The sequence below is a fragment of the Hydrogeniiclostridium mannosilyticum genome (genome assembly GCF_003268275.1).
GTDB classification, from domain to species: Bacteria; Bacillota; Clostridia; order Oscillospirales; family Acutalibacteraceae; genus Hydrogeniiclostridium; species Hydrogeniiclostridium mannosilyticum.
In genome coordinates this window covers 57672-115154 of sequence record NZ_QLYR01000001.1, presented here as the reverse complement: position 1 = coordinate 115154, position 57483 = coordinate 57672, and the positions used below count along the sequence as shown (strand labels likewise).

At 48.1% G+C, this 57483-nt stretch carries 53 protein-coding genes, 3 tRNA genes, 5 pseudogenes and 1 other annotated feature (2 of these 62 running past the window's edge); of the genes and pseudogenes, 30 read left to right on the top strand and 31 right to left on the bottom strand.

Going from position 1 to position 57483, the window contains the following annotated elements; translation table 11 throughout:
• From DPQ25_RS00570 to DPQ25_RS14500, 9 genes are all read left to right on the top strand, one after another.
• On the top strand, positions 1 to 1208 hold the 3' portion of the coding sequence (locus DPQ25_RS00570) for a sensor histidine kinase (protein WP_407928119.1). 1 nt of this gene lie to the left of the window's left edge; 1208 of the gene's 1209 nt are visible here — the last part of the coding sequence; its start codon straddles the left edge of the window (only 2 of its three bases are visible, at positions 1 to 2); the stop codon is at positions 1206 to 1208.
• 200 nt (positions 1209 to 1408) lie between these two features.
• On the top strand, positions 1409 to 2365 hold the full coding sequence (locus tag DPQ25_RS00565; protein ID WP_112331233.1) for a S1C family serine protease: 957 nt from the start codon (positions 1409 to 1411) through the stop codon (positions 2363 to 2365).
• A 23-nt stretch (positions 2366 to 2388) separates the two neighbouring features.
• The gene (locus DPQ25_RS15275; protein WP_407928118.1) at positions 2389 to 2685 is read left to right on the top strand and encodes a VTC domain-containing protein; all 297 of its coding nucleotides are present in this window, start codon (positions 2389 to 2391) and stop codon (positions 2683 to 2685) included.
• Positions 2664 to 3119, top strand: a complete 456-nt coding sequence (locus DPQ25_RS15270) for a VTC domain-containing protein (RefSeq protein WP_407928117.1) — start codon at positions 2664 to 2666, stop codon at positions 3117 to 3119. Before DPQ25_RS15275 ends, DPQ25_RS15270 begins: the two co-directional genes overlap by 22 nt.
• The gene (locus DPQ25_RS00555; RefSeq protein ID WP_112331232.1) at positions 3109 to 3804 is read left to right on the top strand and encodes a DUF4956 domain-containing protein; all 696 of its coding nucleotides are present in this window, start codon (positions 3109 to 3111) and stop codon (positions 3802 to 3804) included. The genes DPQ25_RS15270 and DPQ25_RS00555 overlap by 11 nt, the downstream gene beginning before the upstream one ends.
• 14 nt (positions 3805 to 3818) lie before the next feature.
• Positions 3819 to 5402 (top strand): carbohydrate-binding domain-containing protein, encoded by a 1584-nt coding sequence (locus DPQ25_RS00550; RefSeq protein ID WP_112331231.1) that lies wholly within the window; start codon positions 3819 to 3821, stop codon positions 5400 to 5402.
• Between the two features lie 95 nt (positions 5403 to 5497).
• Positions 5498 to 6556 carry a bifunctional glycosyltransferase family 2/GtrA family protein gene (locus tag DPQ25_RS00545; RefSeq protein ID WP_112331230.1) on the top strand — a complete coding sequence of 353 codons (1059 nt, stop codon included), beginning with the start codon at positions 5498 to 5500 and terminating at the stop codon, positions 6554 to 6556.
• 27 nt (positions 6557 to 6583) lie between these two features.
• Complete coding sequence (locus tag DPQ25_RS00540; protein WP_112331229.1) at positions 6584 to 7507, top strand: phosphodiester glycosidase family protein; 924 nt, start codon at positions 6584 to 6586, stop codon at positions 7505 to 7507.
• A 792-nt stretch (positions 7508 to 8299) separates the two neighbouring features.
• Positions 8300 to 8500, top strand: a complete 201-nt coding sequence (locus DPQ25_RS14500; RefSeq protein ID WP_146740504.1) for a hypothetical protein — start codon at positions 8300 to 8302, stop codon at positions 8498 to 8500.
• Positions 8501 to 8776: 276 nt separating this feature from the next.
• Here DPQ25_RS14500 and DPQ25_RS00530 read toward each other — a convergent pair whose 3' ends face one another.
• The gene (locus DPQ25_RS00530; protein ID WP_407928116.1) at positions 8777 to 9109 is read right to left on the bottom strand and encodes a manganese efflux pump; all 333 of its coding nucleotides are present in this window, start codon (positions 9107 to 9109) and stop codon (positions 8777 to 8779) included.
• Positions 9110 to 9220: 111 nt separating this feature from the next.
• Entirely contained in the window at positions 9221 to 11836 is a 2616-nt protein-coding gene (locus DPQ25_RS00525; protein WP_112331227.1) for a calcium-translocating P-type ATPase, PMCA-type, read from the bottom strand.
• 222 nt (positions 11837 to 12058) lie between these two features.
• Between DPQ25_RS00525 and dhaS the strand changes: the two genes are divergently transcribed.
• Together dhaS and DPQ25_RS00515 are read left to right on the top strand one after the other, a co-directional pair.
• Entirely contained in the window at positions 12059 to 12619 is a 561-nt protein-coding gene (gene dhaS, locus DPQ25_RS00520) for a dihydroxyacetone kinase transcriptional activator DhaS (protein WP_242978173.1), read from the top strand.
• Positions 12620 to 12652: 33 nt separating this feature from the next.
• Positions 12653 to 13462: a DUF3658 domain-containing protein gene (locus DPQ25_RS00515; RefSeq protein WP_112331226.1), complete on the top strand. Its 810-nt coding sequence runs from the start codon at positions 12653 to 12655 to the stop codon at positions 13460 to 13462.
• 124 nt (positions 13463 to 13586) lie between these two features.
• On the opposite strand, the gene DPQ25_RS00510 is transcribed toward DPQ25_RS00515, so the two are convergent.
• The 6 genes and pseudogenes from DPQ25_RS00510 to DPQ25_RS15255 form a co-directional block, all read right to left on the bottom strand.
• Entirely contained in the window at positions 13587 to 14291 is a 705-nt protein-coding gene (locus tag DPQ25_RS00510; protein ID WP_112331225.1) for a GTP pyrophosphokinase, read from the bottom strand.
• A gap of 17 nt (positions 14292 to 14308) precedes the next feature.
• A complete protein-coding gene (locus DPQ25_RS15160; protein WP_262510494.1) occupies positions 14309 to 14437 on the bottom strand; it encodes a hypothetical protein in 129 nt (42 codons plus the stop codon).
• 438 nt (positions 14438 to 14875) lie between these two features.
• The gene (locus tag DPQ25_RS00500) at positions 14876 to 15433 is read right to left on the bottom strand and encodes an LOG family protein (protein ID WP_112331224.1); all 558 of its coding nucleotides are present in this window, start codon (positions 15431 to 15433) and stop codon (positions 14876 to 14878) included.
• A 12-nt stretch (positions 15434 to 15445) separates the two neighbouring features.
• Complete coding sequence (locus DPQ25_RS00495) at positions 15446 to 17062, bottom strand: MBL fold metallo-hydrolase (RefSeq protein ID WP_112331223.1); 1617 nt, start codon at positions 17060 to 17062, stop codon at positions 15446 to 15448.
• Between the two features lie 54 nt (positions 17063 to 17116).
• Entirely contained in the window at positions 17117 to 18130 is a 1014-nt protein-coding gene (locus DPQ25_RS00490; protein WP_112331222.1) for a hypothetical protein, read from the bottom strand.
• Positions 18131 to 18538: 408 nt separating this feature from the next.
• A pseudogene (locus DPQ25_RS15255) lies at positions 18539 to 18682 on the bottom strand (site-specific integrase); the annotation flags it as partial.
• 258 nt (positions 18683 to 18940) lie between these two features.
• Between DPQ25_RS15255 and DPQ25_RS00475 the strand changes: the two are divergent.
• Positions 18941 to 19618 carry a hypothetical protein gene (locus DPQ25_RS00475; protein ID WP_456237269.1) on the top strand — a complete coding sequence of 226 codons (678 nt, stop codon included), beginning with the start codon at positions 18941 to 18943 and terminating at the stop codon, positions 19616 to 19618.
• Positions 19619 to 19714: 96 nt separating this feature from the next.
• Here the strand turns inward: DPQ25_RS00475 and DPQ25_RS00470 are convergent, their stop codons facing one another.
• Entirely contained in the window at positions 19715 to 21493 is a 1779-nt protein-coding gene (locus DPQ25_RS00470; protein WP_112331220.1) for a hypothetical protein, read from the bottom strand.
• 402 nt (positions 21494 to 21895) lie between these two features.
• On the opposite strand from DPQ25_RS00470, the gene DPQ25_RS00465 reads away from it, so the two are divergent.
• A complete protein-coding gene (locus tag DPQ25_RS00465) occupies positions 21896 to 22069 on the top strand; it encodes a helix-turn-helix domain-containing protein (RefSeq protein WP_407928115.1) in 174 nt (57 codons plus the stop codon).
• 180 nt (positions 22070 to 22249) lie between these two features.
• Positions 22250 to 22603: pseudogene (locus DPQ25_RS00460) on the top strand (TnpV protein).
• A 41-nt stretch (positions 22604 to 22644) separates the two neighbouring features.
• Here DPQ25_RS00460 and DPQ25_RS00455 read toward each other — a convergent pair.
• A complete protein-coding gene (locus DPQ25_RS00455) occupies positions 22645 to 22980 on the bottom strand; it encodes a winged helix-turn-helix transcriptional regulator (protein WP_112331219.1) in 336 nt (111 codons plus the stop codon).
• A 333-nt stretch (positions 22981 to 23313) separates the two neighbouring features.
• Between DPQ25_RS00455 and DPQ25_RS00450 the strand changes: the two genes are divergently transcribed.
• From DPQ25_RS00450 to DPQ25_RS00435, 4 genes are read left to right on the top strand one after another with little or no spacing between them, the layout of a single operon-like run.
• Positions 23314 to 23943, top strand: a complete 630-nt coding sequence (locus DPQ25_RS00450) for an NAD(P)-dependent oxidoreductase (protein ID WP_112331218.1) — start codon at positions 23314 to 23316, stop codon at positions 23941 to 23943.
• A gap of 56 nt (positions 23944 to 23999) precedes the next feature.
• Positions 24000 to 24614, top strand: a complete 615-nt coding sequence (locus tag DPQ25_RS00445; RefSeq protein ID WP_112331217.1) for a 4Fe-4S binding protein — start codon at positions 24000 to 24002, stop codon at positions 24612 to 24614.
• 3 nt (positions 24615 to 24617) lie between these two features.
• Positions 24618 to 25391, top strand: coding sequence for a protein-ADP-ribose hydrolase (locus DPQ25_RS00440; protein ID WP_112331216.1), 774 nt, complete (start codon positions 24618 to 24620; stop codon positions 25389 to 25391).
• Complete coding sequence (locus DPQ25_RS00435) at positions 25342 to 26232, top strand: SIR2 family NAD-dependent protein deacylase (protein WP_112331215.1); 891 nt, start codon at positions 25342 to 25344, stop codon at positions 26230 to 26232. Before DPQ25_RS00440 ends, DPQ25_RS00435 begins: the two co-directional genes overlap by 50 nt.
• A gap of 45 nt (positions 26233 to 26277) precedes the next feature.
• On the opposite strand, the pseudogene DPQ25_RS00430 reads toward DPQ25_RS00435, so the two are convergent.
• The 5 genes and pseudogenes from DPQ25_RS00430 to DPQ25_RS00410 form a co-directional block, all read right to left on the bottom strand.
• Positions 26278 to 26590, bottom strand: a pseudogene (locus DPQ25_RS00430) (proline--tRNA ligase); the annotation flags it as partial.
• A 59-nt stretch (positions 26591 to 26649) separates the two neighbouring features.
• Positions 26650 to 26866 (bottom strand) — a binding site (T-box leader).
• 59 nt (positions 26867 to 26925) lie between these two features.
• Positions 26926 to 27771, bottom strand: a complete 846-nt coding sequence (locus DPQ25_RS00425; protein WP_112331214.1) for a TPM domain-containing protein — start codon at positions 27769 to 27771, stop codon at positions 26926 to 26928.
• Between the two features lie 11 nt (positions 27772 to 27782).
• Positions 27783 to 28868 carry a hypothetical protein gene (locus tag DPQ25_RS00420; protein WP_112331213.1) on the bottom strand — a complete coding sequence of 362 codons (1086 nt, stop codon included), beginning with the start codon at positions 28866 to 28868 and terminating at the stop codon, positions 27783 to 27785.
• A gap of 39 nt (positions 28869 to 28907) precedes the next feature.
• Positions 28908 to 30218, bottom strand: coding sequence for an SPFH domain-containing protein (locus tag DPQ25_RS00415; protein WP_112331212.1), 1311 nt, complete (start codon positions 30216 to 30218; stop codon positions 28908 to 28910).
• Positions 30219 to 30556: 338 nt separating this feature from the next.
• On the bottom strand, positions 30557 to 30802 hold the full coding sequence (locus tag DPQ25_RS00410; protein WP_177576841.1) for a DUF1294 domain-containing protein: 246 nt from the start codon (positions 30800 to 30802) through the stop codon (positions 30557 to 30559).
• Between the two features lie 139 nt (positions 30803 to 30941).
• On the opposite strand from DPQ25_RS00410, the gene DPQ25_RS00405 reads away from it, so the two are divergent.
• Both DPQ25_RS00405 and DPQ25_RS00400 read left to right on the top strand, forming a co-directional pair.
• A complete protein-coding gene (locus tag DPQ25_RS00405) occupies positions 30942 to 32228 on the top strand; it encodes a glycoside hydrolase family 10 protein (RefSeq protein WP_242978171.1) in 1287 nt (428 codons plus the stop codon).
• Between the two features lie 128 nt (positions 32229 to 32356).
• Positions 32357 to 32533 (top strand): DUF4250 domain-containing protein, encoded by a 177-nt coding sequence (locus DPQ25_RS00400; RefSeq protein WP_112331211.1) that lies wholly within the window; start codon positions 32357 to 32359, stop codon positions 32531 to 32533.
• Positions 32534 to 32600: 67 nt separating this feature from the next.
• On the opposite strand, the gene DPQ25_RS00395 is transcribed toward DPQ25_RS00400, so the two are convergent.
• The 7 genes from DPQ25_RS00395 to mtaB form a co-directional block, all read right to left on the bottom strand.
• Positions 32601 to 33038 (bottom strand): hypothetical protein, encoded by a 438-nt coding sequence (locus DPQ25_RS00395; RefSeq protein ID WP_112331210.1) that lies wholly within the window; start codon positions 33036 to 33038, stop codon positions 32601 to 32603.
• A complete protein-coding gene (locus DPQ25_RS00390) occupies positions 33035 to 33499 on the bottom strand; it encodes a hypothetical protein (protein WP_112331209.1) in 465 nt (154 codons plus the stop codon). Before DPQ25_RS00390 ends, DPQ25_RS00395 begins: the two co-directional genes overlap by 4 nt.
• Positions 33500 to 33514: 15 nt before the next feature.
• Positions 33515 to 33991: a hypothetical protein gene (locus DPQ25_RS00385; protein ID WP_112331208.1), complete on the bottom strand. Its 477-nt coding sequence runs from the start codon at positions 33989 to 33991 to the stop codon at positions 33515 to 33517.
• Between the two features lie 551 nt (positions 33992 to 34542).
• Positions 34543 to 35265, bottom strand: coding sequence for an RNA polymerase sporulation sigma factor SigK (gene sigK, locus DPQ25_RS00380; protein ID WP_112331207.1), 723 nt, complete (start codon positions 35263 to 35265; stop codon positions 34543 to 34545).
• An 86-nt stretch (positions 35266 to 35351) separates the two neighbouring features.
• Positions 35352 to 36518, bottom strand: a complete 1167-nt coding sequence (locus DPQ25_RS00375; RefSeq protein WP_112331206.1) for a DUF2264 domain-containing protein — start codon at positions 36516 to 36518, stop codon at positions 35352 to 35354.
• 22 nt (positions 36519 to 36540) lie between these two features.
• Positions 36541 to 37413 carry a YitT family protein gene (locus DPQ25_RS00370; RefSeq protein WP_242978170.1) on the bottom strand — a complete coding sequence of 291 codons (873 nt, stop codon included), beginning with the start codon at positions 37411 to 37413 and terminating at the stop codon, positions 36541 to 36543.
• Positions 37414 to 37685: 272 nt separating this feature from the next.
• Positions 37686 to 38984 carry a tRNA (N(6)-L-threonylcarbamoyladenosine(37)-C(2))-methylthiotransferase MtaB gene (mtaB, locus tag DPQ25_RS00365; protein ID WP_112331205.1) on the bottom strand — a complete coding sequence of 433 codons (1299 nt, stop codon included), beginning with the start codon at positions 38982 to 38984 and terminating at the stop codon, positions 37686 to 37688.
• A gap of 183 nt (positions 38985 to 39167) precedes the next feature.
• Between mtaB and DPQ25_RS00360 the strand changes: the two genes are divergently transcribed.
• On the top strand, positions 39168 to 39401 hold the full coding sequence (locus DPQ25_RS00360) for an HPr family phosphocarrier protein (RefSeq protein WP_112331204.1): 234 nt from the start codon (positions 39168 to 39170) through the stop codon (positions 39399 to 39401).
• Between the two features lie 52 nt (positions 39402 to 39453).
• Here DPQ25_RS00360 and DPQ25_RS00355 read toward each other — a convergent pair whose 3' ends face one another.
• The 4 genes from DPQ25_RS00355 to DPQ25_RS00340 form a co-directional block, all read right to left on the bottom strand.
• Positions 39454 to 41376, bottom strand: coding sequence for an ABC transporter ATP-binding protein (locus DPQ25_RS00355; RefSeq protein ID WP_112331203.1), 1923 nt, complete (start codon positions 41374 to 41376; stop codon positions 39454 to 39456).
• A gap of 212 nt (positions 41377 to 41588) precedes the next feature.
• Positions 41589 to 42227 carry a D-sedoheptulose-7-phosphate isomerase gene (locus DPQ25_RS00350; RefSeq protein ID WP_112331202.1) on the bottom strand — a complete coding sequence of 213 codons (639 nt, stop codon included), beginning with the start codon at positions 42225 to 42227 and terminating at the stop codon, positions 41589 to 41591.
• Between the two features lie 46 nt (positions 42228 to 42273).
• A complete protein-coding gene (locus tag DPQ25_RS00345) occupies positions 42274 to 43260 on the bottom strand; it encodes an ROK family protein (protein ID WP_112331201.1) in 987 nt (328 codons plus the stop codon).
• Positions 43260 to 45716 carry an alpha-mannosidase gene (locus DPQ25_RS00340; RefSeq protein ID WP_112331200.1) on the bottom strand — a complete coding sequence of 819 codons (2457 nt, stop codon included), beginning with the start codon at positions 45714 to 45716 and terminating at the stop codon, positions 43260 to 43262. Before DPQ25_RS00340 ends, DPQ25_RS00345 begins: the two co-directional genes overlap by 1 nt.
• Before the next feature lie 189 nt (positions 45717 to 45905).
• Here DPQ25_RS00340 and DPQ25_RS00335 point away from each other — a divergent pair, with 189 nt between their 5' ends.
• The 4 genes and pseudogenes from DPQ25_RS00335 to DPQ25_RS00310 all read left to right on the top strand — a co-directional run bounded on the left by DPQ25_RS00335 (position 45906) and on the right by DPQ25_RS00310 (position 50018).
• Positions 45906 to 46691, top strand: a complete 786-nt coding sequence (locus DPQ25_RS00335) for a sugar phosphate isomerase/epimerase family protein (protein WP_112331199.1) — start codon at positions 45906 to 45908, stop codon at positions 46689 to 46691.
• An 18-nt stretch (positions 46692 to 46709) separates the two neighbouring features.
• Positions 46710 to 47268 (top strand): annotated as a pseudogene (locus DPQ25_RS14955) (DUF2284 domain-containing protein).
• Positions 47269 to 47606: 338 nt separating this feature from the next.
• The gene (locus DPQ25_RS00320; RefSeq protein WP_242978168.1) at positions 47607 to 48713 is read left to right on the top strand and encodes a DUF3810 domain-containing protein; all 1107 of its coding nucleotides are present in this window, start codon (positions 47607 to 47609) and stop codon (positions 48711 to 48713) included.
• Between the two features lie 38 nt (positions 48714 to 48751).
• A pseudogene (locus DPQ25_RS00310) lies at positions 48752 to 50018 on the top strand (FAD-dependent oxidoreductase).
• A 416-nt stretch (positions 50019 to 50434) separates the two neighbouring features.
• Here the strand turns inward: DPQ25_RS00310 and DPQ25_RS00305 are convergent.
• The 5 genes from DPQ25_RS00305 to murC form a co-directional block, all read right to left on the bottom strand.
• Complete coding sequence (locus tag DPQ25_RS00305; protein WP_112331193.1) at positions 50435 to 51109, bottom strand: hypothetical protein; 675 nt, start codon at positions 51107 to 51109, stop codon at positions 50435 to 50437.
• 538 nt (positions 51110 to 51647) lie between these two features.
• Positions 51648 to 51723, bottom strand: a tRNA-Thr gene (locus tag DPQ25_RS00300).
• Position 51724: 1 nt separating this feature from the next.
• Positions 51725 to 51801, bottom strand: a tRNA-Asp gene (locus DPQ25_RS00295).
• Positions 51802 to 51803: 2 nt separating this feature from the next.
• Positions 51804 to 51879: transfer RNA gene (locus DPQ25_RS00290), tRNA-Trp, on the bottom strand.
• Between the two features lie 180 nt (positions 51880 to 52059).
• Positions 52060 to 53439, bottom strand: coding sequence for a UDP-N-acetylmuramate--L-alanine ligase (murC, locus tag DPQ25_RS00285; protein WP_112331192.1), 1380 nt, complete (start codon positions 53437 to 53439; stop codon positions 52060 to 52062).
• Positions 53440 to 53731: 292 nt separating this feature from the next.
• Between murC and dpsA the strand changes: the two genes are divergently transcribed.
• The 5 genes from dpsA to DPQ25_RS00255 form a co-directional block, all read left to right on the top strand.
• The gene (dpsA, locus tag DPQ25_RS00280) at positions 53732 to 54592 is read left to right on the top strand and encodes a dipicolinate synthase subunit DpsA (RefSeq protein ID WP_112331986.1); all 861 of its coding nucleotides are present in this window, start codon (positions 53732 to 53734) and stop codon (positions 54590 to 54592) included.
• Positions 54593 to 54594: 2 nt separating this feature from the next.
• On the top strand, positions 54595 to 55182 hold the full coding sequence (locus DPQ25_RS00275) for a dipicolinate synthase subunit B (RefSeq protein WP_112331191.1): 588 nt from the start codon (positions 54595 to 54597) through the stop codon (positions 55180 to 55182).
• 78 nt (positions 55183 to 55260) lie between these two features.
• Positions 55261 to 55716: a hypothetical protein gene (locus tag DPQ25_RS00270; protein WP_112331190.1), complete on the top strand. Its 456-nt coding sequence runs from the start codon at positions 55261 to 55263 to the stop codon at positions 55714 to 55716.
• Between the two features lie 63 nt (positions 55717 to 55779).
• Positions 55780 to 57054, top strand: coding sequence for an O-acetylhomoserine aminocarboxypropyltransferase/cysteine synthase family protein (locus tag DPQ25_RS00265; RefSeq protein WP_112331189.1), 1275 nt, complete (start codon positions 55780 to 55782; stop codon positions 57052 to 57054).
• A 230-nt stretch (positions 57055 to 57284) separates the two neighbouring features.
• On the top strand, positions 57285 to 57483 hold the beginning of the coding sequence (locus DPQ25_RS00255; RefSeq protein ID WP_112331187.1) for a serine hydroxymethyltransferase. It continues 1055 nt past the right edge of the window; only the first 199 of its 1254 coding nucleotides appear in the window; it begins with the start codon at positions 57285 to 57287; the stop codon falls past the right edge of the window.

The window sequence follows — 57483 nt, the reverse complement described above, 5'->3', positions numbered from 1 at the left end:
TGTTATCGCTGCTGTTGGTTCTAACGATTATTTTTGGAGCTGTGGGAATCCTTAATTACAAAAAAATTTTAGCGGACGCTGACAGCATTTTAAGTATTCTCCAGGAGAATGACGGGAGCTTCCCGATGAATGATCATCCGAAAAACGATACTGTTTTTTCAGATATCCCGCCAAGAGAGGAGCATCGTTTTTCTGCGGAACTGCCTTATGAGTCCAGATATTTTTCCGTGTTTCTTTTGGCGGATGGAACCGTTATATCCGTCAATACCGGGAAAATAGCAGCAGTTGACACATCTACAGCCATTGAGTATGCGCAGTCGGTTATTAAAAGCGGGGACGAACAAGGTTTTGTAAAGGATTATCGTTATACTGTATATACCGCTGACAATGAGATGCATGTGATTTTTCTGGATTATGGACGGGAAATGAGTTCGTTCAGAACCTTCCTGTTTACGGGAGCCGGTGTTTCTTTGGTTGGCTTGCTTGCCGTGATGCTCTTGCTGATTTTCTTTTCCGGGCGGATCGTCAAACCTTTCTCTGAGAATTATGAAAAGCAGAAGCAGTTTATTACAGATGCGGGACATGAACTGAAAACGCCGCTCACCATCATTGATGCTGACGCGGAAGTGCTGGAAATGGATATGGGGAAAAATGAATGGCTGAGCGATATTCAGGTTCAGACTAAACGGTTGGCACAACTGACAAACAGCCTCATTCAACTTTCCCGGATGGAAGAACAGCCGCAGGTAGAGAAAATTGAGTTTCCGCTTTCAGATGTGGTGGAGGAAACGGTAGAGACGTTTCAGGCACTGGCAAAAACGCAAAACAAAAATCTTTCCGGCAGAATTCAGCCTATGCTTTCCATGAACGGAGATGAAAAAGCAATCCGTCAGCTGGTCACGATCCTGATGGATAATGCCGTCAAGTATTCCGATGACGGAGGCAGGATTGAGCTTACTTTGGAAAAACAGAATAATTCTATCCAACTGAGTGTGTTCAATACGGCGAATTATATCTCGAAAGAAAACCTGCCGCATTATTTTGATCGATTTTATCGAGCCGATCCGTCGAGAAATTCAAAGACAGGAGGATATGGGCTCGGACTTCCCATCGCTTCTGCTATTGTTGCAGCACATAGAGGTAAAATCTGGGCAACTACGCTGGACGAAAAATCCTTGCAAATTATAGTTTCACTTCCTGTGAATTGATTGAAAATAAATATTGAATCAACATAAAAGAGCGCTATTCATCGAAGAATAGCGCTCTTTTAATACAGTATACCGGAAATAATTTTAAGTTGAGTTAAGTTTCTGTTTTAAGTTCAGTTAAGCACCGGACATTATACTTAGCTCATAACAAGAAGATATTTCGTGCAAAACGGGTGAATGTTTGAAAGGAGCGTTAAGTTATGTATAACGAACAAAATAACAGATTCACAAATCAAGTGTCTGAATTTAATCAATCCGCATCCCCAATTTCGGCAAAGAGAAAACAAAGAAAAGGTGACTTGTTGAGAAAAGCAGTTGCATTTGTTTTGAGTGCCATAATCTTCGGAGGGCTGGCAGGCGGAAGCTTTTACGGAGTAAACGCATTACTTTGCAGTACAACAACAGCAGAAAGTCAGGATAGCGGTACCTCTTTCCTTTCTAAGCTATCTTATACATCTCAGACAAACAGCCAGTCGCTGAATGTGAGTGATGTTGCAGCACAGAGACTTTCCTCTGTAGTCGCGGTAACCAATATCTCCGTGCAGGAGGTTCAGAGCTTTTTTAACCAGTTTGGCAGAAGTGGCCGGAGACAAACACAACTGCAGGAAACCACAAGCTGCGGATCAGGTGTGATTATCTATTCCAGTGATTCAGCGCTTTATATGGTTACCAACTATCATGTGGTGGAAGGAGCAATAACGCTTTCCGTCACCTTTGTGGATGATCAGACCTATGAAGCACAGTTGTGCGGCTATGATGAAACAATGGATATTGCGCTATTGAAGGTCTCCATGAATGATTTGTCATCGGATACACTTTCTCAGATCTCTGTTGTTTCCGTTGGTGATTCAGATGAATTGATCGTAGGCGAACAGGTAGTAGCCATCGGAAACGCCCTGGGATATGGGCAGTCGGTGACCACAGGCATCGTCAGTGCTTTGGATCGAGCCGTTAGCACAGATACTGGTTCCGCTACCTATATCCAGACAGACGCAGCGATCAATCCCGGCAACAGCGGCGGAGCCCTCTTCAATATGAACGGTGAACTGGTTGGAATCAATACTGCCAAAGTATCGTCCACGGATGTGGAAGGGATGGGCTATGCAATTCCCGCCTCGCAGGTTCTGGAACTAATTAGCTTCCTTATGAATGAGTAAACATAAACGGAAGGAGAACGGCAATGGCATATAAGGCAACTTTTAAGCGATATGAAATCAAATACCTGCTGACGCAGCAGCAAAAACAGGCTGTTTTACAAGCAATGCAGCCATATATGAATCTTGACCAGTACGGGCGTACCACGATCCGAAACATCTACTATGATACGGATACCTATCGGCTGATCCGGCGTTCCCTTGAAAAACCGGTGTATAAGGAAAAGCTTCGTATCCGCAGCTATCAGGCAGTGGCGCCGGAAGATCCGGTGTTTGTAGAACTGAAAAAAAATACAAATCTGTGGTCTATAAGCGCCGGCTGACTCTGCCGGATACACAGGCAAAAGACAGTTTTGAGAACGGGTCCCCCCTTCCGGTCCACTCCCAGATTGCAGAGGAAATCGAGTATTTCCGCTCCTATTATGAAAGCCTGCGTCCAACGGTGTTTCTGTCATACGAGCGGGAGGCGTTCTATGCATTGGATGACAGTGACTTCCGTGTAACATTCGATGAGAACATTCTTTACCGGACATACGATCTTTCATTGGGAAGCGAGGCGTATGGGATGCCGCTGTTGGATAAAGGAGAAACCCTGATGGAAATCAAAACAGCAGGAGGAGTTCCTCTCTGGATGAGCCATGAGCTGAGCCGTCTCAGGGTTTTTAAAACATCGTTTTCCAAATACGGGTTGGCCTATCTGGATTTGATTGCAAAATCCAACTCAGAAGATCAAAGGAGGATTTTACATGTTTGCTGATATTTTTAAAGGAATTTTTGACACGGATATGACAAGCGTCATCACACCATCGGATTTTTTGCTCTGTGTGGGCAGTGCTTTAATCATTGGTTTGATTTTAGCCGGGTTTTATATGTACCGGACCCGATATACCAAAAGCTTTGTAGCAACGCTCGCCCTGCTTCCGGCGGTGGTCTGTGTGGTAATTATGATGGTCAACGGAAATGTGGGCACCGGCGTCGCGGTAGCTGGGGCGTTCAGCCTGGTACGCTTCCGATCCGTGCCCGGTTCCGCAAAAGAGATTGGTGCGATCTTCCTGGCCATGGGTACAGGTCTTATTGTAGGAATGGGCTATCTGGGTTACGCATTCCTTTGCGCTGTTGTTCTCGGCTTTTTCAGCGCCCTTTACAGCCGGCTGGACTTTGGTTCCCGAAAGCAGAACAACCGGTATAAAACCCTGCATATCACGATCCCGGAAGACTTGGATTATTCGGACGTGTTTGACCCGATTCTGAAAAAATACACTTCAGAATATGAGCTTACCACGGTTAAGACCACCAACATGGGAAGCCTGTTCCGGCTTACCTATAACTTGAAATTAAACAATGGCGGCAAGGAGAAAGAAATGATCGACAAGCTCCGCTGCCGCAACGGGAATCTGGAGATTACCATTTCCAATCAGGAGACGGCAATCGCTGAATTATAAGGGAGGTGTCCAATATGAAAAAAACAGCAATCCTGTCGCTGCTTCTTGTGATTCTTCTTTGCTTTTCTGCATGTACTTCCACAGGAAATTCAGAGGCATCTAAAAGCAGTTCATCCGAAACAAGCCAGACGGAAACAGCAGAATCCGTATCAACGGTAAGTTCATCGGAGATGTTTACCGACAGGGATATGGAGATCGGTTATGATGAGGAAACCAGCGCCCGGATTACATTGTCCGGGAACAGTGCATCCTGTGACTCTGACGCGGTACAGATTTCTGACAGTACAGTTACCATTACAGATGAAGGAACCTACATCCTTTCTGGGACACTCAATGACGGCATGATCATAGTGAATGCCGAAGATACAGATAAAATCCAGCTGGTGCTGGATAACGTGGAAATCACCAGTTCTACATCGGCGGCCATTTATGTGCTGGAGGCGGATAAGGTATTTATCACCACGGCTTCCGATTCGGAAAATACTTTGGCAAACGGCGGGGAGTATGTGGCGATCGATGATAACAACATCGACGCGGTTATTTTCTCCAAATCCGACCTGACGCTGAACGGCGCAGGAACCCTGACCATTAACGCGGCAGCAGGCCACGGCATTGTTTCTAAAGATGACTTGGTTCTTACCAGCGGCACTTATAACATTACAGCGGCAAGCCATGGACTTTCCGGCAAAGATAGTGTGAGGATCGCCAATGGAACTTACACAATCACATCCGGAAAAGACGGTATTCAGGCGGAAAACACCGATGATACCAGCCTGGGATTCCTGTACATTGCGGGCGGTACCTTTACGATTACGGCGGATGGTGACGGCATAAGTGCAAGTGCATACCTGCAGATTGAGGATGGCTCCTTTACCATTACAACAGGCGAAGGCAGCGCCAGTGTTACGATGACCACAGATACCATGGAGTTTGGACAGCGAGGAGGATTCCAAGATCAAACAACAACTACAACAGAGGAAGACTCGGTTAGCCAGAAAGGCATCAAGGCTGATGGAACAATCACGATCACAGGGGGAACTTTTACGACCGATACGGTCGATGATTCTATCCATTCCAACAGTGATATCCTAGTTTCGGGCGGCAAATTTGAACTGAGAACCGGAGATGATGCCATTCATTCAGATGCTGCCGTTACGATTCAGAATGGTGATTTTACCATAGCTTACTGCTACGAAGGAATTGAAGGGCTGTCGGTTACCATTGATGACGGCACTTTTGATATTACTTCCGTAGATGACGGTATCAATGCCGGCGGTGGCACAGACAGCTCCGGATTTGGCGGAGGACGTCCCGGTCAGGAACAGTTTGCTTCTTCGTCTGACAGCTATATTACCATTAACGGAGGAAACTTTGTCATTGTCTCTACCGGCGACTGTATCGATTCCAACGGAGCTTTGACCATTAACGGCGGTACCTTAGATCTCACCTGTAATGGAAGTGGAAACACCGCTCTGGATTGTGACGGCACCTATACCAATAACGGCGGCGACGTCACCACCAACGACGGCTCGGAAAACAATCCCGGTCAGATGGGCGGCGGTATGGGCGGACAAGGCGGCATGAGGCCGGGCCGCTGAGGATCCTTAATGAGAACTCCTGCCCGGATAAGCGTTCTGGACAGGAGTAGTCTTTTCCTTAGCGATAAACAACAAACGAAGGGAGGTTCAAACAAATGAAATCTCTGCGGATCGCCTTGATTCCGGCTTATCAACCGACAGATCAATTGCTTTTGCTTTTGCAGGAGGCAAAAAGCAAAGGCTTTCAGCTTGTTGTTGTCGATGACGGCAGCGATAAGTCTTTCCTTGAAATCTTTGCATCTGCAGCCTGGTTTGGAGCGGTACTGCACCATGAGCAGAATATGGGCAAAGGACAGGCAATTAAAACAGGGTTGTCTTATATTCAGGATCATTTCCCTGCAGACTGCATCATTGTGACAATGGATGCTGACGGGCAGCACCGTGCGGTGGACGCCCCAAAAATCTGTCAGGCTGTCCAGAATCATCCGGATACCCTTGTGTTGGGAAGCAGAAAACTTCGGGAACATGTTCCTGTCAGAAGCCGGTTTGGAAATACAGTTACCAGATTCGTCTATCGGATTTCCACCGGTCAGAGGGTATGGGATACGCAAACCGGTCTTCGGGCATTTTCCGCCAGACTGATCCCGCAGTTTCTTAGCATTCCCGGGGAGCGGTACGAGTACGAAATGAACGTGCTGCTGACCTGTTCCCGCATCGGTATTCCGATTCTGGAGGAGGAAATCGAAACGATTTATATCGACGGAAACGCCTCCTCACATTTTGACACTGTGAAGGATTCCTGGCGTGTATATAAAGAGATCCTGAAATTTTCAGCGGCTTCCCTGATTAGCTTTTTGGTGGATTATGGATTGTACAGCGCCCTTACGCTCTGTACATCCGGTCTGGGGAATGCCCCGAGCATTCTGATAACAAATATCGGCGCCAGGATTGTGAGCGCAAGCATTAACTATACCATTAACCGCAAGATGGTGTTTCGGAGCAAGGCGCATGTTGTCCGCTCCGCTGTCCAGTATGCTGCATTGGCAGCCGGGATCCTGATTGGCAATACCGTTGTCCTGAGCGTCCTCGCGGACTATTTGGGAGTAAACCGGTATGCGGCGAAACTTATCACAGAGCTGCTTTTCTTCCTGATGAGCTGGCTGGTACAGCGGAAAGTGATCTTTCGGGCGGGAAAGAATGCGAAAAAATCTTAAAGGATCAATGAATAGAGGTGAAATCCCATGTTTATACGACGACACTGGTGGGCGGTTCTGTACAGCGTTTGTCTCATTGCGTTTACAGTCTATCTCGCCATGGATACCTTTGTGATTTCACGGGTATATACAGTGGTATCTGAAACAGATCGCGGAACGGGCAGCACTGCCACAACAGATACGGAACAGGACGGCAAATCAGATTCCGGTACGGAAACCGTGGTGTCGGAAACTTCCTACAGCGATGAGAATACCCAGATCACGCTTACGGAGTACCGGGAATGTGACACATCCATTTATGTCGCGGATATCGTACTGTCTTCTTCGGAATATTTGCAAACTGCGTTTGCACAAAACGCTTACGGTCGTAATGTGGCGGAAAAGACTTCCGAGATCGCGGAAAGCGCAGGTGCGATTCTTGCCATTAACGGCGATTATTATGGTGCGCAGGAAGACGGATATGTTCTCCGCAACGGAGTGCTCTACCGGAATACAGCGGCTTCCGGACAGGAGGATCTTGTAATTTATGATGACGGGAGCTTCTCCATAATCAACGAAACGGATGTTACTGCGGAAGAACTTCTTGAAGACGGTGCGCAGCAGATTCTATCGTTTGGCCCGGCTTTAGTGGAAGATGGTACGGTGGTTGTTTCGGAAGATGATGAGGTAGGAAAAGCGAAAACAAGTAATCCCCGAACCGCCATTGGCATCATAGACGATCTCCATTATGTGTTTGTGGTTTCCGATGGAAGAACGGATGAGAGTGCTGGCCTGACCTTGCTTCAGTTGGCGGAATTTATGAAAGAGTTGGGTGTTACGACTGCCTACAATCTGGATGGTGGGGGTTCCTCTACCATGTATTTCAACGGAGAGGTCATCAACAACCCGACAACCAACGGGCGAAGCATCAAGGAAAGGAGCGTGAGCGACATTGTCTACATTGGATACTGACCGGATGAAAAATATGGCTAAGACAGGTTTTGTATATCTGTTCATTTCCCTGTTCTGCGTATTGTTCGGCGCAGTCTATGAGATTTTCAGCCATGAAGTGTATTCCTATTTTATGCTGTATGCATTTGTATTTCCTTTGGTTTGCGGAGCGCTCCCTTTTTTCGGGATAGCTTTTTGCAGAACACCTGTGCCAGGCAGAGCGTCCCAAAATCTCTACCATTCCGGCATAGCGCCCCTGACAATAGGAAGCCTGTTTGAAGGGGCTTTGGAGATTTACGGAACCACGAATCGGCTTGTTTTGGTTTATTGGATACTTGGAGTGGGATTTCTTCTTCTGGGGCTAATCCTTTATGCCGCCGGCAACAGAAAAAACTGAACTGGTATTATGAAATGGAGAAAACCGCATTGACTTATGAAGAATACTATGGAGACAGCCTGTCTCTTTTAAAACAAATAAAAGCACATCTTCTGGAACTGGTGCGCCAATATCCTGCACGGGGATATCCAGATGAGGTGTAGCCGATTCTGTACTGCAAGTCCAGAATCAAGTAGCCAGAGAGCATGATTCGAAAATTGGAACAGCGTGGATTCCCAACAGATGTGGGATCTGCACTTTCCAATGTGCATGATGCTGTAAAGCGGAACACGCAGCGATAAAAGAAACCGCGCCGAAATCGGGAAAAAAGCAGAAAATACGAAAGCGCCGATGAAGCGTCTGAAACCGCAGGAGACAATATCTGAATTATCAGAAGAGAGCTCAAACAGTCATCCTTCCGGCTATAAGGTAATGTTTTGCCGGAAGGTAAGCCCGAACAGCCGGCGACAACTGAACCAACTGTCAGCAGCACTGTTGCCTCCGAAAATACAGTTTTGCAGGATGACATCCAGAACAAAAATGAATCTGTCACCTCATCTTCCTCCTCTGTTTTTTCTGAAGTTTCATCCCCTAATACAGAAAGTACCGCGCATGAATTGTCATCTGATGTTCCGTAAATACAAACAACCAATTTTGATGATAGTTTTATTGTATCTTCCGATTTGGTAGATTGATGTCTGATATATCATAAAATCAATATTTACCTAAAAATACTATATGACTCACAAGAGGGGGAGTTCTGTCCATTCGGTGGACTTCAAGAGAGATACCAACAGAGAAAAAAGACAGAAATGCTAATTCATAAAATGTAACGCTGCAATATAAAATCAGAATAGTCCCGCCTATCAGTTCTGCCTTAGATTTGAACTTTGCTCCAAATGCACTTCAGATTTTCACTCCAACAGCCGAAAGTGCAAAAGTAACGAGGCCGATAAAGCAAACAGCAAGAACAATCTGTACATTAAGAAATGCGAAAGAACGCCTACCGCCATTGCATCAATGCTTGTTACAATGGCAAAAAGCAGCATATTTTTGCATGACAGAGAAGTATCGGACGGTATCTCATCATGCGACAGCGCCTCTTTTATCATTTTTCCGCCGAGAAACAACAGGCCAAAAGCAATCCAGTGATCAAAGGTGGTAATATAATCCTTAACGCTTATGCCTAAAAAATAAGCGTTATAAGCCCTGAAAGACGCCGAACCAAAGTCCAACCCACAATCCATTTTTGAGAGTAGCCTTCGGCATATCTTCCTCAAAAGAGGACTGTCGAATTTCTCTCGACAGTCCTCTTGATTCAAACGCTACCACATTTCAACTGCCATGTTCTGATAAACTTAATGCTGGTGCTTAATGAGGCCGCAGGCTTTGGAGAGTTCCATAAGAAGCACAGGCACGAATATAAGTCCAAGGCCAAGCAGATACATCTGCCAGGGCAGAATGACAAGCCCGAATGCAATGCCCACAGGGGTGAACAGGACAAGAGCAACCAACAATATGGAAGCAAGGCAAGCCCAGTTCAGCTTATGGTTTGAGAATACACCGATTTTGAACAGGGAGTGATCAGAACGCATATTGAACGCCTGAATGACCTGGGACAAGGACAGCACCATGAAAGCCATCGTCTGACCGCCGGCAAGAGTACCAGTGAAATTTTCACCAACCTTGAAGCCAATCAGGGTAAGGACAGCAAACATAATTCCCTGCAAAACCACACGGAGCCCAAGACCATGTGCGAAGATGCCTTCGTTTTTCGGCTTCGGTTTCCGATCCATAATGTCCGGTTCTACGGCCTCCATGCCGAGTGCAATAGCGGGCAGGCTGTCGGTAACCAAGTTGATCCAGAGAAGCTGCATGGATAAAAGCGGGGACTTATGCCAGAGCAACATAGCGACAAAGACGGTGATGACTTCGCCAATGTTGGTTCCGAGCAGGAAGCCGACCACCTTTTTGATGTTAGCATAAATGCCGCGTCCTTCTTTGACAGCATCGACAATGGTGGCGAAGTTGTCATCGGTGAGGGTCATATCCGCCGCCCCCTTTGCCACATCGGTGCCGGTGATACCCATTGCGCAGCCGATATCGGCGGCTTTCAGGGCAGGTGCATCATTGACGCCGTCACCGGTCATGGAAACAACCTGGCCTTTTCGCTGCCATGCCTTGACAATGCGGATTTTATTCTCCGGCGAAACACGGGCATAAACCGAAATGTGTTCCACCTGGTTATCCAGTTCGGTATCGGTCATAGCATCCAGCTCAGCGCCGGTAATTGCCCGGTCATCCAGCTGCATAATACCAAGCTCTTTGGCGATTGCAGAAGCAGTTACAACATGGTCGCCGGTAATCATAATCGGTTTGATACCGGCTTTGCGGCAGGTTGCCACAGCAGCTTTTGCTTCGGGGCGGGGCGGATCGATCATTCCGACAAGTCCCATCAGCGTCAAGCCATTTTCCAAGTTATCCGAGGTGAGCATTTCGGGGATGGCGTCGATTTCCTTGTATCCGATGGCAAGCACACGCAGAGCGTCTTTGCTCATCTTTTCGTTCATCCGTTTCGCCGCCTCGATATCACCGGCAATACAACGTTCCGCCATCATATCGAAAGCGCCCTTCACAATGACAATCTTTTTGCCGTCGATTTGGTTAACGGTAGACATCAGCTTGCGGTCGGAGTCGAAGGGAAGCTCGGCCAGTCGGGGATATTTCTTCCCAAGGTCATCCTTGGGCATCCCGTTTTTATGTGCGGCAAGAACAATCGCCGTTTCGGTAGGATCACCGATATGCTGTTCTTCTGTGCCGTGGAATACCACTGAACCATCGCAGCAGAGAGTACCGTAACGCAGAAGTTTCTTTACTTCTTCCGAATTTTGCGTGCCGATATCTTCCAAGGTTGTTTTGCCGTCTAAATAGGCTTTTACCAATGTCATCCGGTTCTGCGTCAGGGTTCCGGTTTTATCCGAACAGATAACCGAAGCACTTCCCAACGTTTCCACCGCAGGCAGACGGCGAATCAGGGCGTTTTTCTTTACCATTCGCTGTACGCCGATGGAAAGAACGATAGTGACGATAGCGGGTAATCCCTCCGGGATGGCCGAAACAGCCAGCGAAACCGCTGTCATAAAGATTTCCAGAACGGGGATGCCGGAAACAAGACCGACAATAAAGATAATCACACAGGCGGCCAGCGCTACAATACCGAGGTATTTGCCGAGCTGCGCCAGCTTTTTCTGCAAAGGCGTCTGCGTTTCGCTTTCTCCCTCAAGCAGATTAGCGATTTTACCCATTTCGGTATCCATGCCGGTGGCGGTGACAACAGCGGTGGCAGTTCCGTAGGTAACACTGCATCCGGAGAATACCATATTGCTGCGGTCTCCCAATGGAGCCTGCTGATCAATCAGTTCATCCGCCTCTTTTTCAGAGGGAACCGATTCGCCAGTCAGCGCCGACTCTTCGCTTTTCAGGCTGACGCTGTGAAGAAGCCTTGCATCCGCAGGGATAAAGTCACCTGCTTCCAGACGAATGATATCGCCGGGAACAAGCTCGGATGCATCAATAATTTTTTCCTCTCCGTCACGCAGTACCCGGGCGTGAGGGGCAGACATGTTTTTCAGCGCATCCAGCGCCTTTTCCGCTTTGCTCTCCTGCAGCATACCCATGACGGCATTGAGAACAACGATGAGCAGAATCAGTACCGGCTCAAAGAACTCCATCGGGTCATGACCCACACAGGCGATCACAAACGAAACAACAGCCGCTGCAATCAAAATCAGAATCATGACATCTTTGAACTGATCGAAAAAACGCTGTAGGTTGGTCTTCTTTTTCTTTTCTCTTAATTTGTTGTATCCATGTTTTGCGAGTTTTTCGGACACTTGCCCTGCCGTTAAGCCGCTTTCCGCGTTCGAGGAAAGCTCTCCCAGAACGGCATCCTTTGTTTCGCTGTGAAATAACAAAATGTTTTCCTCCTTTAGGTTGACTATGAATGTATTGTAACAAGGTTTTCAGGAAGTTTCATTGGACAAAAAAGCGGAGTGTTACACTTTTCCCCATCAAGGTGAATGTGTTACTTTTTGGGACACTTGGACGAAATTGTCCCCAAGAAAGCGGTGCGAGTTTACAATTTATTTGTTGATGTTTGGCGGCTTGCGTGATATAATTTTTATAATTTTATCTTAGTGGAGGTGGACTTTCTGGCGGATTCAAATATAACAAAGCGGGCATTGGCTTCCGCATTAAAAGGACTGATGGAAAGCCAGCCCTTTGATAAAATCAGTGTCGGTGATATCTGTGAGAAATGCGAGATGAACCGAAAAAGCTTTTATTACCACTTTAAAGATAAGTATGACTTGGTGAACTGGATTTATCATACCGAATTCATTTTGGTAGCCCGACAAAAAGAATACACCATTGGCTGGGATCTGATAGAAGATTTGTGCTCCTATTTTTATGAGAATCAGGGTTTTTACCGAAAGACTTTTAACATAGACGGTCAGAATTCATTTTCAGATTACTTCCGGGACATTGTCTCCATGATCATCACTGCTGACATGGGTATTATTTTCGGAGATGACGAACATATTGACTTTTATGTGGATTTTTATTCCGATGCCTTTGTCTGCGCCATCAAGAGATGGATCTCTGTAAAAAACTGCATCTCTGCCGAAGATTTTGTCGGACGGCTAAAGAAATGCCTACTGGGAACATCAAATAAAATTTTTAGGGAATTTGCAGAGTAAGAATATGATTCTTAAGTTTATCGGAGGTGCAATATGCTGGAAGTTTGCTTTAATGATTCTGTAAAAATAGCATTAACATTAGCACAAAGCGGCTCCTTGGACGGTGGCAGAAAAGATATTGCAGGCATTTCCTTTGGACTTTCTGAGGGAAATATTAAATCACCAATTGTTTTTCAAGACTGTCCTCGTAAAGAGTATGTTTATTCCATATTTTCATTTAGCCGATATAACAATCACGAAGATATGGACGATTCATTTGACGAGTTCTGGCAGCATAGCATAGAGGATTTAGAAAAGTTAAAAGCAAATCCTGAAAAGATAAGAATTTGGATAGATCATACTCCCGATGCACAGTGTGGACTGCTGTTTGTTGCTGATTTATTAAAAAACAGTGACAGCGAAATTCATATAGTAGAATTACCAAAAAAAATAAAGCGAGATGCTCATTGTGAAATAGAGTATCATGGTTGGGACGAAGTTGAACCAAAATTGTTTGAAAGTTTCTTAAACAGAGAACGAATATTGAATTATCAAGAAATAGAAGATTTATCAAATCGTTGGCAAATACTTAAGTCTGAAAATGCGCCATTACGAGTAGTTGAGAACGATATGGTAATAAGCGCTGATATAAGCTACTATGATGATTTAATACGAGAAGTTTTCCCAAAAGACACCTGTAAAATTGCAAATATTATCGGAAGGGTTTTGTGCATGCAAAAAGTTCTTACAGGTGATATTTTCATCGCAAAAAGAATACAGAATTTTATTGATAACGGTGAGCTTACTGTAATGTGTGATACCAAAAATGGATTTTATAGTACCTCTGTAAGCTCTCTAAAATGAGCATAATTCAATATAGCATCTTTGCAGACACTTTCCGAAAGTGTTGTAATGGGTTTTATACTTTCGGAAAGTTAATGTATAGTGAAAATCGAGGTGCAGTCGTAAGACTATACCTTTTTTAATTTTATGTCCCCGATGTAATACGCTGCCGCAGCTCCTGCATTCTTAAGTCCGTCTGCGCAATGGTATCGGCGCAGTCTTTCAGCTCGTCTGCAATCGCCTGCACTTCCGGCGAATCGTTTTTATACCGAATCTGATGCTCCAGACTCGCCCAGAAATCCATTGCAACGGTGCGGATCTGTATTTCAACTCGAATCATTTCCTTTTTCGTGGAAAAGAAAACCGGAATTTCAATGACCAAATGCAGGCTGCGGTAACCATTCTCTTTTGGATGCTTAATATAATCCTTTTGTCGAACCAAGTGTACGTCATCCTGCATGAGAAGCATGTCCGCCACCTTGTAAATATCATTGATAAAAGGGCATATGACACGGATCCCGGCTACATCATTTAGATTTTCTGCAATGGCGTCAACGGTAACAGGCTGATTCAGGCGGGTCAGCTTTTTCGCAATGCTGTATGGGCGTTTTACCCGTGACTGGATACTCTCAATTGGATTTCCGTTCATCGAAGAAGACAGCTCATCGTTAAGAATTTCCAGCTTTGTAGTAACCTCACGAATAGCGGAACGGTATTTTACCATTAACTCTTCAAACTGAAAAAGCCGCTCGAGCGTTTCGTCTGACAGGGGCTCTCTTTCGTTTCCACCGAAGAAATCCTTTATCGCTTCGGTTCGTTCCTTTAATTTGGTTTCTAAAACAGGTTTCATCGTTTTCTTTCCTTGTCTTATTTTTTGTTTTGCACGGCAGCCTTTGTATTTCCACTGGATATCCCTGAAAGCTCCTTTTTGAACTGGAAGATAAAGAGTATGGCGGTAAAGGTCACTGCCAGAAAATCGGCTACCTGTTCCGCCATATATACCGCCGTTGTTTTATCGAAGAAAAAATCAGCGGTATGGGATAAATCATCGGAATCAGCAGGCTGAATTTTCTCATAACAATAACTAAAATGGAAGCTTTTGCATTTCCAAGCGAAGTAAAGATCCATCTGGCAGGCCATTTGAATGCCAAAGAACAGCATACAGGCCATATAGATACGAAGTGCGGTTTTACTGAATTCTTATCAGTGCCGGATCCTGGGTAAACATAGCGGCGATCCTTGGGGAAAAAGCATGACCGTCAACCAAAGCAACGTGGAATAACAAAGGCTTGATAGCGAAAAAATCAATTCTGCTTTGCCCATTTATATATCGTTTTTATGCAAGAGTCTCATTGCAAGACTTGTTATATCCGTTTTTACTTTGCTCCGCTAACACATTTATCGCCTTTATAAGACTTTATTTCATTTTGCCTGTTAGCCTTTGATTTTTTTGAAATAGCCTAAAAGAAGTTCGTCATCAACTGATTCAACCACATCATAATAACTTGTGATTTCCGGAATAACGGCCTTGTTTTTGACAAGGTTATCTATCAGTGCAATCAAACTGTCATAGAAGCCTTCGATATTAAGAATAACGATTGGTATGGAAAGTCGGTTTAAGTATTTCAGCGTCAGTACCTGAAAAAACTCATCCATGGTACCGATACCACCTGGAGCAATAATGAAAATATCGGCGTGTTTCTCCATAAGAGTTTTTCTCTCTGCCATTGTATCGACCATGACCGTATTATCGCAGGGAAAAATCGGTTCAAAGCTCTCAATAAAGTGCGGCGAAATTCCCATTACATAACCACCGTTATTTTCGACGCCCCTGGCGACTGCACCCATACAACCGGATGCACCGGCTCCGTAAACTAATGAAAAGTTATTGTCTGCGATGAGTTTCCCTAATTTCTCAACCTCTTTTATGTAGATATCGTCAAGTTTAGTGGATGCACCGCCGTAAACGCAGGCATAATATTTCTTCGGCATCTATACTCCTCCTTATTTTCTGTTGGATTTTCGTGCATATTTGTCGCACAGGCCATTAAGCTGGTCGGTAAACTTTGCTAATTCTTTGTTAGAAAGTCCACGGCTTAATTCAATGATCGTTTTTAGTCTTTGACAAGCAGCCATCAGCTTATCAAACGCAAGGTTTGCTCTGCGGCGGCCGTCAGATACCTTTGTAATCTTAACAGCTTTCCCACGTTCAACACATTCTCCGCTAATAAGATCATAGGCGTCTCCGCTATGGGGCGCCGTTGCGGAAAACCGCAGTTTGTTATATATCGTTTGAGCAAAACTCTCACAAACGATATCGTCCCCATGATTGACAAATACCTTTGCGGGTGCTGCTTTCATTGATGCAAGCCAACCGAGCAGCATATCTCGATCAGCGTGTCCGCTGATGCCCGCAACAGAAGCGATTTTTGCATTAATCTGTATTTCTTCACCAAACAGATTGACAGATTTTGCTCCACCCAAAAGTTTTCTTCCGAGTGTACCCTCCGCCTGATAGCCAACAAATAAAATCGTACTGTTTTCACGCCAAAGATTGTGCTTCAGATGATGACGAATTCTACCGGCTTCACACATTCCAGAGGCAGAAATAATAACTTTAGGGGATTCGTCAAAGTTGATTGCCATGGAATCTTCCTTGGTAACGCTTAAACGCAATCCCGGAAATTCAATGGGATTAATCCCTTGTTTTAGAAGTTCTAAAGTTTCAGTATCATAATATTCAAAAAGATTATCTTTATAGATTTTCGTTGCTTCTACTGCCAAAGGGGAATCTACATAAACAGGAAAATTCTCAAATTCCTGAATCAACCGTTTCTCTTTAATTATTCGGAATAAATAAAGCAATTCCTGCGTTCTACCGACGGCAAAGGAAGGGATAACCAGGTTGCCTCCTTTTACAAAGGTTTCTTTCAGTATTTCGGTAAGCTGAGAAATATAATCCGGCCGCTCGCCGTGAATCCTGTCTCCATAGGTAGATTCAATAATGACATAGTCTGCTTGCTTTGACATTTGAGGATCACGAATCAGCGGTCTTTCTATATTTCCAAGGTCACCGGAAAACAAAAGCGTTTTCGTTTCTCCGCTTTCTTTAATCGTAATATGAATGCTCGAAGATCCCAGTAAATGTCCGGCATCGATAAACTCAATTGTGATACCATCGAATATTTGCACAGGTTTGTTATAGCCGTAGCTTTCAAAGCTTTTTAACGCCTCAGCAGCATCGTCAATAGTGTAAATCGGTTTATACTTTTCAAAACCGGCTCGACTGGCTTTTCTGTTCTGCCACTCGGCTTCCTGCTCCTGAATATGAGCAGAGTCCCGCAGCATAATATTGCAAAGTCTATAAGTTGCTACTGTAGAATAAATAGGACCGGCATAGCCTTTGGCAACCATAGCTGGAATCATACCAGAGTGATCAATATGCGCATGAGTCAAAAGTATAGCGTCAATTTCATTAGGAGATACAGGCAGATCGGCGTTTTCATACGTGTCCCCGCCTTGCTCCATACCACAGTCGATGAGAATTTGTTTTCCGCAGGCATCTAAAAGCGTACATGAACCTGTTACTTCGCGGGCTGCACCGATAAATGTTAGTCTCATAAGATTACTCCTTTCATGAGTTATGACAGGAAATTCGTTCCTTCTTACTCTGATTTATTTCGCTATCTGAATTTCCCGAAGAATATCCTCCAGGCTATGCCTGAAGATATTAAATTTTTCTTCACGCTGAAGCCCCTCGTATGTTCGCAGGTTGCCATCAGCATTAAACTCAGCCATGCATTCCTCCTCGGAGATAATGCGGTCAATCGCCAGAATATCATACTTCAAATCCATCAGAACAAGCGGATACTTCTGGCTGTTCCGTACAGAAACAACATAATCGTAAACATCCTTTTTTGTTTCCGGTGTGCAGGAATCGTCTGCCCGAAGCACTGCAAAGGCCGGCTTGGCAGGAAGAACAGTATTCAGCCATTCTCCGCTGAGAATTCGTTTCTTATCTTGTTCCGCATACCGTTTATAGACGCCATACAACAGTTTTACATCCCGCAGCTTTTGGCAGGCGTCAGGCATATCCTTGTTAACATACACCAAAGTCATCGCATTTTTTACAGCTTTCATTTTTTTTACAAAGGAACTGCTGACCTGATATCCGCGAAGAAAAATGATAAAAGCACACTCCGACTGTTTCTCTATCAGCGGAAGAATCTTTTCCGGATCACCGAGTATAAAGAATAGATAGGTGTGTATCCCCAAAGAAATACCTTGTTGCAAAACGGAGGGATAAAAGTCTGGTTCTGCATCCAGTTTCTCCTCATTTATGACCAATGTTATAGACCACGGAACATTAAATCCATACTCTGCCTCCACTTCACGGATCACTCTGGCACCTTTCGTACATCCGTTATATCCGAGATTGATACCGAAGGTCGTCAAAATATCGTGATCTACTGAATCAACGGTGTTTTTTACAAGAGAGTAGTAAGCGCTCTCCTGGTTATGCAGCATTTTCTGTGTGGTTCGTAAAAAATTCTTTTGAAATCTGCCCTTGGAACACTCAAGCCCCAAATCCACAAGATTTCGGGTTTCCCGTTCCGGCGAATTCTGAATATTTTTTAATGTCCGGCGGACGACAGTTTCAACTAACATCCGATTCATGTCTTTTTTCATTTCAACCAGCACCTTTCATAACGCTTGCACATATAGCATACCGCAAAAAAGTACAGATTTATAGGGACAAAATTTGTTGTTTGTCCAAAAAGGTAACAGTTTTTAAGTTTGTCGCAAATTTCCTCACAGACCTTCCTTTGTCCAATGACTTTTGAAGAGCTGACGATGATGAACTTGATAATTACCACCATAGTCGCCACAAGCGACAGCTTGAATATCACATGGAAAGTCTGGCAGACGGCACACCTCTCGTCAGATACCTGCCCTGTGTAGTCTCTTATAAACTGGATTTTATCTATTCAAACCTCTATAAACCCTGTATTTTCAAGGCATATCGCCTGTTAAATGTTCAAACCTTATGTATTTTCCCTTGTTTTTGCCCTTATGAGCCGAAACAAGGGAAATTTTTTATTCTCCGCCGATTACTTTATCCAGCAGTCTTGCGGAAGTACGCTTCGCTTCCCTTGTAGCGTGAGCGTAAATATTCATTGTGGTACTGACATCAGCGTGTCCGAGAAGTTCCTGCACATCTTTAGGTGCTGCACCGTCATAAAAAAGGGAGAAATTTATGAAAGCCACCTCTTTACCGTGAAAGATGATAAATTCAAAAGCGAGCCTTTTTTTCGGGAGGTAAAAGAGATTTACACCGACCTTATCAATCGGCATATCTCCGATCCCGAACAGCAGTTAAAGGTCTTTGATAAGAACAGCGTTTATCTCCCTACAAAGAAAATCGGTAAGAACAATCCCAAAGCCGCTGAGATTGAAGCGGATAACGCCGCAAGGCAGGAATGGAATAGGACAGCGGATATGGCGTTGTTATCGGGTATTTCCGAAGCAAAGATTTTAGAAGTCAAGCAGACCGAGATACACGAAAAAGCAAGCCAATCTATCAAGAGCAAAGGCTGGTTGCCTAATCTGTTCCGTGGGATTGTGGCAAAAGCAAAAGATTTTCTGCAAAACCTTATTCGAGAAAAGGATATGCCGCCTAAGCCTACGCTTGATATTGATATGGCAGAGTTCCGCCATATGCGAAACCTGATGATAAAAGTACAGGATAAGGCAAAGGAAATCAAAAACTTGCAGGACAAAGTTCTACCGCAGTTGAAACAGCAGCTTGCTGATACAAAGGGGCTTTTCAAAGGTAAAGAACGAAAAGCGTTGGAGGTAAAAATCAAAGAAACCGAAGCGGAGATTGCCGACAGGCTGGATAAAATTCCTGATACACTCAAAGCAGACGGTTATCCTGATGTGCAGGTATTTATGCGTACTTTCCGAGAAATGGAAAGCGTTGTAGAAAAGTACAACCGTGACCTTGCCGAGTGGGAATACCAAGTCAGCAGGAAGCCGACAGCCGCCGCAAAAGAACAGCACAGACCGCCCGAAAAGCAGAGTGTGCTAAAACATCTGCGTGAGATACAGGAACGCAACAAGCAGAAACCTCCGCAAAGACAGCGTAAGAAATCCATTGACAGAGATAGCCGATAGACACCCCAAAACCGCCATTATGGTGTTACCCATAGCGGCGGCATACATAAAATATGCCCTGCGGATGTTTAAACCACAGGGCGTATTTTATAATACTTACTTACTGCATTTTTTCTTTTTGCTGTAAAGAACCGTACCTGTCAGGATTGTGCCTGCCGTCAGCATAATCGCAAACCACAGAGCGATATTAGTAGAATCGCCAGTCTGTGGAGATTCTTTATCTCCTTTTTCAGGAACAGTTGGTTTTGTTGGTACATAATTTGGGTCAGTTGCTTTACAAACGGTACATTTTCCGTCTTTGAAGTTATGTGCAGCTTTTGCAGTTACCTTTCCTTTTTCCACTACCGAACCGCATACTTTGCATACCTTATCCCCAGTATATCCTTCCACGGTACAGGTCGCTTCTTTGGCATTTTTTAGTTCCGTTTCACCATGTCCGGTTGCTTTGACAACAGTTTCTTCTTTTGCGATTTCTTTTGTCAGTGCTTCATCGCTGAAATATTTGCCGCAAGCGTCACAATACCAATATTCGACATTTCCATCTTCAATGCAGGTCGCTTCTTTGCGTTCTGTTTTTACTGCATTGTGTCCAAGTGCATTTCCATACGCTCTACCACAATCTTCGCATATGGTTGGTTCAGTACAGGTTGCTGTACCACCTGTATGAATATGTTCCCCGATATGAATATAACGGTATGCACCAAGCCAGTTCATCTCGTCAGCACTAAAGTTTATTGCTGTATCATAAGGCGATTCATTACCTTCCTTAAAATGCTTTGCCGCTGAACCGTCCCAGTTATTTCCGTCTACTTTAAATTCTGCAAGTTTTCCATTTGCAGGTGCAATGCCGAAAGAGATGTCGTCTATATTGCCATTGTACCAGTCAAATAAATCAAAGCCACCCTTTGCAGTTACCTCTGAATTGGTAATATTAAAGCTTTTAGTTACAATAGCAGGGATAATATCATTCGGTTTACTTGAAGCCGTCAGTGATGAATTGTTCAGTGTCAAAGTTCCCACTACGACCATCCCCTCGCGAGTCGTACCTGTGGCAGTAACTGTACTGTCTGTTACTGTCATATTACTGTCAGTAAAGATTCCTCGCATACCGCTTGATGTTGCCTCGACATTACTCTTGTTAGTAATATTTATATTTCCTGCCGCAAAGATAGCGGGAAAGGCATCTTGGGATGTTCCGGTTGCCGTCACGGTAGAATTGTCAATGGAAAAATCACTTACACTACAGATTACATTTTGTTCACTTCCACTTGAGGTGGTATTTACTGTACTGTCAGCAATGGTGATTCCTCCTTCTCCGCATAGGGCATAGCTATCTCCATCACTTTTGGCAGTAACCTTCGCACCGTTTTGAATAGTCAGCACATTTGTCGTGTATATTCCGGTGGCTTGTTTGCCTCTCCCCATTGCTTCAATGGTAGGTGCGCCTGTTTCATCTACGCTCCCGATAGAGATGTTATCACCCCGCATACAATCGTTATCAGATTGAATTATCAATTTTCCCTCTCCGCCAATGGTGATTGTACCGTTATTGCCATAAATACCATAATAACCCGATGTAATAGTGTTCGTTCCGACCAATCGTATTGTTAAATCTCCCACAGCATAGATCGCAGCAGAACCCGAAAACTCCCCTTCTATGGTGATATTTGTAAGTGTCAGCGTATTGTTGTCCGAGTCATACTCCGCAGTACCCTCTCCGCAGGTGATCTTATTATCAGTTGCGGAAAGAATGCTTGTTCCGTTTACATTCAAAACTGTAAGACTTGCAGCCAAAACAGTTGTCGGCAATAAGCCGATTATGAGCATACAGCAAATCAATGCTGCCAGCACTTTACTTTTTATTTTCGCTTTCATATTTTCGCCCTTTCGTTTCAATTACTTTCTTACTTCATAACACAAAAAGGCGCATCCCGCCCGTTATAAAACGGGCAGAATACGCCTACATTTTTGTATATTTTAGGTCTTGACAAGAAAAAAAGGACAGAGTTACACTTTGCTTGCTTGCTTGCTTGCTTGCTTGCTTGCTTGCTTGCTTGCTTGCTTGCTTGCTAAAAGCCTACCTTTCTCCATCATTTTTGTCAAGCCCCTTTCTGCATATAATCTCGTATATAGTTTACGGTAAATTTTATATCTAATTTTCGATTATCCTCATAAATATTAGCAAAGAATATTGCGTTGAGGAATAGAGGTAATAAGAACACAGGCAGTCCACAGAACCCTACACCGCAGGGACAGCCGAAAAAGAGGTGAGGTCTGATGGGCAGACTTGATTTTTTGTATCGCTCGGAGCTGCCGCACCGGGCAAAGCTCGTGTATATCTATCTCCACGACCGGATGGATAAGGAACGAAAGGCTTGGCCGGGTATTAATACCATTGCAAAAGACCTGTCGGTGTCCCGCAGCACAGTGAACGCGCTGTCAAAGATTTAGAAAAAGCAGGACTGATGCGAAAAGAGTCGCACTACCGTGAGAACAGCAGTGCGACATCCAATCGTTATTATATTTCTTTTAAATAAAAGACCGGAAGCGCTCTTTATAGAGTAACTTCCGGCCTTTTCGTATCCTATTCGGTTGTTCTGGTAATCTCCCTTATGGAGAAAACAATATTAAATGGGCGGAACTTATCACGAAGAAAACGGGTATCTTATCCCTAACCTTACCTCACCGCCTGAAGAAGAAAAGAAGCCTATCGGGATATGGGGACAGCGGCACAAATGCTTTCTGAAAGAGCATAGAAAAGCAACCTACACAACACTTTTGACCAGTAGCAAGCTCAACACTTATCTTGCAGAGATAGACAGGTAGGCGCAGGAACGCTTTGAAAGGCTCATATAACAGATAAAGCAATCACAGGGTATCACAGAACAGCTAAAGTCTGACAATGCTTTAGAATGGGTTGGACGGCTGGGTAACATACAGGCATGTGCAATGGAAATTGTCAACAAAGAAATCATATACAGATAAAGACGTGGCGGATATCTCCAAAAGAGATATCCGCCATCTTTCTAATTCAATGAAGCCTTATATCCCTCGCCCCAATTCCACATAGAATCAAGAATCGGTTTCAGGCTTTGCCCAAGCTCAGTGAGGGAGTATTCCACTCTTGGCGGTACTTCTGCATAGACTTTGCGACTAACAAGACCGCTTTCCTCCATATCCCGAAGCTGTGCCGTTAAAACCTTTTGGCTGACGCTGCCGATAGACTTTTTCAATTCTCCAAAACGCTTTGTGCCGGGAAGCAGGTCACGCAGAATTAGGACTTTCCATTTATCACCGATCAGCATTAAAGTCGTTTCAACAGGGCAGGCAGGCAAATCTTTTGCTGTTTTCGCTTCACTCATATCTGTAATCCTTCCATTAGTATTTTTTTGTATTTAACATCCCTATTATACCATAACAACCCGTAAGAAATCAATGCTCTGTATATGGGCTGAAAAAATCAAAAAATTTTTTTCAGCCCATAAAAATGCGTAAATCCCTTGCATTTACGCATTTGTTTCCTCTAAGTAACTGTCCAATAGTATCCTCTGGGTAACTACACCACAATAAAGTGCTTACTTTACAGCAGAAACCTGCCTGCGTATAATATAGTCCAGAGCTACGGAGACGGCCGCTCCGAAACTCCTACATTCAAAACAATTCGGGAAGACCGATAAAATCAGGAGGAACTTAAAATGAAAATAGCAGTTATTTGTGCAAACGGAAAAGCTGGAAAACTTATTGTAAAAGAAGCAGTTGAAAGAAATCTTGATGTAACATCCGTTGTTCGTGGTGATAATCAGACAGCAGCACAGAATGTGCTGAAAAAGGACTTGTTTGATTTGACTACCGCTGACCTGAACGGTTTTGATGTTGTCATCGACGCATTCGGCGCTTGGACAGAAGATGTGCTTCCTCAGCACAGCACTTCTCTGAAGCACCTTTGCGACATTCTTTCCGGCACGGATATTCGCTTACTTGTAGTCGGCGGTGCAGGAAGCCTGTATGTGAACCCGGAACACACTGTCCAAGTTTCGGATGGACCGGATTTTCCGGCAATGTTCCTGCCGCTTGCAAAGGCACAGGGCAAGGCGCTTGCAGAGCTTCGAAAGAGAAACGATGTAAAGTGGACGTTTATCAGCCCTGCCGCAGACTTTCAGGCAGACGGTGAGCGCACGGGCAAATACATTCTCGCCGGAGAAGAATTAACCTTGAATGCCAATGGCGAAAGTGTTATCAGCTACGCCGATTATGCGATTGCCATGATAGATGAGGCAACAAAAGGCAACCACATTCAGCAGCGTATCAGCGTTGTCGCTGAATAAGAGCAGATGTACAGGGCTGTCGCAAAAGGCAGCCCTGTTCTGATACGGAGTTAAAAATGGACTATTTGCATTTTATAGTGAAAGAAATTCATACTGTGATTGCGGCAACGACTGACGATAAAGGGTTTCCAGTAACCTGTGCCATTGATATGATGGACGCGGATGAAAGCGGTCTTTATTTTCTTACCGCCAAAGGAAAAGGCTTTTATGACCGCTTGAAAAGGTATGGATATATAGCTTTGACGGGCATAAAGGGTGAAGATACCATGTCCTGCGCGGCGGTGTCCGTCCGTGGCAAGGTGTGTGAATTGGGGGAAGCTCATCTTCCCCGGCTGTTTGAGAAAAACCCGTATATGAACGAGATCTATCCTACAGAAGAATCCCGTCGGGCTCTTACGGTTTTCGGGCTCTATGAAGGCAGCGGTGAGTGGTTTGATTTATCGATAAAGCCGATAGAAAGAGCGTCCTTTACCATTGGACAGCCAGAAGCAAAGCAGGAAGGATATTTTATCACGAACGATTGTATTGGCTGCCGTACTTGTGAAACAGTCTGCCCGCAGGCTTGTATTGATTTTACCACTACACCCGCCGTCATTGAACAAATGCATTGCTTGCATTGCGGCAACTGTAAATCTGTATGTCCGCAAAATGCAGTCGTTCGGAGAGGATAAGTTATGACACAAAAGGAAAGAAGAATCTACTTAATCAGAGAGTTGCTAAAAGAACAGCCGAAATACCGTGATATCGAAATCCCCCAAGATGAGCAAGAGCAGAAACGGCTATTGCGCTCTCTTTTGAATGTTCGTATGCCGCAGGCGGCAAGCCGTGAATTTATAGAGGTGCAGGACGCTTATTTGCAAACTGAAACCGCAGAAAAAGGCATTACCAATCTGTCGGATTTACAGCCGGTACAGAAGGGGCTTTATCTACGGAAGGGCGACATCACCACCCTTCGCTGTGATGCCCTTGTCAACGCCGCTAACAGCCAAATGCTGGGTTGTTTCTGCCCCTGCCACGGCTGTATTGACAACGCTATCCATACCTATGCGGGCATTCAGCTTCGGGCAGCCTGTGCAGAGCTTATGAACGAACAGGGACACGAAGAAGAAACAGGCAAGGCAAAAATCACTCCGGCATATAATCTGCCCTGTAATTATGTGTTGCACACCGTCGGCCCGATCATCTACGGACGACTGACAGAAAAAGACAAGAAGCAGCTTGCTTCCTGCTATCGCTCCTGTTTGGAGCTTGCGGAGCAAAATGCTATCAAAAGCATTGCATTTTGTTGTATCTCTACGGGAGAATTTCATTTTCCAAATGATAAGGCGGCAGAAATCGCAGTACAGACGGTAAAGGAATATAAGCGGCAGACTGACAGCCAAATTGAGGTGATATTCAATGTTTTCAAACAGATGGATTACGAAATCTACCGGGACTTACTCGGATAATATAAACAGGCTGAAAGAAGAAATCAAAACCGCCGATGCTATTGTGATCGGCGCTGGTGCAGGTCTTTCCACCTCTGCTGGACTAAGCTACAGCGGCGAAAGATTTGAGAAAAACTTTGCCGATTTTCGAGAGAAATACGGTATTACCGATATGTATTCCGGCGGCTTCTATCCTTATGGCAGTTTAGAGGAGTATTGGGCTTGGTGGTCAAGACATATCTATGTGAATCGTTATGATGTTTCCACAGGAAAACCATATACTGCGCTTTTGGAGCTTGTAAAGGATAAGGATTATTTTGTTCTCACAACTAATGTTGACCATCAGTTTCAGCTTGCAGGATTTGATAAAAAGCGACTGTTTTATACCCAGGGCGATTACGGACTTTGGCAATGCTCGAAAGCCTGCCACAATAAGACCTATGACAATGAAGCACAAGCACGAGAGATGGTCGCAAAACAAAAGGATATGAAAATCCCTACTGAACTCATACCCAAATGCCCTGTATGCGGTGCTCCTATGACGATGAATTTGCGTTGTGATGATTCCTTTGTACAGGACGAAGGATGGTACGTAGCGTCAGAACGATATGAGAGTTTTATTCGTCGTCACAATGGACTTCACATTTTGTTTCTGGAATTGGGCGTTGGAATGAACACGCCTGTTATTATCAAATATCCTTTTTGGCAGATGACCGCCAAAAATCCGAAGTCAGTTTATGCTTGCGTCAATCGTGGAGAAGCCTACTGCCCACAGGAAATTAAAAAACAATCTATTTGTTTTGATACGGACATTGCGGAGGTTCTTGAGAACATGCGTAAGGCAGAAAAAAACGCTTTGTAAAATGATTGGAGGAAAAGACGTGACAGAGAAAGAGAAAATGGAAAATCATAGGGCTTTTATTACGGTCACTGAACCGCAGCAATTCTCTGCCTACATGCCCGTAGCGTCCAGATTCCTCCCATAGAGAGGCCGGCAAGACAACCGGAAATTGGACCTCCTGTCCATCGATTGCATCCATTTCCTCACGAATGATTTGTTCAATTTTACGTGTGATTCGGCGTAAGGGCATATAGGATGAAAAGATACCGTTGGCAACATATTTCATGTAGCCGCCGCGCAGCATGAGGGCGTGGCTGTCAATGACGCAATCGGCGGGTTTTTCTTTGAAACGCTCTCCCACTAGTTTTTCCAGTTTCATAGATGTCCTCCTGTTAGTATTATTTTTGAAAATAAAAAGCCCTGGGTTGACGTTAATCAACCCAGGGCGAACAAGCTGTAAGTCCGCGGTACCACCTGAATTCGGAACACTCCGCACTTTACACTCGGTAACGGTGAGAAAACCGGCGCGCCTTATAGAAAAACTCTTTCGGACGGCAGCTCAAAGAGGGGTTCGGCGGTTTTCCTGAAAGGCTCGCAGCATCCGCCTTTTCTCTGAGCATTCAAACAGCCTATTAGTTCTTATCGAAGCTTTTATTACTATGTTTTGTTATTATGCCATAAAACCGGGACCCTGTCAAGGCGCGGGGCTCTTGGCTAAAATTTGCCGCTTCTACCACCGTGGCTGCGGCCGGAGGAGCTGGTACGGGTGCTGCTTCCGCCTCCGCCGGAGCTTTTCGGCCGGGCGGTTCGGGAGATTGTTCGATAGAGGAAAAGATCCTGTGCTGCCGTCAGCTTCATACTTCCGCCGCGGACATAGCCGGCAGCGTTTGACCGGGGCCGAACGCTTTTTAGCTTGCTTTTCATGATGCTGACAATGCTCCAAGCAACCAAAATGCCAATTCCAACGGCGGCAAGCGTCCAGGTAAGCCCCAAGAGCCCCCGGGGTAGGTTCCCACTGTCATAGGGATTGCCGGTTCTCGCCTGGGTAAGAAATTGATCCGCAAGCAAGGCGAAATGGTCAAAGGCAGCGGCATAATTGCCGTCGCTGAGGTCGGGCAAAAAACGCTCGGTTATGTATTCCTGCCCGGCATCGGTAAAGGCTTGGATGCCGAAGCCATAGGTGGTAATAGCCCAGTCTCGATTTTCCATGCTGATCAGCAGCAGAATGCCGCTGTCGCCGGTTCCCATACCATAGCCATTGTAATCGTAGAAATCGTCGGCATATGCGGTAGCATTCTTGCCCTCCAGAGAATCTACCGTGACAATCGCGACATCACAATATTGGCGTTCACTGATTTCGTCCAGCTTGGTCAGCAACGCGGCCTCCTCGGTACTATTCAATAAATCCGCATTATCTACCAGGCGGGGCAGCTGACGCTCGGCGGGAATAGATGGAATGCTGTACCCCTGGGAACTGGGGGAATCGGAGGCAAGGGCGGGCAGTGCCAGGCTTACGCATAGCATTACCATGGCCAGCAGTGATAAAATTCGTTTGTTCATCACGGCGCCTCCTACAGAAATAGCCAGATAAGGCCGTAGGACAATGCGGCAAAGATAACCGCCAGGATAACAAACCAACGCCAGTAAGCTTTGCGGTCAACCGGTAGATTACCGACAAATTTGCCTGTCTGTCCATTCATGGCAAAAATATAGCGCTGATTATTCCACGTGGTATTTAGAATCCACACCGGATACAGTGCATAATTAGTCTGCCCGCTCACCAGTTGAATGCTGCCTCCCTGTGGGGATACGCTGTGAAAGCCTTGGACGGTAGCGGAGAAAGCCTCTTCGGTGCTTCGCCTGATTCTCTCATTGGCACGCTGAACGCTTTCGGTTTCCGTCACATCATATTTATCGGCAAAGTAACCGGACAGATAAGCGGTTTGAAAATCTACAGCCTCGGAAAAATTGTAAGGCTCAATAGATTCCATCAGGTCGTCCGGCATTTTACTGGAACCGTCCACCGGAACCCGGTCAAAGCTGATTGTGCCGGCGCGCTTCGCTAAAAAGTGGCTGGTTTCCGTGTAGACATAATCCCGGTTGCTCCAGCTGCGGAGCTTGGTGGTACGATAGTGCATATTGGCATTAACATTACAGCCGAAAAGCCAGAAAGGCACATAAATACCCTTGATTTCATCGATATGGTTCTGGTCCTTAAAGATTTTCGGCAGGAGCCGCTTACCCTTCAGATGTTGTAAAAAGGCCTTTTTAGCCGCGGCTTTATCCAATTTAAAGGGAATTACATAGTCCGGGCGAAGGGCGCCGGAGAGCCGTCCAGTCATAATGACGGGGTTGTCGCAAAACGGGCAATGTGTCGCGGCGGTATTGGCATCGGCGATGATTTCGCCGCCACAGGATTCGCAGGTGTAAACCGAGACGCCTTCCGCTTCCTCGGAGTTCCATGGCTGCCCGGCTTGGTTGGACCAATTCATACGCGTGGCCTGCTCCTGTTCGTCTCTGAGCTCGGCATCATAGGCCTTTAGCGTTTCCACATCAAAACCGGTGTTACAAAACGGGCATTTCATTTGTTGGCTGACGCTGTCAAAGATAATGGCGCCACCGCAGCAGGGACATTTATACTCTAGTATTTCTGCCATAAAACGCTCCTTTGGGTTTAATTACAGGGTTTCATTGATTCAATGGAGGTCGCCTTCGTCAAAGGGGTCTCCGCATTCAGGGCAAAATTTTGGCGGATGCTGCGGATCCTTGGGTTCCCAACCGCATTTATCACAGCGGTAGAGCAGCGCTCCAGCGGGGCGTGGCTTTCCGCATTCGGAACAGAATTTGCCTTTGTTGACCGCGCCGCAGGAGCATACCCAGCCTTGTTCCTCAGGCTTGGGCTTTCCACACTCGCTGCAAAAACGTCCGTCATTTTCCGTGCCGCAGGAGCAAGTCCAGCGGCTTTTCGGTCCGTGCTGTTGCGGTTGCTCCGGCGCCTGCTGTACACCGAGCCGGTACAGATCCTGCGCATTGACGCCACCGGCCTGCTGAGCCATACCAAAGCCCATAAAGCCGGCCATAGAGCCGTTTTTATTGGTAGCCGCAGCCTTCATTGCCTCGGACTGCGCCTCAACCAGACGAGCCGCCGCCATTGATGGATTGCGCATGACTGCACTTCGCTGCAATTCCTTGATCATGTCCTCGTCTTCCTTGGAAGCAGTGATGGAGTTGATGGCGACCGATACAATAGAAAGACCGCGCAGCTGGGCCCATTTGGAAGTCAGCACCTCATTCATTGCATCGCAGAGTTCGAGGGTGTGCCCGGGAATCGCGCTGTAACGAATCCCCATAGTGGAAATTTTTGCAAAAGCAGGCTGCAGCGCGCTCATAAATTCACTTTTAAGCTGGCTGTCAATTTCTGCACGGGTATAAGCCTCGCGCACATTGCCGCAGACATTGGCGTAAAAGAGCAACGGATTAGTGATCCGGTAAGAGTATATGCCGTTACAGCGCACGGAGATGTCGATATCCAAACCGATATTCTGGTCGACCACACGGAACGGAACAGGCGTTGGCGTCCCAAATTTATTGCCGACCAGCTCTTTAATGTTGAAATAATAGACCCGCTGGTCTTTCCCAGTGTCGCCGCCGTAGGCTATCCGATCGGCGATTGTCCGCAGGGTGTCGCCGAAATTAGAATCAAGATTGCCGGAAAATAAACTGGGTTCGGTGGAGGCATCAAAGGTAAACTCGCCGGGTTCGGCACAGGCCTCCACAATCCGCCCCTGTTCAACAATGATCATGCACTGCCCGTCAGCAACAGCAATACCGCTGCCGCTGGAGATGATGTTATCATTTCCCCTTGTATTGGAAGAACGGCCCGATGTGCGCTTTCTGCCCTTGATAACCAGAATATCGCTGTCGAGCGCGTCGCAATAGAAAAATTCCTTCCATTGGTCGGCTAACGTGCCGCCGGTGGCTCCAAATGCCGCTTTGATTAGTCCCATGGTAATTGACTCCTTTCAGCGCGTAAAATATTAATGGCTCTTTATAAATAAAAAAGACCATTAGAAGAGCCCCGTCCTTACTGTACAGGCGGTAGAACGGGCTTGTGAACGGGAATCATCTTCCAGTATATCAGTTTGGAAAGGAAGCTTCTGCCGTAGCTGCGGGAAGATGAAGCTGTACCCCTAGTCTTTACTTTAGTGTACCATAAAATATAAGCTGGGGGTAGATTACATGAAAAATATTAACAGAATGGGAGCTTGTCTTGCTGCGGAACCGTGGCGGAAAACAGAGATTCCGCCGTATAATTTTCAGAGACCCGCAGCAGGGCCGGAGCCTCCTATGTAATAGGGCGGGCGAAAAGAAAGAAAAGCAAAAGAAATAGTTGGAAAACAAGAATAAGCGGGATTCCCACCATGAATTTTGGGTGCTGCGTTTTGTGGCGGATGATACGCATAGTGGCGTACATCGCTATACTGCCGCCGAGCAGAGAGATAAGCAGCAGCACGCGTTCAGGCACACGGTATTTGTGACGGACAGCCCGGCGTTTATCGGCAATGGTGATGCCGGCGGCGAACAGATTCATTATAAAAAAATACCAGGGTAGAAGGCTTAGAAAATTCATGGACAAAGTATTCATGTTTTGAAGCGCTCCATAATAGATATTTGATATTGAGAAGAAATAGAGGCGATAACCTGGATTTTAGATGGAAGGGATGCTGAAAATGGTCATACGGATATTGCGCCGCCACAGCATTATGCTGTGCGCCTGTATTTTAGCCTGTACGGTTATTTTAACACTTTTATTAAAGCCTGCCAATCAGCAGCCGGAAGAAAAAGAGCCGGTTGCTGTAAGCCGGCAGTCTCAGGGCGAAAATCAGGCAGCGGATGTTTTCGCGCCTAATATTGAGGAGCGGACGGAGGAGATGCGGGGCGTATGGGTGCCGTATATGAGCCTGAGCATGAGCGGAGAAACGGACAGAAGCGAAGCGGCCTTTCGCGCCAAATTTCAGCAGATTATCGATGTGTCGAAGGAAAAAAGGATGAATACGCTGATTGTACATGTGCGCCCTTTCTCCGATGCGCTTTACCGATCCGAGCTTTTCCCCTGGAGCCATATTCTTACGGGAACTCAGGGGCAGGACCCAGGCTATGACCCGCTGGCAATTATGTGTGAAATGGCACATGCGGCGGATATGGAGATCCACGCTTGGGTAAATCCGCTGAGGATTCAGGTCAACGGCACACCGGAAGAGCTCTGTGAGGATAATATTTTCAATGTCTGTAAAAGGGATGAGGAGCGCCAGGACTGGGTTGTGGAAACAAGCGGTGGAAAATATCTAAACCCAGCCTATCCGGGGGTGTGCAAGCTGGTGGCGGACGGTGTGGGCGAGATTGTACGAAATTACGAAATAGACGGCGTGCAGTTTGACGATTATTTTTACCCCACAGAGGACGAAGCCTTTGACCAGCAGGCCTATGAGGCCTATTGTGCCCAAGCGCAAAAGAGTGGAACTGAGCTTTCACGATCCGACTGGCGGCTGGCCAATATCAATGCGATGGTGTCGCTGGTCTATCAAACAGTGAAGGCTGAAAATAAGACCGTGGTGTTTGGCATATCCCCGCAGGGGAATTTCTCAAACAATCAAAAGCTTGGGGCGGATGTGGAAAAGTGGTGCAGCGTCCGTGGTTATGTCGATTATATCTGCCCGCAGATCTATGTGAATTTTGATAACCCAGCGCTGCCCTTTGCCGAGACAGCAGAGGCCTGGCGGGATTTGGTCACGGCTTCAAAGGTGGACCTGTACCTGGGCCTGGCGGTTTATAAGGCCGGATCGGATGCCGACGAGGGTACCTGGAAACAGTCGGATGACATTATTGCAAAGCAGGTAGACCTCGGGCGTGAGCTTTCCTATGACGGCTTTATGTTCTACTCCTGGGAATATCTGGACACGGAGCAGACGAAGGAGGAGGTACAGAACGTAATGAAGGTCCTGGAAGGGGAGAATTAAGAGCGACGGTACTCTATGGAGGGTTAAAAAGGGAATGCGGCGTTTCCCGGCCGGCAAAACCACCACGTTCCCTTTTTGGTTGATTTTTATGTGTGAAACCGGTATGATAGTAACAAAGGAGTGTTGCTATGGCTATCCCTGCTGACCCAATGATTTTGCTGAGCTTTATTAATACGAAGCTTCGAGACGAATATCCGACGCTGGATGAGCTGTGCGAGTCGCTGGAGCTGGACCGGCAGCAGCTGACAAAGCAGCTGGCCGCAGTTGGCTTTGAGTATCATGCAGCACAAAACCGCTTTATCTGAGCGCACGAGAGCAAAGGGAACATATGACGGCCCACAGGCCAGCATATGCTCCCTTTTCCGTTGCTTTTTAAGAGGGTTTATGAGCGGAGACGGCAATTGAAATAGGTCCTGCTTCGAGTTCAATGCTTTCGCCGCCGGCTTCAAAACGGCAGGAGGCTTTCAGCAAATAATTTCCCTCCTCCAGTAGTTCGATATGGATTGATTTAGAGATGGTTTCGCCAGGCTGAATGACAGTAGAAATACTTGTGCTCAACAGAGGCTCCTCCGGTGTGGCCTCCGCCGGATATATGTAGAGCAGGATGAGAGGGATTCCATGAGAAAGGTGGTATTCCTGCTCAGCGTTGTTGTTCAGTTCTGCGGTGAAGGTGATGCTTTCCCCCACGGTGCCTGTGGTCTGAGGGTCAATGATCTCCAGGGAAAAGGAGGAGGCGGCAGATGAATGGTTCCCGCAGGCGCAAAGCAGCATGAGGCACCACATAAGTAAAACTGCGGCGGCTTTTTTCATGGTAGCCAGCCTTTCCGCGGAAATTCAAGTACTACGGTAACGAGGGTCTTCTCCGCATCGATTCGAACGATTTCTCCATCAATTGCAAGCTCACACCACACCTCAAGAATGTAATCGCCTTCTTCTTTCGGAAAGAAAGAGAGCGTTCGGGTAATGGTTTCGTGGGGCTCAATGGCGCCGAAAGCGTAAGAGGACCCAAAAGCAAGCGGCGATGACCTTCTCCCTTTAGGATACATGTACATTCTCAGCGTCGAGGCCCCGTGTTCTGCAGGAAATGCTTGCTCTGTGAGATTTTTTAATTCGATGGTGTAAGTACGCGTAGGCCTGATATCTCGGATGACCATCTTTGTTGTTGGAGCGGTTACCTCCAATGAAAAGGAGGAGGCGTGTGAGGAACCTTTTTGGCAAGCAGAAAATATTATGCAACATAACAGTAAGAATGCCAGTGCGGCTTTTTTCATTGCGCCCATCCTTCCTTATTCATCCTCCGCTACAACAGTAATGGGAATTCCTTCGCAGCTATAACGGAACATTGGGATGGTGCCTGGAGGAACGGATATGCTACCTTCCTTTACACCGAACTCGCTGGTGTATGACGAAAGGATGTATGTACCGGGGATGGTAGTCTGAAAATCGCGCGTTTCCGTAATGGAGCCGCCCGGTTCAATTGTGGTTGGATATGCCGTTGAAACGACTATAGGCATATATTCGCAGCCTTCCGGCAGTATATGTAACCACACCACTTGCTGAAGGGATATCAACGTATATTCCTTACCCGTCAGGTTTTTCAGCGCAGCCGTAAAGGTGACCTTTTCTCCGGCCCGAATGGTGGTTTTCGGCACGGTGAGTTCCAGGGAAAAGGAGTAGAGGTCCGGAACCGGGTAGGAGTCGTTGCTGCTGGATGAAAATGCGGCCAGACAGAGAAGGAGGAATGCCAATGCAGCTTTTTTCATGGTGGACAGCCTCTCTTTGAATGGGTCTATATAACGGTATAGGTTGAAAGGCCAAAAGTGGAATTAATATTGGCAGCCTTGGAGACATAACAAGCAGAGAAGTCTGGCGTAGCCATAGTTGCAATACCTACTAAATTAGAAGTGGGAAAGCCGCCGGGTTGGACAGGAGTAGAAGGAAAGTTATAGGTAACAGGAGCCCCGCTGTCACCTTGTATCTGTTTCATGTCTACCTTAACTTGATCGGTAAAAAGAGTTGGGTAACCAAGGACCGTTGCTTGGCCGGACGCGTATATAGGGGGATCATTTATATCCTCCTCAAATTAGTTTTCTTCCTTTAACATAACGCGCATAAGCTTGCGATTTTTAGGTGATACCTTCGACTTTTTAGAAAAGGCCTATAAGGAACCCATAAGATTTTGCTGTATGCAGAAATATAGGAAGTTCTTATCATGGTTTAGCACCTTTTATAAAATATTATTATAAATTATAAAAATATTATATTAAAAATAAAATATTCTGTCAATGTGTTTTAAGTTTATTTTGCGGTGCATTTATATTTTTTTCTGTGGACTGTTTTCACCTTTATCAAAGCGCTTTTTTAATTTTTCCAGGGCCTTCTTCTCAATCCGACTGACATAGGAGCGGGAGATATCCATCAGCTGGGCGACCTCCCGTTGTGTGAGGGGACGACTACCCTCCAGACCGTATCGGAGCGCAATGATGGTTCGCTCCCGCGGGGTGAGGCTTTCCTTAACAAAGCGCCGCAGCTGCTCCGATTTAATTTTGCTGTCTAAATTATCGCAGATATTGTCTTCAGTGGCCATGACGTCCATCAGAGTGAGGGCGTTTCCATCTTTATCCGTATCAATCGGTTCATTCATTGAAACATCCTGTGCGCTCTTTTTTGAGGCACGGAAAAACATCAGTACTTCATTTTCAATGCATCTTGCGGCATAGCTTGAAAGGCGTATGCCTTTCTCACAATCAAATGTGCTGACGGCTTTAATCAATCCAATGGTTCCAATGGAAATCAGGTCATCCTGTTCGTTGGTATTAATGTAATATTTTTTGGCGATATGTGCGACCAGGCGCAGGTTATGTTCGACCAGTTTGGCGCGGGCTGAGTCGTCGCCATGGCGCATGCGCTCCAGGCATTCACGTTCTTCCTCTGCGGAGAGCGGCTTAGGAAAAGAGCCCGCGCCTGTGACATGCAGGACGTAAAAAATCAGCCCGGAAAGTGCGCCGGTTAGGCAAGTCAAAAGTGCCGTCAACATAAAATCCCTCCATAAAACAGATTCCATTGTATCTATCTTATGGGGGGATGAGCGTTTAGTTGCAAGTCCGCGTCAATTTCATCGTTTTAGATATGCGGGAAACGGAGATGGTCAGCCGGATAATCCTCGCCGCTCCAGATTTTAACGCCGCTCCACGGTTCATCTGCCCCAGACCAAAAGGGGTCGGATTCAGGCAAGCCCAGCGGTAAAAGGGCGGATGTACACAGGTAGAGACTGCCAGTTGAAATATAGGGCTTTCCCAAACCGGGTTGATGGCCGCAGAGGCCAATGGTTAAAAAATGATTTTTATCAAAGGTACCGGGCGCATCCATACAGCGGTGAAGAACTGCTGTCATTGCGCAGCGTACACTTGCCGGGGAAATACTTTGGGGCAGCAGATGACGCAAAGCAATATCTGCCAGCAAGTGAAAGGCGCCCATGCGGTAGGTGATGGAGCGGCCGATAGCAGGAAAGCTGCCGTCCGGTGCAATCAAATTTTCCAGCTGCTGGGCATAACGAGCCGCACGCTGGAATGTGGCCGCCTGAACTGCCTGCCAGTCCGTATAAAGAGGGGAGAGTGTGTCCAGTACAGCTATCAGCATGGGGTGGATGACATAGCTGTTATAGTAATTGAAAGCATACAACGTGCCGTCGCCATATTGGCCGTCTCCCAGATACCAGTGCTGGGTAAACTCTTTAATGGCAAAATCCGCACGCATGGTGTCACAGTTTCCCTCCGCGCGATATAAGAAGGCTTCGATCACGGCGCTGAACAGCAGCCAATTGTTATAAGGCGCTTTCTCGCTCCGGGTCGCTTTCATAGCGGTGATGAGATTCGCTTGGGTGTCCGTATCGCAAGCGGTCCACAGAGGCTCCCAAGCACGCAGAAGCCCCAGTGCCAGAAAAGCGGCATCGACAATCGGCTGGTTCCCTCGACACGTGCCATCAAGAAAATTCATCTTATCCGGGCTGTCGGGATGAACCGCACGTTCCAGGCCGCGGGCCGCCAGCGCTAAAATACGCCGCCGCTCGGCTTCTTCTGCCGGGTCCTGGGCCTGTGCCGCCAGCCAGGGGGCAAGGCCGGCCAGTGAACGGCCGAAGGCTTCTAAATAAGTATAGTCGGCACGGTCGTTCATGCCGGGGTGGCTTTCAATTGGCATCTGCTCCCGCAGTTTGCCCTCTGAGAGCGGCCGCAGGACGGGCTCCGTGATTTGTAAAAGCTGATGGAGCCAGTATTTTCTGGTCAGATTCAACGCTATTCCTCCTTATATGTGCTTAATCATGCGGGGGACGATAAAAATTACCCCAGACCTGCTCTGTTTTTAAGACATTAATAAAGGCTTCGGGGTCAACTGCGCGCGTCTCCTGTACAATTTTTTTAACCTGGTCCTGAGCAACGACGGAATAAATGATGTTCCTAGGCTGATCCTTGTAAAGGCCCGTACCGCTGAACATGGTCGCGCCATGGTGTGTAACCTTAATCTTGTCGAAAATTTCTTCCGAATCCTTTGAGACAATGAATAAGGTGGCTTTTTGATAGCGCACATTCAGCAGGTGTACTACTTGCGTGGATGTAAACTGAAAAATAATGGAGTACAGGGCTTTATCCCAGCCGAACAGCAGGCCGGCGATGACAAGCACGCCGGCGTTGCCAATTAGGATATAGTTCCAGGCATCAATATTCATCCGCTCAGAGAGAAAAATGGCGATAAAATCCGTGCCGCCGCTGGTTGCCCGGCCCTTCAGACAGAGGCCGATGGCAAAGCCGTTGATCAAGCCGCCGAAGATACAAATCAGCAGCACATCATACGTAATCGGCATGGAAGGGAGCAGGTCCGTCAATATACTGGTCAGAACGATGGACAGCGCGGAATAAATAGTGAACTTCTTGCCGATTTTAAAGAAACAGATGGTGGCGGGAATGGCATTGAGCACAAAATTGATAATAGAAAATGGGAGTGCAACGTTTAGAAATTGCTCGGCACTGCGCTGAATCAACAGCGTAATTCCATTAAATCCGCTGGGAAACAGTCCGCCGGCGCGGACAAAGCTCTTAATATTTATGGCCATTAGAACAGAGGCGATTACAATCAAAAGCAGGCGTTTGCCTTCTTCTTTATAATCGACCGTGCTTAAAAATTTTTTCACAGCAAAGCTCCTTCTCTATAAATGGTTGGAGGTATTGGGCAGGAAAGATGAATCTAGTATGTGTAAACTCAACTTTTCTAGTGCAGCAAGGAATATATTTCAAATAATTTTGAAATATGGTAACAAGCCGTATGTAACGTTTCATCCCGGCTGCATATGGGAAAGAAGGCTTTGTTGGTTATGCGGCGGCTATTTTACAGAATATCCATTAAGGGCAACGGCGGTATTTGAGCGGAGGAGAAAGCCAGCAGGAATCTCTGCCGCCTATAGCTTTATTGCTGGACAACAAGCTCACCTAGGCAATGCTCTTTTTCTGGGGTTGTAATCAATGTGTCGAGAAGCCTGCCGCCAATTGGGTGGGAAGAGCTCACATGCACGAGGGTGTAATTCCTTGTATAGCCGGTCCAGCAGCCGTCCTCGCACAGCTGCTCGAACAGAACAGGTTCTGTCCGCCCGCATTGTGCCGACAAAAAAGCACGCTGGGTTTCAGCGGCTGCCGCAATCATTGCGCGGCTCCGCTCCTCCTTGACGGCGTTTGTTACCTGGCCGGGGGCCTTGTCGGCGCGGGTGCCGGGGCGTCTGGAATAGGCAAACACGTGTGCTTTCGCAAAACCAATTTCCCGAATAAAGGCAAGGCTCTGAGAAAATTCTGCCGCTGTTTCACCGGGAAAACCGACCATGACGTCGGTAGTAATGGCAGCATTTGGAAAATTCTCCCGAAGCCGCTGAACAATCGCACGGTATTCGGCGGTATCATAGTGGCGGTTCATACGCCGCAGGGTGCTGTCGCAACCGCTCTGTAACGAAAGATGAAACTGTGGGCACAGCTTTGGCTGCTGTGCCAGCCGGGCAATGGTGCCTTCATCCATCTGCTCCGGCTCCAAGGAACCCAGGCGAACACGCTGAATGCCTGGCGCAGAGCAGGCGGTTTCCACTGCGTCGCAGAGGTTTTTGCCGATGTCCTGCCCGTAGGCGGAGAGGTTGATGCCGGTCAGCACGACTTCCTGGTAGCCGTGCCGTCCAAGCTCATGCAGTTCACTGCCGAGCGCCTCCAGGGGCTTAGAGCGCACTCTGCCCCGCGCATAGGGAATAATGCAGTAGGAGCAAAAACGATTGCAGCCGTCCTCGATTTTCACAAATGCCCGGGTACGTTCATAAAATTCTGTTACCTGCATGTGCTCAAAAGCTTCCCCGCTTTGGTGGGGGGCAATGTCCACAATGCGCTGCCGGGAGGACATAAAGGCCAGAATATGCTCAAGCAGATAAGAGCGGTTGGAGTTGCCCATGACAACATCGGCTTCTTCCCAGCGGTCCGCCTGTTCCGGGAAAGCCTGGGGCATGCAGCCTGTTAGAACAATCACCGCTGTAGGCGCTTTTTTACGTGTCCGGCGCAGGACCTGCCGCACCTTATGATCGCTTGCGGCGGTAACTGTACAGGAATTGATAAGCACAACGTCGCTGTCTTCTTCCTTTTCGCAAAGGGTAAAACCGGCGGCTTGCAGGCGGGCAAGCATAGCCTGCGTCTCATATTGATTCACCTTGCAGCCCAATGTGATTGCTGAAACCTTCATATATTATCAAAAGAACTCGAATCCGGTTCTTTATAGCCTCCTTCATAATTTGTTCTTTTCTTTGTTCTAATCAACAGTTCGCAGTTTTAAGAATCTTACAAATTTGTAAGATTTGCTATTGAAACAAATCCCAAGGTGAGTTATGATAAAAAACAGCCTGAAAAAAGAAAGGAGCCGCGGATCATGGTTTCAAAGCAAATTTTGTTGCCGACACTTGATTCTGTAAAAAAATTTGTAAATATTACAAATAGATATGATTTTCTAATCGAACTCATTAGCGATAAATACCGTATCGATGCGAAGTCGATTATGGGGATTCTCAGCCTGGATCGTTCAAAGCCGTTGCTGTTACAAAGCAGCGAAGCAAATATTGAGCCTTTTCTGGCAGAAATCAAAGAATTTTGTGTGGAAGAATAAATCAAAGATAGTTGTCCGGGTCTCGTACACCGAGGCCTGTTTTTTTGTCTTTTTATAAGCTCCCAAGGGAGTGCGTTGTCTCCAGTTGTTCTGTACGTGTGCTCCATTCTGTGAAGAGGGCATCATTTTTTTGCCGGAGCGCCTGTAGCTGCTCAGAGAGCTCTGTGATTTTTTGATAATCGCTGGCAATGTCCGGCGCGGAAAGGCTGGACTCCAGTGTGAAAATTTCGGCCTCTGTTTCGGCTATTTCCTGTTCAAGGCGCCGAACAGCGGCCTTTTCTCTGCGTATAGCGGCCTGTTTTTCCTTTTGCTGCTTATATTCGCCGCCTTTTTCCTTAACGGCAGTGGCCTGTACGGTCAGCTGCTCGCTTTTTTGCTTTTCCAAAAATGCGTCGTAATTGCCGCTGTAGGGCTTGGCGCCTGCCGAGTCCAGATAGTAAATCCGGTCGGCGAGCTTGTTCATTAGGTAACGGTCGTGGGAGACGATCAGCAGAGTTCCCTCATAGCGGCGGAGCGCCTCCTCCAGGGCCTCGCAGGAGCCAATGTCTAGGTGGTTGGTTGGTTCGTCCAGCAGCAGGAAGTTTGCCCTGGAAAGCATGAGCTTCAGTAAGAGGACCCGGGCGCGTTCGCCGCCGGAAAGGGCGGAGATTTCCTTGAAGACGTCCTCACCCTTAAAGAGAAAAATCGCCAGCGCGTTGCGCACCTGGGTTTGCGTCATCTGCGGGTGGTCATCCCAGATTTCATCAATGACCAGTTTGCCAGCATGCAAACCGGTTTGTAGCTGGTCATAGTAACCGATGTCAATATTGGCGCCGAATTGGATTTCGCCTTCGTCAGGGGTGTATTCCCCCAAAATCGTTTTGAGCAGAGATGTTTTTCCGCAGCCGTTCGGGCCGATGATGAAGATGCGCTCCTGCCGCTTGGCTTCAATAGAGACATGCTGAAACAGGCATTTATCCTCAAAGGAAAGCGCGAGATCTTTCGCGTCCAAAACGTCGTTGCCGCCGCGGTTGGCAACTGAAAATTCAAAGCGAAGCAGTTCAGCCTGTTCTTCCGGTTTTACCAAGGCCTTTTCCAGCCGGTCAATAGCCTTGAGTTTGCTTTCGGCTGTGCGGATGTTTTTTTCGCGGTTCCATTGCCGCTGTTGTGCGACGATGCCTTGCAGGCGCTCGATTTCCTTTTGGGTATTTTGATATTTACGCTCTACCGCGATTTCGTTTTCTCTTTTAAGCTTGAGATAGGTGGAGTAATTGCCCTTGTAAACGGTCAGATGATGATTTTCCATTTCAAAGGTACGGCTTGTAACGCGGTCCAGAAAATAGCGGTCGTGGGAAACCACCAGGTAAGCGCCGTTGTAGGAGCGAAGAAAGTCCTCCAGCCATTCGACGCTGGCAATGTCCAGGTGGTTGGTTGGTTCGTCCAGCAGCAGCAGGTTCGCGCCGCTGAGCAGGAGTTTTGCCAGCTGCAGCTTGGCCTTCTGCCCGCCGCTGAGCACACCGACCGGCAGGCCCATCTGGTCATCGCTGAAACCAAGGCCCAGCAGGGCAGAGCGCGCCCGGCTGCGGCAGGTCAGGCCGCCCTCCATGGCAAAGCGGTCGGAGAGCATAGTCTGCCGTTCAATCAGCGCATCCATTCCGTCTGCGCCCGCCTGGATTCTCAGCGAGAGTTCCTCGATTTCTTTTTCCATGGAGAGCAGAGGCGAAAATACCGAGAGCACCTCGCTGTAGGCGCTGCGCTCGCGGTCACTGCATACATGCTGTTCCATATAGCCCAAAACAGCCGCGTTGGACAGATGAATTTCACCATTGTCAGCCGGCTGGTCCCCGGTCAGAGCTTTGAAAAGCGTAGTTTTTCCCGATCCGTTTATGCCGACAAAGCCGATGCGGTCATTTTCCTGTATTTCAAAGGAGACGCCTGAAAATATAACGTCAACCCCGAACGCTTTTTCTAAATTACTTACACTTAACAGTGCCATGTTGCTCGCTCCTGTAAAATTCTGGTCAGAATAGAATGATATTTTTATTATAAGATATTTGGAGGAAAAAGGCAAATGCTTGCTGAGACGGTCGGGGACGGAGAGGGCGGTTTAATATGCCGGCAGGAAAATGAGGCCTGGGCGTAGGCTTTTTAGGCGTGTTTGAGGTATGAAAGGGACCGAAGGGCCATGGGGGTTCTGCAGCCCTTTTGTTATTCCTTAAAAAAGTGTGCCTCGGTTACCGCGCAGAGGGCATGGTAAACCGGGAGGGTCAGCTCCTGAACACGATAGGTTTCTTTTTCCGGTGTTTGAATGCAGACCGTACACAGTTCACCCAGTTGACCGCCATCTCGTCCAGTGATGCCCAGGCTGGGAATGCCCAGGCTACGTGCAGTACGCACGGCGTTGACGACGTTTCGCGCATTGCCGGAGGTGCTCAGAGCAATCAGCAGACACTCTCGGCCCTTTCCATAGGCGTAAACCTGCTGGGCAAAGACCAGGTCGGCAGCTATGTCGTTTGCAAATGCGGTGCACAGGGCGCTTTGGCTGACAAGCGAAATGGCGGGAAGCGCTTGCTGCAGCTGATCGGCAAGCTCCGGTACACCCTCGTTTTCAAAGCGTTCCTTCTCTGCGGGTGGAAGGGGCCGGCGTAATAGAAAACCCTTCATGAGTTCGCCGACGATATGCTCGGCATCTGCGGCGCTTCCGCCATTGCCGCATAGCAGAATTTGCCCGTTGTTTTCGTAGCAATGGATCATCAGGGCGCAGGCCTGGTAAATTTTTTCCTTCAGCGGCAGCAGGGCGGGAACATCCTGGTATAACTGCTGTAAAATAATTTCAGTGCGATTCATTGTAATGACCTCCTAATGCGTATGTGAAAAGGACACTTCCGAAATTTTATGACGGCTGAAAGGCAACGGACAGTGCGGCGTAGTCTCCGATAGAATCCCCTAAGCACGCGGGAACGATTCTGCAGCAGGGTTGAGAATAGCGAAGCGCTTCCCGTTCCCAGACCTCTTTTGCTGCCGGCCAGAGAAGGCTGTGGCTCCGTTCGAAGATACTGCCAATTACGATGATCTCGGGGTTGATGATGTCGGTAATAAGCGCCAGGCCCATGCCCAGCTTTTCCCCGCAAAGACGGTAAACCTTTTGCGCGGTGGCATCGCCTGCGTGGGCGGCCTCAGCGACGGTTTTTGCGGAGATGGCCTCCAGGCCCTCCATTGTAGGGCAATAAGCGGGTGAAAGGCCGTTTTGAATGGCCTCAACGGCTTTGCTGCGGGCAAGCTGGGCGATCCCGCCGCCGCTGCAAAAGCCTTCAAAGGAACCTGACTTGCCAAAGCCAACCGGGCCGTCCTCCGCCAGCCGCATATGGCCGACCTCGCCGGCCATATCGGAGGTTCCGCTGTAAAGGCGTCCGTCCAGAATCAGTCCGGCGCCCATCCCGGTGCCAAACGTGAGAAAGACGGCGTTTTGCGTGCCCCGGGCGGCCCCAAACCGCCATTCGGCCAGGGCACAGGCATTGGCGTCGTTTTGTACATGGGCGGGAATGCGATAGCGCTCTTGCAGCATCTGGACAATCGGAACGTAATCCCAGCCGTATAGGTTGGGCGGACCCATAATAATACCTTTTTTGCTGTCCAGCGGCCCGCCGCAGCTCACGCCAATACCCAATATATCGGCGGGTACAAGACGATGCTTTTCCATCATCTCCTCGATGTTCCGGTACAGTTTTTGCAGCGCTTGCTCCAGGCCCTTTTTGCTTTCGGTAGGAAAGGCCGCCCGGTCGAGAATAAAATCGTCACAGCGTACCGGTATTTCCCCTCTACCCAATAAAACAGCGCACTTGGTTCCGCCGATATCAAGGCCAATTGTATATTTTTCCATTATAAATGCTCCTTTATGTTGTGCTCCGGCGGCAGCTCGGTCATGGAGACCTCTTGCACGCAATTTTCCAGCCCCGGGCGGATGAGCAGCGTTTTAACTTCGTAGGGAGAAAAGCGAACCTGAATATCCCTGGAAAACAGCGGGGCCTGAATCGTGGCAGCCGTATATTTTCCGTCGGTTTCATACGCCCTCAAAATATAGCCTTCCGCATGGTGGGCTTTTTTCAATGCGGACAGGATAATATTGGGTTCACAAAGGGCGAGGCCGGAATAGGACTGTGGAAATTCCCCAGGATGGTAGGTTTCAGCGACCTTGGTCAAGGGCTGAAGTAATTCTGAAGCCCGCTGAGCGGGCCGGGCATTCCGCCAGCCGCCTGTGTGTGGGATGAGTGAATATTGAAAAATTTGCGTTCCTTGCTCAGTATATAGATACTCATCTTCCGGGTTTAGCTGCTGGGGAATATGATGGGCGAAAACAGGACTTCTCAAAACGGTCAGAGACAGCGCCTGGCCCTTGACATCCGCTCCGTATTTATGGTCGGTAATCAGGGTCAGCCCTTGCTGCATTCCGTTTTGCGGACAGGCGCCGGAGATGTCAATCCAGTTCTGAAAGGGTTCCTCCAGGCCGGTTGCCTCGCGTACAATATGGCCGAAGGGGTTGCCGAAGGTGGCGGTGGCGTTCTCTACCTGAACCGGGATGCGCAGTTTCAGGCACTGGTTTTTGCCCCGCCAGTTCAAACGTGCTTCGGCGTAAACAATGGGGCTGAAGCGGTAGAGGGTAAACGTTTGTGTCAGGATGGAGTCCTCGTAGGTGGAGACGACGCGAATACGATTAAGCAGCGGACCGGTTTCAACACGGTTGATGCTGCGCAGGGTAAAGGCGCCCAGCACCTCGTCAAAGCGCTGGATGCCGTGGCTCCACGTGTCGGAATCATCATGGATGACAGTAGGAACCGGGGCAGGTGCATGAAGAAATTCTGTCCGGGCTTTTTTATCGAAAATACTGTCTATCAGGCCGGTAGCGGCGTTAAAACGCACGCGTACCATGTCGTTTTCCAGCATATAGGGGTCATCGGCTTTAACGGGGCCTGCCGGGGAAAGCGCCGGGTCCATGTAGAGGCGGTAGGTTTCATAACCCATCGGCGGGACCGTTACCTCAAAAGCGATATTGCGGCGGCCTTCTACCTGGGCCTGAGTGCGGACAAGCTGGTGGGGAGCCTCCCTGCCGGTGCTGTCAAGCACCTTGCAGCCACAGCCGGGTTCTATGCCGCGCTCGTGGCAGATAACGGCTTGAACGGGCCAGGGATGCGGATTGAAGACAACAAGTGGCTGCATGGCCTCTTCCTTGGAAATTTGGATGTGAAAGGAGATGCCCTGCAAGGCGTAGTTTTCCGTTTGACCGGCCAACGAAACGGCCTCGCCGTACTGTGCGAGTGCCTCAGGGTACACGCTTTCGATGCAGGCCCCGGCGAGAATATCATGGAACTGGTTAAACAGCACGCGCTTCCATGGCTCTTCTAGTACATCCTCAACGGGCCGCCCGAGGCGCTCTGCCAAAACGCCGTATTTCTCGGCGCGAAGCAAAGCGTTTTCCGCCTTTTGATTGGCTTCCTTAATCATAGAATTTGCACTGTAACAGCCGGGGGCATGGTGCTGCAAGTCGTCACGGCACACGGGGAGGGAAACCGGATCCCGGTTTAAATCGGTTAAAAAATCCTCCGGAGAGGCAAATGTTAATGCGACGTTCTCCGTCTCTGCGACTTCGCTTTGAATGCTGCGAATGTAATCCAGGCTTTTGATTGTCGGCCCGCCGCCGTGGTTGCCGACGCCGTAAAAGCACATGAAGCTTTGTAGGTTTTCTTTTTTCAGGTCCGCCACGCACTGGCGAATGTGATCCTCCAGCCCTGGCAGCCAGGAACAATAGGTGTAGGGAATCTGGTAGCCGACTACGCGGGAACCGTCGTTGGCCTCCCACCAGAAAGTAGACGCCGGCAGGTCCTTTTCATGTGGGCCGGGACGAAGAAAGACATAGGCGGAGAGCCCCTGCTTTTTTAGAATTTGCGGTAGCGCGCCGTTATGGCCGAAGCTGTCTACATTATAACCAACAGTAGCCATGCGCCCGAATTTTTCCAGCAGATAGCGCTGCCCCAGAAGACCCTGACGGACAAAGGACTCACCGGATGGAATATTACAATCCGGCTGAATCCACCAACCGCCGCAAATTACCCAGCGGCCTTCCCGGACGCGGCTGCGGATTTTTTCAAATAGCTCAGGCTCGTTTTTTTCTATCCACTCGTAGTACTGAACGGAACTGGAGGTAAAAATAAACCCTTCATATTCATTCAGCCGATCCAGCGCGGAAGAAAAGGTGGCCTTGACCTCTGCGAACCCTTCCTGCCAAGGCCAAAGCCAGGCAGGGTCCAGGTGCGCGTTACCAATCAAATAAAGTTTTTTCACAATACAACCTCCCTATGGGGAATCTTCTGACCTCATTGTATCATTCGCGCTCCGGGAAAGCAATTACAAAAGTACGCTTGCGAAAAATCCCGCAATTGGATTCGTGGAATGCATGATTTTTTTCATTGACGAGGGCAGAGGGCTGTGCTATAGTAACCATAATCTCATTATAAAAGGGAGGGACGGGGCTTGTTTAGAATCGGTTGTTGTGCGGATGTGAGCCGGATTGAAGAGCTAATGAAGGCAGGTTTTGATTATATTGAGCTCAATCTGGCTCAGGTGACGCTGATGTCTGAATCGGAGTTTGAGGGGTGCCGCCGCCGGGTTGAACAAAGCGGGCTGAAAGCAGAGGCTTTTAACTGCATGCTGGCGGGGAAGGATCTGATTGTGGGGCCGAATCGGAATTTGGCTTGCATGGAGCAGCGCTTGGCGCAGGCCTTCCGGCGGGCCCGGCTGCTTGGCGGAAAAATTCTGGTGCTGGGCAGCGGCGCCGCGCGGCGAATCCCGGCAGGTTATGCGGTGGAACAGGGTAGGGAAGAGTTCACAGCCTTTTTGCAGCTGGTGAATTTATTGGCCGGCGAATACGGTGTGGAAATCGCAGTTGAACCGCTGAATCGCCGGGAAACCAATTTGATCACGAGCGTAAGCGAGGCCTATGGGTTGGTTCAGAAGGCCTGCCTGACGCATGTACACGTGCTGGCTGATTTGTACCATATGGCGCTTGAACAGGAGAATTTTTCTGTATTGGAAACGGTTGGCGGGGCGCTGGTCCACACGCACATTGCCAATCCCGACGGCCGCTATTATCCGAGCCGGAAGGATCGGTATGATTACCGTCCGTTTTTCAGAGCGCTTCAAAAAAACGGGTACCGAGGTAGAGTCAGTTTGGAGGGCATCTGCCGTGAACCGGAAAACTGGTTAGATGAAACGGCGGAAAGCCTCTTGTGTTTAAAAGAGATTATAAAGGAAGGCTAGGAAGGAGCTTTTATTCTTATGCAGCAGGCAGATTTAATGGAAAAATTCGAGGCTTTGGGGAAGAGTCTGGAGTGCCGGACAAACTGTGCGGAAATTGATGTGAGCCGGATCGTTTTTGATGCTGGCTTGAGAAAATCCTGCGAGATGAATTCCTGCGGCGCTTATGGGCGGAACTATATGTGCCCGCCCTTTTGCGGGGAGATTCACGAATTGATTGATAAGGCGAAAAGCTACCAAAAGGCTTTTGTGTTTCAAAGCATTCATGCGCTGGAAGATTCTTTCGATATCGAGAATATGGAAAAGGGCTCCCTGGTGCACAGCCGCATTGTCTGCGATATGGGGCAATACGCGCGTGCGGCCGACGCGCAGTGCCTTGTCCTGGGGGCCGGCGGCTGTAGGAACTGTACGCCGTGCGCGGCGCAAAAGGGAGAGCCCTGCCGTTTCCGGAAAAGCGTTTCCATCGCTGGAGGCCTACGGCGTGTTTGTCTCAAAGCTGGCACAGGCCTGTGGGATGCGCTATATCAACGGGGCCAACACCGTCACCTACTTTGGCGTGGTTCTGTATGACCCTGCCTGATTCGGCGCAGCGCTTTCTCTAGCCTCCAGGGAAACATAAAATTTGCCGGAACGGATAGCTTGATGATGGCGGCCGAGTTACTGGCTGGGGCCGTCTAGGATATTCCGGAGGGTTTCGAGGCGGTCTCAGTCAATCCGGTTGGAAGAGGATCAAGCTGGCTGCTGAAGCGATGATTGTATGAACAGGTGCTCATGCGGGGCCGGAACCGGCCGCCCCGCGTGGGCCTTTGTTTTAGAAGCCTTTACCAGTTGGCGCTTTGCTTGACACCCAGGGGAGGTATGCTATAATTTTTACAGACCGGCTACATCGGCATGTGGACGAAAGAGAGGGAGTGTTCTGTGGAGACATCGTGGTGGAGGCGAATCCTCCGGTTAAAGCGCTGCTGGCTGTTGACAGCACTGCCTCTTGGCCTGCTGCTGGAGGCGGCAGCGGCGGGAAACCAGAATTTTGCCGAATGGTATGCAACGAATTTTTACCCCGGCCTTTCTAAAACTGGGAACCTTATTTCCGGTTTGCTGCCTTTTTCTCTGGGGGAATGGGTAGTGATATTTTCGGCAATCGCGGCCGTGGTTTTTTTAGTGTTTCAGGCAGTCCAGCTCATTCGCAAAAAGGGAGATAGGCTCTTTTGTACGGCAAGATTATTTTTGAACCTGTTTTGTGCGGCGGGGCTTGTCCTGCTGGCGTTTGCACTCTCCTGTGGAATCAATTACCACCGCATCTCGTTTGCAGAGTCAAGCGGGCTGGAGGTACGAGAGTCCTCTCGGGAGGAGTTGGCGGAGCTGTGTGAGGCTTTAACAGAGAAGGTCAATGCGCTGCGGCCGCAGATCGCCGAGGTGAACGGTGTGGCTACCCCGCCTGCCTCGTTTTCTGAAATGGGCGGGGAAGCCCAGAGGGCTTTTTCTGCGCTTTCCCTGCAATATCCGTTGCTGCAGGATGGATATGGCGCGCCCAAAACAGTGCTCCTTTCGCGGGGCATGTCTTGGCTGAATATTACAGGCATATTTTTTCCGTTTACATTTGAGGCCAATGTAAACGTCGATATACCCAAATATAATATCCCGGCGGTGATGTGCCATGAGCTTTCGCACCTTCGCGGCTTTATGCGGGAGGATGAAGCCAATTTCCTGGCTTACTTGGCTTGTAAAAACAGCGCCAGCTTAGATTTTCAGTACTCAGGATATATGCTGGCATTTATCTATGCGACCAATGCGCTGTATGAGGTAGACAAGGAAGCCTACAGCCGGATTTTTAATCGGCTGGATCCGGGTGTCCGGAGAGATATATCCTGCCAGTCCAATTACTGGAAACAATTCGAGGGCCCTGTAGCAGATACGGCTACTTCGATTAACAACGGTTATCTGCAGGCTAATCAACAGGATGATGGCGTTAAAAGCTATGGCAGGATGGTGGACTTGCTGCTGGCAGAGCAGCGGTTAGGCGAATAAGGCTGCCTGCGAAGAATATTTTTTGATGGGAGAAAAAGATGAAAAGGTATCAATTAGTTGTTGTGGGCGGCGGTTTTGCCGGGGCAGCAGCGGCGATCAGTGCGGGAAGGGCGGGCGTGTCCACCCTGCTGATTGAGCGTGGTTTTAGGTGGCGCGGCGGCTCATGCGCTTGTTAATCCCTTTATGCCTTACCGGACACAGATCGATGGTGAGCTGGTTCCTCTGTGCCGCGGAATCTTTGAAGAAATATATAACGCGCTGGCGGCGATGACACAGGAGGAAGGCGATGTCAGCCAAGCCTTTGCCTTTCATGAGGAGTATTTAAAGCTGATCTTGAACCGCATGGCATTGGAGGCGGACGTAGAGCTTTTATACCATGCTGATTTAACCGGCGCTGAGGTGCAGGGCAGACGCTTGCGCGCCGTGTCGGTGGCAACCACGGCGGGAGTGCTTTCTATACAGGCGGATGTGTTCATTGATGCCACCGGTGATGCGAATTTGGCGGCTCTGAGCGGTTGCCCCTACCATTTGGGAAGGGAACGGGATTCCCTCTGTCAGCCGATGACCCTCTGTTTTCGGCTGGGAGGCATCGACTTGGAGAGGGCGGCGGCCAACACGGCGGAGCTTCAACGGAAGTACCGGCAGTTTCAAGCGCAGGGGCTGATTCACAATCCACGGGAGGATGTCTTGCTCTTTGAAAGTACGCTGAATGGCGTGCAGCATTTCAATAGCACGCGTATTGTTAAGCGGAATCCTACTGATCCCGTTGATGTGACCCAAGCTGAAATAGAGGCTCGGGAGCAGGTCTTTGAGCTGTTCCATTTTCTAAAAAACAATATTCCGGGCTACGAGCACTGTTTTCTGCTTTCTACAGCCTCCGAAATCGGTATTCGTGAGAGCAGGATGATCGACGGGCAGTATTTGCTGACGGGGGAGGACCTAAAAAATTGTACCAAGTTCCCCGATGCGGTCGCGCTGGGTAATTATGATATTGATATTCATAATCCCGAGGGCAGTGGAACGGCGCACTACTACTTTGGCCCCGGCGAGTATTATACCATTCCCTACCGCGCCTTGCTTCCCCGGCAGGTGGAAAATATGCTGGTAGCCGGAAGATGTATTTCCGTGACGCATGAGGCCCAGGCATCGATTCGGATTATGCCGGTTGTATGCTGCATCGGCCAGGCTGCCGGTACGGCCGCTGCACTGGCTGTGCAACGGCAACAGGCAGAGTGCCTTTCGGTTAGCCAAGTACCGGTTGCAGAGCTTCAACGGGTATTAAGGGAGAACCATGCAGCACTGTAAAGGTCTTTTATAGCTGCTGTAAAAAACGCCGGCTTATTCTCTGAAATTTCATCTGAGAATAAGCCGGCGTTTTTTGTATATCAATCAAAAATTTTTTAATAAAAAGCCGCGTCGGCACGGAAAACCGAACACGGCAAGGAACAAAAAGGACATATATATAGTAACCTGTTTAGTGAGAAAAGTCAACCTTTGATTTATAAATTTATCTGTCGTTTTTTGGCGAAATATACCATAAAAACCTTTTTTACCGCTTTACTGCCTGCTTAAATTAATTACGGTTATTTTTTTAGTTTTAGTGAATTGAATTAACATAATTCCTTTGCGCCATTAAACCGGGGCACATATAGAATCATTTTGCTGTATGGCGGCTGAATCAGAGAATAACATGAGCGCGGGGAAGCCTCAGAAAGGCGAAACTATGTTTTTTTACCTGGCGCTAATTTATCCAAATAGCACCAGGCGGCCTTTGCATATGGATAACCCGTATCTTTCAGCCATTCCAGATAACCCTTTTCTTTCCCGTAAACAGCCTCTATGGTCTCTCCAGCATACTTTCCGCCTTGTAAAACCATTTTGCCAAGTTCCTCAACGCTCTTATGCAGATAGATATGCTTTATCAGTTCATCTTTTCCTGATAGGCATTCTTCATTCAGAGACCTGAACCATTCGGAGAATCCGGTGCGTGTGTATTGGGTGCGCTCGTCCTTTGTAATCCCCATTTCATCCATATCAAGTACTTTTATTAACAGGACCTCGTTCTCGGCCTTCGTTCCCTTTTTCGCATAATTCACCAGATATAGGGTGGCGTTAAAATCAAGCTTTGTCTGCCATAGTGCTAAAAATTTTGCCGCGTTTTTCTTCCAATATCTATTGGGATAGCTTGTATATGGGGTGACCTTTTGAGATTCCTCGCACAGCAGATATTCGAACATGATATACCCTGTCTGCGGATGTTTTTGCAGTCTGTCAAAATTAATGGCGGCTGTACAATCATCACCCAGCATCTCTTTTGAAAATTCAAAGCCGCTCTCATCGCCGTGCCCCAATGGCTTGCTTGCCGCCGGAGCGTAGGCGTTTATTTTAAATTCCATATACATCCCTTCCTTCCGCATAGCTTTCTTAAAAAGGCTACCTGTTCCAATTCATTATATTCTTTCTGATTTTTCAAGTCAACAAGCTTAAACCTCTTGACATATTGAGCACGGCCTCCGTTCTGTCCTTGGCATCCCAAACCTACATATAAGAGGTCTCCGGCTGGAGGGGGGAGGGAATGGCTGGCGTCAATTTACGAAAGGACGGGAACTGGAGCCGAATCTCTCTGCACGTTTAACAAAGACGCTATACCGTTCCTATAGACGATTTCCACCGGCCTCAGGACGGAAGACTGTTATGAAAACCTGGAAACTGTGGCGCCTGCCAAAAAGAACAAAAAGTATAAGATAAGCGTTTGCCCAAAAATCCTACATTCAGAGGGACCGTGCGTCCTATATATCGGAATACTTCACAGGCCAATCAAAATAAGATTTTTAGACTGGGCTCGAGGCAAAAGATATTGGACAAGCTCAGAAGGTAAAAATACGGCTTTCTAAAGCTTGTAAAAGCTTAGAAAGCCGTATCTCAAAAGAGTTCTGGAGCTGCTAACCAGATTCGAACTGGTGACCTCGTCCTTACCAAGGACGCGCTCTGCCGACTGAGCCATAGCAGCATGGCGACTCGGAACGGGCTCGAACCGTCGACCTCTAGCGTGACAGGCTAGCGTTCTAACCAACTGAACTACCGAGCCATTGGCAGGGGCAGAAGGACTTGAACCCTCGGCACGTGGTTTTGGAGACCACTGCTCTACCAACTGAGCTATACCCCTTTGTTCTTGTATTTGTGAGCGCAGGTATTATATTATCATTTTATTTTTTATCTGTCAATATGAAAGATCTGTTTTTTTATAATTTATGTAAAGAATTTAAATCTGTGGAGAAAAGCAACCCGGTTATACAAAAAGCGGCGGCCTCTTTTGAGAAGCCACCGCCCTTTATAGTGAATGTGCTCACGATTTTTTCTGATAGTGTTCAACAATTAAGTGCGCGCACTGATAGATGTTGCCGCCGCCCAACGTTAAAATTAAATCGCCGGGTTTTGCGTTTGCCGTCACATAATCCATCATTTCTTCAAACGTTTTTTGGTAAACCGCCCCAGGGATTTTTTCAACCAGGTCTGTCGCGTAGATGTGGTAGGTGTTGGTTTCGCGAACCGGCAGAATTTCGGAAATGACGGCATGGTCCGGAATAGAGAGCGCCTTCGCAAAATCATCCAGGAACATGGCTGTGCGTGAGAATGTGTGCGGCTGAAACAGCGCCCATACCTCGCGGAACCCCATATGCATGGCGGCTGACAGCGTTGCTGTCAGCTCAGTGGGGTGATGGGCAAAATCGTCTGCAACGGTAATTCCGTCAAAGCGGCCCAGTACCTCAAAGCGCCGATGAACGCCCTTAAAGGCATGCAGGCTCTGCGCAGCACTTTCCGGCGAAACACCCATGATATGTGCCGCGGCAAAGGCGGCCAGCGCGTTCAGAATGTTGTGGCGGCCCGGGACAGTCAGGGAAACCTCGCAAAGTGCTTCGCCGCGGTGGCGGACAGTGAAGCTTTCACAGGCCTTTGGCGTGTCGGAAATCCCGGTTGGATAATAATCGTTGCTGCCCTCAAAGCCAAAAGTGACAATCTTTTCCCGGGAAATGCCTGCCATCGCCTTTTTTACATTGTTGTCATCGCCATTCACCAGCAGTATGCCGGAGGTTTGCAGGGCGAATTGGTGGAAGGACTGGATAATACGGTCAAGGGTTCCGAAGTAGTCCAAGTGGTCCTCTTCAATATTGGTAATTATGGAAAGATAGGGGTGAAGGTGCAGAAAAGTATCTACGTACTCGCAGGCCTCGCAGACGATGAGGTCCGAATGCCCTGTGCGCCCGTTGCCGTGAATCAGAGGCAGCCTTCCGCCGATGATGGCGCTGGGGTCCTTTCCTCCTTCGAGTAAAAGCTGCGTAATCATCGCGGTGGTGGTGGTTTTTCCATGTGTGCCGGCGACGGCGATTGCGTGGGGGTAACGGTCCACAACCATGCCGAGCATCACGGAACGCTCAATACAGGGAATGCCTTTTTCTGCAGCGGCTACGCGTTCCGGGTTATCTGCACTTATGGCAGCGGAGTAAACCACCAGTTCGGCATCGCCGACATTTTCCTTTTTCTGCCCCATAAAGACCGGAATACCATAGGAACGGATTCTTTCAAGCGTGTCGGATTCATCCCGGTCTGAACCGGTCAGGCAGTAGCCGTTATGATGCAGAATTTCGGCGAGCGGGCACATGCCCGAACCGCCAATACCAATAAAATGTATTTTTTTCACCCGGTTTAAAAGGTCGTTATTCTTCATTTCAAACACCCTTTCCTTTGCAAGGTTCTTTGTCTTTTATGCTATGCGTACCTTTAATTTGGCGTTCCGGAATTAAATTTAACATTTACAGGCTGTACGCCGTTCTTATGGCGGGGTTTACACGATTTAAGTATTATAATAACCAATTTTCCACATATTTGCAATAAAATCCGTATTTTCTCACAGGGGATTCGTTTATGTAATCACATCCATTTTCACCCGGCCATATTATGAATTTAGAATCTGAGTAGTGCCCATGCTTCGGCTGGGCCTGGAAAGGCGTGAAGCAAAAATGGTTGACATAAATAGTTTTGCCGTGTTGGGAGGAGATAAACGGCAGGCTGCCCTGGCAGAATCTATCGCGGCAGACGGGTATACGGTTTATGCCTGGGGCTTTGACCGCCTGGACTTATCCGAATCTGTGCGAAAGACCGATTTAGCCGAGGCGGTTTCCAAATGCGTGAATATTGTGCTGCCGCTGCCGGTCACACAGGACGGCGTGTTCCTCAATGCAAAATATACGGATGAAAAGGTTCGGCTGGACGAAGGCCTTGCCGAGCTCATGCTGCACAAGCAGGTGTTTGGCGGTAAAATGGGAAAGCTTTTTGCCACCAGCGACCTCTGGTATTCCATAGACACCTGCGACTATTATGCGCGCGAGGAGTTTGCCGTACGCAACGCAATCGCTACTTCAGAGGGCGCCATTGAGATTGCCGTTCGGGAGTATGCCGGCACGCTGAATGGAGGGCGCTGCCTGGTGGCAGGCTTTGGCAGAATTGGCAAGGCGTTGGCCTGGATGCTTCGGGGAATGGGTGCGCACGTGACCGTAAGCGCCCGGAAACCGGAGGACTTTGCCTGGATTGAGCTGTATGGCTATGAGGCGATCCACACAGACCATATTGGCCATAGCGGCAGCTATGACGTTGTTTTCAACACGATTCCTGCAATGGTATTTAACCGCCGACTGCTGGCTAAAATGAGGCCCGGCACACTGCTGATCGACCTGGCCTCCGAGCCCGGGGGTGTTGACTTTCCTTCCGCCGGTGAGCTGGGAATCCCTACGGTTCACGCGCTTTCACTGCCGGGCAAGGTGGCGCCCAAGGCGTCCGGTGAAATTATTAAAAATATTATTTACAGCGTAATGGAGGAATAGAGATGCAGAAAATTGTTTTTGGGTATGCATTGTGCGGGTCCTTCTGCACATTTGAAAAGGCCATTGAGCAAATGCGGGAGATTGCCGGAAAGGGCTATGAAATCCTACCCATCATGTCCGACAATGCCTATGCTACAGATACACGTTTTGGGAAAGCCGCCGATTTTATTTGGGAGATTGAGGACATCTGCAAAAATAAGATTATCCACACCATTGTGGGGGCGGAACCCATTGGCCCTAAGCGCATGGTGGACGCTATGCTGATTTCTCCGTGTACCGGGAACACACTGGCCAAACTGGCGGGAGGCATTACCGACACACCGGTGACTATGGCGGCAAAATCGACGCTGCGCATCGGCCTGCCCGTTGTCATCAACCTTGCCACCAACGATGCACTCGGCGCTTCCGCGCAGAATATTGGCCGGCTGATGAATACAAAAAATATTTATTTTGTACCGCTGCGCCAGGACGACCCGGTAAAGAAGCCGATGTCTCTGGTAGCCGATTTTACACAGCTGCTGCCCACCGCGCTGAATGCGCTGGAGGGGCGTCAACTTCAGCCGGTGCTGAGAGGAGCGGCTGAAAAATAGCAGGGGTAGCCTTTTGCGGCAAAATGCCTATTGTCTCACGGCTGTTTTAATGTTATGATTAATACCGGAAGTGAGATTATGATGTTATATTGTTCAAAGTGCCGGGTGGTAACAGATAAAGAGGCCTGTCCTTCCTGCGGCAGAAAAAAGCTGCGTGCTCCGGAGCCGGACGATGCCGTTTTGCTGACGGCGGGTGACGTGCGGGCCCTGGAGGCTGTTTTTGACCTGCTTAAGGCCAAGGGAATTTTGAGCGACCTATACGCGGATGCAAAGGGCCGCCGTGCCAGTAAGGAGCGGATGGGGCGTTTATATGTGGCCTACAGGGACCTTGAACGGGCCGCGGAAATTACAAAAAAATCGGGGCTTATTAGGAATGTTGAGGAACAGCCTTCAGAGTTTGAGCCAATGAGCAGAAAAAAGCGCTTGTTTTGGAAGGTGTTTTCGCTCATACTCTTTTTTATTTTAATTTGGGTGGTGGTTACCCTGTCAGATGCGGTGTTCGGCTGGGTGAAGCAGGTGCTTTTCCAGGCCTGACTGCGTTGCCTGAAGGCTCAGGGCAGTTCAATAAAATGAATTTAGAAACAGGAGAAATGTAAAATGGCACACTATCATCGCGACACAGAATGCATCCATGCCGGTTATCAGCCGGGTAACGGGGAATCGCGTGTTTTACCGATTACACAGAGCACGACGTTCCGTTATGACAGCGCCGAAACCCTCGGCAAGCTTTTTGATTTGGAGGAAGACGGCTTTTTCTATACGCGTCTCGGCAACCCGACGCTCGACGCGGTGGAAAAGAAAATTGCCGCGCTGGAGGGCGGCGTCGGCGCGCTGCTGACCTCTTCCGGCCAGGCAGCCTCCCTGATTTCGGTTTTGAACATTTGCCATGCGGGCGGTCATGTCGTTTGCTCCAGCGCCATTTATGGCGGCACCTTCAATCTGTTTTATAAAACCATGCATGAGATGGGAATAGACTTCACCTTCCTGCCGGCGGACTGCACCGAGGCAGAGCTGGAGGCGGCGTTCCGAGAAAATACCCGCTGTGTTTTTGCGGAGTCCCTGTGCAACCCGTCTTTGGTGGTGACAGATCTGGAGATGTTTGCGGGAGCGGCTCACCGCCATGGTGTGCCGATGATTGTAGATAATACGTTCCCAACGCCGATTAACTGCCACCCGTTTGAGTTCGGCGTGGATATCGTTACCCATTCGACCACCAAGTATATGGACGGCCATGCAGTCCAGGTGGGCGGCTGCATTGTGGACAGCGGCAATTTCAACTGGAAAAACGGTAAATTTCCCGAGTTTACCGAGCCGGATGAATCCTATCACGGTGTTGTTTATGCGGAACGTTTCGGTAATATGGCCTATATTGTCAAGGCGCGGACGCATCTGATGCGCGACCTTGGCGCTCAGGCCAGCCCGACAAATGCATTTTTACTGAACCTGGGTTTGGAAACCTTGGCTGTACGCATGGAGCGCCACTGTGCCAACGCGCTGGCTATGGCCCGTTATCTGGAAAAAAATGATAAGATCAGCTGGGTGAATTATCCGGGCCTGGAGGGCAACCGGTACCATGCGCTGGCTGAAAAATATATGCCTAACGGCTCCTGCGGCGTTATCTCCTTCGGCATTAAAGGAGGCCGGGAGGCTGCCCAGCGTTTTATGGATCACCTGAAGCTGGCATCAGTTGTCATTCACGTGGCTGATCTGCGTACCTGTGTGCTGCACCCTGCAAGTACGACGCATCGCCAGCTGAGCGATGCGCAGCTGGAGGAAGCCGGTGTCGGGCCGGATATGATCCGCATGTCCGTCGGCATTGAAAATATTGCAGATATTCTTGCGGATGTGGAGCAGGCTTTGGCCCAGGTATAAAATCATGAGAGATTAGGCGCTTGCAGCCGGTAGGGCTGCCGGTGCCTTTTCCGCAAAAAGGCGCCGGATTTGGGAGCTGCTGTACGAGTTTCATGTTTTACGGCATCTTGTGGTTGCGTTTTCAGCAAGAAAAAGGTATAATTTTAATATCATTGCAGAAGGAAAAGAGATTTTCGGCAGTTTTTATTTTTCTGCTTATTACAAAGTTTTGTTAGGAGAGGATCAGGGGAATGTATCAGGATATGATGGACACAATCGGTTTTGTAAATCATGTGGACCCGGAGGTTGGCGCCGCAATGGGGGACGAGCTCAAGCGCCAGCGCCGGAACCTGGAGCTGATTGCATCCGAGAATTTGGTTTCCCCGGCTGTAATGGCGGCCATGGGCAGCATTTTGACCAATAAATACGCGGAGGGTTATCCGGGCAAGC

Coding starts and splice junctions, on each gene's coding strand:
- DPQ25_RS15275 (WP_407928118.1), top strand. CDS start 2,389: ATGGCATATAAGGCAACTTTTAAGCGATATGAAATCAAATACCTGCTG.
- DPQ25_RS00275 (WP_112331191.1), top strand. CDS start 54,595: ATGCAGAAAATTGTTTTTGGGTATGCATTGTGCGGGTCCTTCTGCACA.
- DPQ25_RS00410 (WP_177576841.1), bottom strand. CDS start 30,802: ATGAATCTGTTCGCCGCCGGCATCACCATTGCCGATAAACGCCGGGCT.
- DPQ25_RS00550 (WP_112331231.1), top strand. CDS start 3,819: ATGAAAAAAACAGCAATCCTGTCGCTGCTTCTTGTGATTCTTCTTTGC.
- DPQ25_RS00350 (WP_112331202.1), bottom strand. CDS start 42,227: ATGAATCGCACTGAAATTATTTTACAGCAGTTATACCAGGATGTTCCC.
- DPQ25_RS00495 (WP_112331223.1), bottom strand. CDS start 17,062: ATGAGACTAACATTTATCGGTGCAGCCCGCGAAGTAACAGGTTCATGT.
- DPQ25_RS00475 (WP_456237269.1), top strand. CDS start 18,941: ATGGCGTTGTTATCGGGTATTTCCGAAGCAAAGATTTTAGAAGTCAAG.
- DPQ25_RS00435 (WP_112331215.1), top strand. CDS start 25,342: ATGTTTTCAAACAGATGGATTACGAAATCTACCGGGACTTACTCGGAT.
- DPQ25_RS00270 (WP_112331190.1), top strand. CDS start 55,261: ATGATGTTATATTGTTCAAAGTGCCGGGTGGTAACAGATAAAGAGGCC.
- DPQ25_RS00425 (WP_112331214.1), bottom strand. CDS start 27,771: ATGAACAAACGAATTTTATCACTGCTGGCCATGGTAATGCTATGCGTA.
- DPQ25_RS00555 (WP_112331232.1), top strand. CDS start 3,109: ATGTTTGCTGATATTTTTAAAGGAATTTTTGACACGGATATGACAAGC.
- DPQ25_RS00455 (WP_112331219.1), bottom strand. CDS start 22,980: ATGAGTGAAGCGAAAACAGCAAAAGATTTGCCTGCCTGCCCTGTTGAA.
- DPQ25_RS15160 (WP_262510494.1), bottom strand. CDS start 14,437: ATGGCGGAACAGGTAGCCGATTTTCTGGCAGTGACCTTTACCGCCATA.
- DPQ25_RS00390 (WP_112331209.1), bottom strand. CDS start 33,499: ATGAAAAAAGCCGCACTGGCATTCTTACTGTTATGTTGCATAATATTT.
- DPQ25_RS00405 (WP_242978171.1), top strand. CDS start 30,942: ATGGTCATACGGATATTGCGCCGCCACAGCATTATGCTGTGCGCCTGT.
- murC (WP_112331192.1), bottom strand. CDS start 53,439: ATGAAGAATAACGACCTTTTAAACCGGGTGAAAAAAATACATTTTATT.
- DPQ25_RS00415 (WP_112331212.1), bottom strand. CDS start 30,218: ATGGGACTAATCAAAGCGGCATTTGGAGCCACCGGCGGCACGTTAGCC.
- DPQ25_RS00420 (WP_112331213.1), bottom strand. CDS start 28,868: ATGGCAGAAATACTAGAGTATAAATGTCCCTGCTGCGGTGGCGCCATT.
- DPQ25_RS00385 (WP_112331208.1), bottom strand. CDS start 33,991: ATGAAAAAAGCTGCATTGGCATTCCTCCTTCTCTGTCTGGCCGCATTT.
- sigK (WP_112331207.1), bottom strand. CDS start 35,265: ATGTTGACGGCACTTTTGACTTGCCTAACCGGCGCACTTTCCGGGCTG.
- DPQ25_RS00305 (WP_112331193.1), bottom strand. CDS start 51,109: ATGGAATTTAAAATAAACGCCTACGCTCCGGCGGCAAGCAAGCCATTG.
- DPQ25_RS00510 (WP_112331225.1), bottom strand. CDS start 14,291: ATGAAACCTGTTTTAGAAACCAAATTAAAGGAACGAACCGAAGCGATA.
- dpsA (WP_112331986.1), top strand. CDS start 53,732: ATGGTTGACATAAATAGTTTTGCCGTGTTGGGAGGAGATAAACGGCAG.
- DPQ25_RS00515 (WP_112331226.1), top strand. CDS start 12,653: ATGCTGGAAGTTTGCTTTAATGATTCTGTAAAAATAGCATTAACATTA.
- DPQ25_RS00395 (WP_112331210.1), bottom strand. CDS start 33,038: ATGAAAAAAGCCGCCGCAGTTTTACTTATGTGGTGCCTCATGCTGCTT.
- DPQ25_RS00470 (WP_112331220.1), bottom strand. CDS start 21,493: ATGAAAGCGAAAATAAAAAGTAAAGTGCTGGCAGCATTGATTTGCTGT.
- DPQ25_RS00545 (WP_112331230.1), top strand. CDS start 5,498: ATGAAATCTCTGCGGATCGCCTTGATTCCGGCTTATCAACCGACAGAT.
- DPQ25_RS00500 (WP_112331224.1), bottom strand. CDS start 15,433: ATGCCGAAGAAATATTATGCCTGCGTTTACGGCGGTGCATCCACTAAA.
- DPQ25_RS00540 (WP_112331229.1), top strand. CDS start 6,584: ATGTTTATACGACGACACTGGTGGGCGGTTCTGTACAGCGTTTGTCTC.
- DPQ25_RS00530 (WP_407928116.1), bottom strand. CDS start 9,109: ATGGATTGTGGGTTGGACTTTGGTTCGGCGTCTTTCAGGGCTTATAAC.
- DPQ25_RS00440 (WP_112331216.1), top strand. CDS start 24,618: ATGACACAAAAGGAAAGAAGAATCTACTTAATCAGAGAGTTGCTAAAA.
- mtaB (WP_112331205.1), bottom strand. CDS start 38,984: ATGAAGGTTTCAGCAATCACATTGGGCTGCAAGGTGAATCAATATGAG.
- DPQ25_RS00265 (WP_112331189.1), top strand. CDS start 55,780: ATGGCACACTATCATCGCGACACAGAATGCATCCATGCCGGTTATCAG.
- DPQ25_RS00360 (WP_112331204.1), top strand. CDS start 39,168: ATGGTTTCAAAGCAAATTTTGTTGCCGACACTTGATTCTGTAAAAAAA.
- DPQ25_RS00450 (WP_112331218.1), top strand. CDS start 23,314: ATGAAAATAGCAGTTATTTGTGCAAACGGAAAAGCTGGAAAACTTATT.
- DPQ25_RS00355 (WP_112331203.1), bottom strand. CDS start 41,376: ATGGCACTGTTAAGTGTAAGTAATTTAGAAAAAGCGTTCGGGGTTGAC.
- DPQ25_RS00400 (WP_112331211.1), top strand. CDS start 32,357: ATGGCTATCCCTGCTGACCCAATGATTTTGCTGAGCTTTATTAATACG.
- DPQ25_RS00345 (WP_112331201.1), bottom strand. CDS start 43,260: ATGGAAAAATATACAATTGGCCTTGATATCGGCGGAACCAAGTGCGCT.
- DPQ25_RS00445 (WP_112331217.1), top strand. CDS start 24,000: ATGGACTATTTGCATTTTATAGTGAAAGAAATTCATACTGTGATTGCG.
- DPQ25_RS00465 (WP_407928115.1), top strand. CDS start 21,896: ATGGGCAGACTTGATTTTTTGTATCGCTCGGAGCTGCCGCACCGGGCA.
- DPQ25_RS00490 (WP_112331222.1), bottom strand. CDS start 18,130: ATGAAAAAAGACATGAATCGGATGTTAGTTGAAACTGTCGTCCGCCGG.
- DPQ25_RS00565 (WP_112331233.1), top strand. CDS start 1,409: ATGTATAACGAACAAAATAACAGATTCACAAATCAAGTGTCTGAATTT.